This window comes from Collinsella sp. AM18-10 (assembly GCF_003471585.1).
Classification (GTDB): Bacteria; Actinomycetota; Coriobacteriia; order Coriobacteriales; family Coriobacteriaceae; genus Collinsella.
In genome coordinates, this window is sequence record NZ_QRJO01000005.1 from 1 (window position 1) to 57,084 (window position 57,084).

50 protein-coding genes, 1 pseudogene and 1 riboswitch (1 of these 52 only partly in view) are annotated in these 57,084 nt (G+C 59.7%); of the genes and pseudogenes, 25 read left to right on the top strand and 26 right to left on the bottom strand.

Annotated elements, in window-relative coordinates:
- Nucleotides 1–583 precede the first annotated feature (583 nt).
- Together DW211_RS04805 and DW211_RS04810 are read right to left on the bottom strand one after the other, a co-directional pair.
- Nucleotides 584–829, bottom strand: a complete 246-nt coding sequence (locus DW211_RS04805) for a glutaredoxin (RefSeq protein ID WP_118094154.1) — start codon at nucleotides 827–829, stop codon at nucleotides 584–586.
- Nucleotides 830–880: 51 nt separating this feature from the next.
- A complete protein-coding gene (locus DW211_RS04810) occupies nucleotides 881–1,708 on the bottom strand; it encodes a TipAS antibiotic-recognition domain-containing protein (RefSeq protein WP_118259575.1) in 828 nt (275 codons plus the stop codon).
- A gap of 140 nt (nucleotides 1,709–1,848) precedes the next feature.
- On the opposite strand from DW211_RS04810, the gene DW211_RS04815 reads away from it, so the two are divergent.
- From DW211_RS04815 to DW211_RS10380, 4 genes and pseudogenes are all read left to right on the top strand, one after another.
- Nucleotides 1,849–2,586 carry a tRNA (N6-threonylcarbamoyladenosine(37)-N6)-methyltransferase TrmO gene (locus DW211_RS04815; RefSeq protein ID WP_233540949.1) on the top strand — a complete coding sequence of 246 codons (738 nt, stop codon included), beginning with the start codon at nucleotides 1,849–1,851 and terminating at the stop codon, nucleotides 2,584–2,586.
- A 112-nt stretch (nucleotides 2,587–2,698) separates the two neighbouring features.
- Nucleotides 2,699–3,913 carry a MalY/PatB family protein gene (locus tag DW211_RS04820; RefSeq protein WP_118259578.1) on the top strand — a complete coding sequence of 405 codons (1,215 nt, stop codon included), beginning with the start codon at nucleotides 2,699–2,701 and terminating at the stop codon, nucleotides 3,911–3,913.
- A 141-nt stretch (nucleotides 3,914–4,054) separates the two neighbouring features.
- Nucleotides 4,055–4,924, top strand: coding sequence for an ABC transporter substrate-binding protein (locus DW211_RS04825; protein ID WP_117635835.1), 870 nt, complete (start codon nucleotides 4,055–4,057; stop codon nucleotides 4,922–4,924).
- 263 nt (nucleotides 4,925–5,187) lie between these two features.
- Nucleotides 5,188–7,113: pseudogene (locus DW211_RS10380) on the top strand (ATP-binding protein).
- A gap of 69 nt (nucleotides 7,114–7,182) precedes the next feature.
- Here DW211_RS10380 and DW211_RS04840 read toward each other — a convergent pair.
- Nucleotides 7,183–7,662: a pyridoxamine 5'-phosphate oxidase family protein gene (locus tag DW211_RS04840; RefSeq protein ID WP_118259584.1), complete on the bottom strand. Its 480-nt coding sequence runs from the start codon at nucleotides 7,660–7,662 to the stop codon at nucleotides 7,183–7,185.
- A 42-nt stretch (nucleotides 7,663–7,704) separates the two neighbouring features.
- A complete protein-coding gene (locus DW211_RS04845) occupies nucleotides 7,705–10,509 on the bottom strand; it encodes a transporter substrate-binding domain-containing protein (RefSeq protein ID WP_158568494.1) in 2,805 nt (934 codons plus the stop codon).
- Nucleotides 10,510–10,706: 197 nt separating this feature from the next.
- Between DW211_RS04845 and DW211_RS04850 the strand changes: the two genes are divergently transcribed.
- The 4 genes from DW211_RS04850 (at nucleotide 10,707) to DW211_RS04865 (ending at nucleotide 13,942) form a co-directional block, all read left to right on the top strand.
- Nucleotides 10,707–11,132 (top strand): potassium channel family protein, encoded by a 426-nt coding sequence (locus DW211_RS04850; RefSeq protein WP_118259587.1) that lies wholly within the window; start codon nucleotides 10,707–10,709, stop codon nucleotides 11,130–11,132.
- Between the two features lie 34 nt (nucleotides 11,133–11,166).
- Nucleotides 11,167–11,700: a TIGR00730 family Rossman fold protein gene (locus DW211_RS04855; protein WP_118259589.1), complete on the top strand. Its 534-nt coding sequence runs from the start codon at nucleotides 11,167–11,169 to the stop codon at nucleotides 11,698–11,700.
- A gap of 125 nt (nucleotides 11,701–11,825) precedes the next feature.
- The gene (locus DW211_RS04860) at nucleotides 11,826–13,115 is read left to right on the top strand and encodes a chloride channel protein (protein ID WP_118259591.1); all 1,290 of its coding nucleotides are present in this window, start codon (nucleotides 11,826–11,828) and stop codon (nucleotides 13,113–13,115) included.
- Between the two features lie 35 nt (nucleotides 13,116–13,150).
- The gene (locus tag DW211_RS04865) at nucleotides 13,151–13,942 is read left to right on the top strand and encodes an EFR1 family ferrodoxin (protein WP_118259592.1); all 792 of its coding nucleotides are present in this window, start codon (nucleotides 13,151–13,153) and stop codon (nucleotides 13,940–13,942) included.
- Between the two features lie 15 nt (nucleotides 13,943–13,957).
- Here the strand turns inward: DW211_RS04865 and DW211_RS04870 are convergent, their stop codons facing one another.
- The 4 genes from DW211_RS04870 to DW211_RS04885 form a co-directional block, all read right to left on the bottom strand.
- Nucleotides 13,958–14,833 carry an EamA family transporter gene (locus tag DW211_RS04870; RefSeq protein ID WP_118259594.1) on the bottom strand — a complete coding sequence of 292 codons (876 nt, stop codon included), beginning with the start codon at nucleotides 14,831–14,833 and terminating at the stop codon, nucleotides 13,958–13,960.
- A 450-nt stretch (nucleotides 14,834–15,283) separates the two neighbouring features.
- Nucleotides 15,284–15,982 (bottom strand): ABC-2 transporter permease, encoded by a 699-nt coding sequence (locus DW211_RS04875; protein ID WP_118259595.1) that lies wholly within the window; start codon nucleotides 15,980–15,982, stop codon nucleotides 15,284–15,286.
- Entirely contained in the window at nucleotides 15,979–16,860 is an 882-nt protein-coding gene (locus DW211_RS04880; protein WP_118259597.1) for an ABC transporter ATP-binding protein, read from the bottom strand. The genes DW211_RS04875 and DW211_RS04880 overlap by 4 nt, the downstream gene beginning before the upstream one ends.
- Before the next feature lie 23 nt (nucleotides 16,861–16,883).
- Nucleotides 16,884–17,264, bottom strand: coding sequence for a GntR family transcriptional regulator (locus DW211_RS04885; protein WP_118259598.1), 381 nt, complete (start codon nucleotides 17,262–17,264; stop codon nucleotides 16,884–16,886).
- Nucleotides 17,265–17,816: 552 nt separating this feature from the next.
- Here DW211_RS04885 and DW211_RS04890 point away from each other — a divergent pair.
- The 3 genes from DW211_RS04890 (at nucleotide 17,817) to DW211_RS04900 (ending at nucleotide 20,999) form a co-directional block, all read left to right on the top strand.
- Nucleotides 17,817–19,430 carry a peptide chain release factor 3 gene (locus DW211_RS04890; protein ID WP_117563565.1) on the top strand — a complete coding sequence of 538 codons (1,614 nt, stop codon included), beginning with the start codon at nucleotides 17,817–17,819 and terminating at the stop codon, nucleotides 19,428–19,430.
- A gap of 156 nt (nucleotides 19,431–19,586) precedes the next feature.
- Complete coding sequence (locus tag DW211_RS04895) at nucleotides 19,587–20,309, top strand: VUT family protein (protein WP_233539975.1); 723 nt, start codon at nucleotides 19,587–19,589, stop codon at nucleotides 20,307–20,309.
- Between the two features lie 9 nt (nucleotides 20,310–20,318).
- Nucleotides 20,319–20,999, top strand: coding sequence for an SDR family NAD(P)-dependent oxidoreductase (locus DW211_RS04900; protein ID WP_118259600.1), 681 nt, complete (start codon nucleotides 20,319–20,321; stop codon nucleotides 20,997–20,999).
- Nucleotides 21,000–21,049: 50 nt separating this feature from the next.
- Here DW211_RS04900 and DW211_RS04905 read toward each other — a convergent pair whose 3' ends face one another.
- Both DW211_RS04905 and DW211_RS04910 read right to left on the bottom strand, forming a co-directional pair.
- Nucleotides 21,050–21,775, bottom strand: coding sequence for a uracil-DNA glycosylase (locus tag DW211_RS04905; RefSeq protein WP_118259602.1), 726 nt, complete (start codon nucleotides 21,773–21,775; stop codon nucleotides 21,050–21,052).
- 88 nt (nucleotides 21,776–21,863) lie between these two features.
- Entirely contained in the window at nucleotides 21,864–22,766 is a 903-nt protein-coding gene (locus DW211_RS04910) for a DMT family transporter (RefSeq protein WP_118259604.1), read from the bottom strand.
- Between the two features lie 158 nt (nucleotides 22,767–22,924).
- Here DW211_RS04910 and DW211_RS04915 point away from each other — a divergent pair, with 158 nt between their 5' ends.
- Nucleotides 22,925–23,791 carry a LysR family transcriptional regulator gene (locus tag DW211_RS04915; RefSeq protein ID WP_118259605.1) on the top strand — a complete coding sequence of 289 codons (867 nt, stop codon included), beginning with the start codon at nucleotides 22,925–22,927 and terminating at the stop codon, nucleotides 23,789–23,791.
- A gap of 27 nt (nucleotides 23,792–23,818) precedes the next feature.
- Here the strand turns inward: DW211_RS04915 and DW211_RS04920 are convergent, their stop codons facing one another.
- The gene (locus tag DW211_RS04920; protein ID WP_117776027.1) at nucleotides 23,819–25,201 is read right to left on the bottom strand and encodes an MATE family efflux transporter; all 1,383 of its coding nucleotides are present in this window, start codon (nucleotides 25,199–25,201) and stop codon (nucleotides 23,819–23,821) included.
- A gap of 191 nt (nucleotides 25,202–25,392) precedes the next feature.
- On the opposite strand from DW211_RS04920, the gene DW211_RS04925 reads away from it, so the two are divergent.
- Complete coding sequence (locus DW211_RS04925) at nucleotides 25,393–26,205, top strand: putative RNA methyltransferase (RefSeq protein WP_118259607.1); 813 nt, start codon at nucleotides 25,393–25,395, stop codon at nucleotides 26,203–26,205.
- 126 nt (nucleotides 26,206–26,331) lie between these two features.
- On the opposite strand, the gene DW211_RS04930 is transcribed toward DW211_RS04925, so the two are convergent.
- A complete protein-coding gene (locus DW211_RS04930) occupies nucleotides 26,332–26,733 on the bottom strand; it encodes a hypothetical protein (protein ID WP_118259608.1) in 402 nt (133 codons plus the stop codon).
- 436 nt (nucleotides 26,734–27,169) lie between these two features.
- Between DW211_RS04930 and DW211_RS04935 the strand changes: the two genes are divergently transcribed.
- Entirely contained in the window at nucleotides 27,170–27,874 is a 705-nt protein-coding gene (locus DW211_RS04935; RefSeq protein WP_233540950.1) for a class I SAM-dependent methyltransferase, read from the top strand.
- A 67-nt stretch (nucleotides 27,875–27,941) separates the two neighbouring features.
- On the opposite strand, the gene DW211_RS04940 is transcribed toward DW211_RS04935, so the two are convergent.
- A complete protein-coding gene (locus DW211_RS04940) occupies nucleotides 27,942–28,238 on the bottom strand; it encodes a hypothetical protein (RefSeq protein ID WP_055310006.1) in 297 nt (98 codons plus the stop codon).
- A 76-nt stretch (nucleotides 28,239–28,314) separates the two neighbouring features.
- On the opposite strand from DW211_RS04940, the gene DW211_RS04945 reads away from it, so the two are divergent.
- The 4 genes from DW211_RS04945 to DW211_RS04960 all read left to right on the top strand — a co-directional run bounded on the left by DW211_RS04945 (nucleotide 28,315) and on the right by DW211_RS04960 (nucleotide 34,782).
- A complete protein-coding gene (locus tag DW211_RS04945) occupies nucleotides 28,315–28,803 on the top strand; it encodes an N-acetyltransferase (RefSeq protein WP_117716525.1) in 489 nt (162 codons plus the stop codon).
- A 257-nt stretch (nucleotides 28,804–29,060) separates the two neighbouring features.
- A complete protein-coding gene (locus tag DW211_RS04950; RefSeq protein WP_118259611.1) occupies nucleotides 29,061–31,064 on the top strand; it encodes a translation factor GTPase family protein in 2,004 nt (667 codons plus the stop codon).
- Between the two features lie 93 nt (nucleotides 31,065–31,157).
- Nucleotides 31,158–32,276 (top strand): AAA family ATPase, encoded by a 1,119-nt coding sequence (locus DW211_RS04955; protein WP_089572898.1) that lies wholly within the window; start codon nucleotides 31,158–31,160, stop codon nucleotides 32,274–32,276.
- Between the two features lie 10 nt (nucleotides 32,277–32,286).
- Entirely contained in the window at nucleotides 32,287–34,782 is a 2,496-nt protein-coding gene (locus DW211_RS04960) for an excinuclease ABC subunit UvrA (RefSeq protein WP_233540951.1), read from the top strand.
- 42 nt (nucleotides 34,783–34,824) lie between these two features.
- Here DW211_RS04960 and DW211_RS04965 read toward each other — a convergent pair whose 3' ends face one another.
- From DW211_RS04965 to DW211_RS04995, 7 genes are all read right to left on the bottom strand, one after another.
- The gene (locus DW211_RS04965) at nucleotides 34,825–35,925 is read right to left on the bottom strand and encodes an AAA family ATPase (RefSeq protein WP_118259614.1); all 1,101 of its coding nucleotides are present in this window, start codon (nucleotides 35,923–35,925) and stop codon (nucleotides 34,825–34,827) included.
- A gap of 111 nt (nucleotides 35,926–36,036) precedes the next feature.
- A complete protein-coding gene (locus tag DW211_RS04970) occupies nucleotides 36,037–36,636 on the bottom strand; it encodes a tRNA (cytidine(34)-2'-O)-methyltransferase (RefSeq protein WP_118259616.1) in 600 nt (199 codons plus the stop codon).
- A gap of 94 nt (nucleotides 36,637–36,730) precedes the next feature.
- On the bottom strand, nucleotides 36,731–37,861 hold the full coding sequence (locus DW211_RS04975) for a GTP-binding protein (protein WP_118259618.1): 1,131 nt from the start codon (nucleotides 37,859–37,861) through the stop codon (nucleotides 36,731–36,733).
- Between the two features lie 86 nt (nucleotides 37,862–37,947).
- Nucleotides 37,948–38,289: an arsenate reductase family protein gene (locus tag DW211_RS04980; RefSeq protein WP_022093957.1), complete on the bottom strand. Its 342-nt coding sequence runs from the start codon at nucleotides 38,287–38,289 to the stop codon at nucleotides 37,948–37,950.
- 12 nt (nucleotides 38,290–38,301) lie between these two features.
- Nucleotides 38,302–38,925, bottom strand: a complete 624-nt coding sequence (locus DW211_RS04985; RefSeq protein ID WP_117842948.1) for a flavodoxin family protein — start codon at nucleotides 38,923–38,925, stop codon at nucleotides 38,302–38,304.
- A gap of 111 nt (nucleotides 38,926–39,036) precedes the next feature.
- A complete protein-coding gene (locus DW211_RS04990; RefSeq protein ID WP_118259619.1) occupies nucleotides 39,037–40,566 on the bottom strand; it encodes a diguanylate cyclase domain-containing protein in 1,530 nt (509 codons plus the stop codon).
- A 126-nt stretch (nucleotides 40,567–40,692) separates the two neighbouring features.
- Nucleotides 40,693–43,410 carry an EAL domain-containing protein gene (locus tag DW211_RS04995; protein ID WP_118259621.1) on the bottom strand — a complete coding sequence of 906 codons (2,718 nt, stop codon included), beginning with the start codon at nucleotides 43,408–43,410 and terminating at the stop codon, nucleotides 40,693–40,695.
- A 329-nt stretch (nucleotides 43,411–43,739) separates the two neighbouring features.
- Between DW211_RS04995 and DW211_RS05000 the strand changes: the two genes are divergently transcribed.
- Nucleotides 43,740–44,609, top strand: a complete 870-nt coding sequence (locus tag DW211_RS05000) for a patatin family protein (RefSeq protein WP_118259622.1) — start codon at nucleotides 43,740–43,742, stop codon at nucleotides 44,607–44,609.
- Between the two features lie 236 nt (nucleotides 44,610–44,845).
- Here DW211_RS05000 and DW211_RS05005 read toward each other — a convergent pair whose 3' ends face one another.
- Genes DW211_RS05005 through thiM form a run of 3 tightly spaced genes read right to left on the bottom strand, consistent with a single transcriptional unit; the run spans nucleotide 44,846 to nucleotide 46,722 of the window.
- A complete protein-coding gene (locus DW211_RS05005) occupies nucleotides 44,846–45,541 on the bottom strand; it encodes a thiamine phosphate synthase (protein ID WP_118256466.1) in 696 nt (231 codons plus the stop codon).
- Complete coding sequence (locus DW211_RS05010) at nucleotides 45,538–45,879, bottom strand: thiamine-binding protein (RefSeq protein WP_233503104.1); 342 nt, start codon at nucleotides 45,877–45,879, stop codon at nucleotides 45,538–45,540. The genes DW211_RS05005 and DW211_RS05010 overlap by 4 nt, the downstream gene beginning before the upstream one ends.
- Nucleotides 45,880–45,882: 3 nt before the next feature.
- Nucleotides 45,883–46,722, bottom strand: coding sequence for a hydroxyethylthiazole kinase (gene thiM / locus DW211_RS05015; RefSeq protein ID WP_118259624.1), 840 nt, complete (start codon nucleotides 46,720–46,722; stop codon nucleotides 45,883–45,885).
- Nucleotides 46,723–46,773: 51 nt separating this feature from the next.
- Nucleotides 46,774–46,884, bottom strand: a riboswitch (TPP riboswitch).
- Between the two features lie 61 nt (nucleotides 46,885–46,945).
- On the opposite strand from thiM, the gene DW211_RS05020 reads away from it, so the two are divergent.
- From DW211_RS05020 to DW211_RS05035, 4 genes are all read left to right on the top strand, one after another.
- Nucleotides 46,946–47,854, top strand: a complete 909-nt coding sequence (locus DW211_RS05020) for an HAD-IIB family hydrolase (protein ID WP_118259626.1) — start codon at nucleotides 46,946–46,948, stop codon at nucleotides 47,852–47,854.
- A gap of 10 nt (nucleotides 47,855–47,864) precedes the next feature.
- Entirely contained in the window at nucleotides 47,865–48,761 is an 897-nt protein-coding gene (locus DW211_RS05025; RefSeq protein WP_118259627.1) for a LysR family transcriptional regulator, read from the top strand.
- Between the two features lie 152 nt (nucleotides 48,762–48,913).
- Complete coding sequence (locus tag DW211_RS05030; protein ID WP_233540397.1) at nucleotides 48,914–50,047, top strand: 5-methyltetrahydropteroyltriglutamate--homocysteine S-methyltransferase; 1,134 nt, start codon at nucleotides 48,914–48,916, stop codon at nucleotides 50,045–50,047.
- A gap of 123 nt (nucleotides 50,048–50,170) precedes the next feature.
- Nucleotides 50,171–51,505: a uracil-xanthine permease family protein gene (locus DW211_RS05035; protein ID WP_117757306.1), complete on the top strand. Its 1,335-nt coding sequence runs from the start codon at nucleotides 50,171–50,173 to the stop codon at nucleotides 51,503–51,505.
- Nucleotides 51,506–51,568: 63 nt separating this feature from the next.
- On the opposite strand, the gene DW211_RS05040 is transcribed toward DW211_RS05035, so the two are convergent.
- The 3 genes from DW211_RS05040 to DW211_RS05050 form a co-directional block, all read right to left on the bottom strand.
- Complete coding sequence (locus tag DW211_RS05040) at nucleotides 51,569–52,234, bottom strand: alpha/beta hydrolase (RefSeq protein WP_118259629.1); 666 nt, start codon at nucleotides 52,232–52,234, stop codon at nucleotides 51,569–51,571.
- Between the two features lie 207 nt (nucleotides 52,235–52,441).
- The gene (locus tag DW211_RS05045; RefSeq protein ID WP_158568495.1) at nucleotides 52,442–54,232 is read right to left on the bottom strand and encodes a carbohydrate-binding domain-containing protein; all 1,791 of its coding nucleotides are present in this window, start codon (nucleotides 54,230–54,232) and stop codon (nucleotides 52,442–52,444) included.
- A 161-nt stretch (nucleotides 54,233–54,393) separates the two neighbouring features.
- A complete protein-coding gene (locus tag DW211_RS05050) occupies nucleotides 54,394–55,707 on the bottom strand; it encodes an NCS2 family permease (protein WP_118259632.1) in 1,314 nt (437 codons plus the stop codon).
- Between the two features lie 193 nt (nucleotides 55,708–55,900).
- Between DW211_RS05050 and DW211_RS05055 the strand changes: the two genes are divergently transcribed.
- Together DW211_RS05055 and bsh are read left to right on the top strand one after the other, a co-directional pair.
- Nucleotides 55,901–56,320, top strand: a complete 420-nt coding sequence (locus DW211_RS05055) for a peptide deformylase (protein WP_117563534.1) — start codon at nucleotides 55,901–55,903, stop codon at nucleotides 56,318–56,320.
- 131 nt (nucleotides 56,321–56,451) lie between these two features.
- Nucleotides 56,452–57,084: the 5' portion of a choloylglycine hydrolase gene (gene bsh / locus DW211_RS05060; protein WP_117629622.1), read on the top strand. 333 nt of this gene lie beyond the right edge of the window; the window shows 633 of its 966 coding nt (coding positions 1–633); it begins with the start codon at nucleotides 56,452–56,454; the stop codon falls past the right edge of the window.

The window sequence follows — 57,084 nt, forward strand, 5'->3', positions numbered from 1 at the left end:
GCGGAGGCGGGGCATGCCCCGCCTCTTACACCACATCTCTGCGCGCTACCAAGAAGAGAGCATCTAAGTGCCGGAATTGCCATTTTGAGTCGTTCCTAACGACTATTCTGGAGGGCTGTGTGCAAAAAAGGGCAAATATGAGTACTGTTGCCATTATGGTTGCATTTATTTTGTTCAAAAATGAGGTCCCTGATGAGATTTAATACCATTAGGCGTCTCTTTTATTGAACATATGGGGAGAAATAACGCCGTCTGTGGGCGCTTGGGGCGTTGAATGATCCCTGAAATGATTAAAATTGCTGTTACTAAACAAGTAGCAGTACTCATATTTGCCATTTTTTGAACACGGCCCTCTAAGGAGCCCTTTCCAGAGACGTCAGATGGCCCCAAACAGCCATAATCCAAAGGCTGTATCAAACAACTAGTCATTTAAGAACGTCCCCAACGACTACCTGTGCCGGGGCCATGCAAAAAGCTGTACACCAGCATCCAAAGATGTCGAAAAACGTCGACTTTGGATGCTGGTGTACATGTTTGGATCGTATGGGCTTGGACGTCGGGGCGAGCCGACTGCAATTGCGTACTAGAGCAGGTTCTTCTGTATCCACGCGATGATGTCGCTCGATTCGTAGAGTGGTTTGCCGTCGATGAACAGGCAGGGAACCTGGCGTTTTCCGCCGATGGCGATGAGTGCCTGCTCGGCTTCGGTATCGGTCGAGATGTTGCGCTCGGGGATGGTCACGCCGTTATCGGCCAGGAAACGCTTGACCTTTATGCAATACGGGCAGCCGGTCATAACGTAGAGCGCGAGCTCGTGATCAGTAGCCATAGGTCTCCAATCGGTTGAGGTTTCGATTGAAATACCCAAAGCCGCCGCGGTCTATGCACGCGTCAACGACGACTCGATTGCCTGTACCAGAAACGCTGTGGCTCCGGTGCCGCAGGGGTTGTCGTAGTAGTCAACAAAGCGCTGGTCGGCAAGATAACCATTGGCGAGGCCCAGGTATGCTTCGTCCTGGGGCTCGTGTCCCCAGTTAAGGCCAATCCATCGGCGGTGCATTGCGACAAGCTTGCGGGCTTCGTTACTCTTTGGATCGCCGTCGCCCATGGCAATCGAGAGCTGGCCCAGAATAGCGCGTTCAAGTTCCTTCATGTCGTTCCATGTCTCGGGATCCATATCCAGCAGTGCTTCGTTTGCGGCGTCGATCGCCTCGTCGCCATAGCGCGCTCGCGCCTCGGCACCGTAGCGCTCCTCGTTTTCGTGCACGGAGCGCCAGCGCTCCAGTTGCGGCAGCACGGCGCCCATGAGCGAGACGGCTTCATCGAGCGACATGCCGGTGTTTTGTGCCAGACGCGGGGCACAATCCTCAATCATCGCCTCCATGGTGGTGTCATAGGTGTACTTGCCGTGGTCGTAGCACCACTTGCAGTAATGATCGGTCGTGGCGCCCGTGGCGTCGGTGCCGTAGTCGTCGGGCGTGAGTATCATGCCGCAGCTCTGGCAATAGTGCTCGGGCATTTCGAGCAGGTGGGACAGCGGTTCTCCGGTTACGGCGGCAATGAGCTTCATCATGTCGATGCCCGGGGTGACTTCGCCGCGCTCCCAGCGGCTGACGGCTTGGCGCGTGACATAGAGCTTGGCGGCAAGCTGCTCTTGGGTAAGGTTGTTGGCGCGACGGACGGCGATGAGTTTTTCTGCAAAGGCCATAACGGCTCCTTTCTGCTGCTTGTTGGCTTAAGCATACGCGGCGGCCGACGCCCTTCCAAGCAACCGTTGGTTGCAAAAGGGGCGGTCGCGGTGAGGGATTACGCGCATCGCGCATGCCCTCATGCCGTACAATGACCGGCATGAAACCTATTGCACACATACATACCGACCTGCCGCAAAAGTTCGGCATCCCGCGCAACAGCTTTTTGGCGCCCCATCTTGAGGGACGCATCGTCTTTGAGCCGGAATTTGCCTCCAGCGCGGCAGTTGAGGGTCTGGACTCCTTCTCTCACCTGTGGCTGCTCTGGCGCTTTGAAAACGGAACACCCGGCGGCGCGGCCGAAGACATCGCCGCCGATGCCAAGACACAGGATAGGTCCGGCACCAACGCCAAGTGGTCGAAGACCGTGCGTCCGCCGCGCTTGGGTGGAGCCGAGCGCGTGGGCGTATTTGCCACGCGCAGCCCGTTTCGACCTAATCCCATTGGGCTTACCTGCGTCAAACTCGATCATGTCGGGCTTACCGACGATGGCCCCATCATCCATGTGCTAGGGGCCGATCTGCGTGACGGCACGCCCATCTACGACATTAAGCCCTACATTCCGTTTGCGGACTGCCACTCGGATGCGACCGGCGGCTGGATTGAGGATGCGCCGTGGCAAGAGCTCGACGTTGACTTCCCGCAAGCGCTGCAGGAGATGGTCCCGCCCGCAAAGCTCCTCGGCTTGGTCGAGGCCCTTCGCCAGGACCCGCGCCGCGCGGGCAGCAAGCACGAGCCCAGCCGCGTCTACCATCTGGCTTACGCTGGGCTCGACATATCCTTTACGGTTGATGGAACCAGGTTGACGGTAATCGCCGTCAACGACGCGCGGGACTAGCCGGCCATTCGCCGGCGCCCGCCAAATTCAACGCCAAACCCCGTGCCAAAATCGCCCACGCTGGCGGACAATAACGCCTACCAAAACAATCCGCTTTGCACGGGAGTTCAGCATGAAATACGACTTTACTTCGCTTATCGACCGCCACGGCATGGATGCCATCGCCGTTGACTCCTGGGGCGAGATCCCCGGCATGGCTCCGAATGCTCCTGACGAGGGCTTCGACCGCATCCCCATGTGGGTGGCGGACATGAACTTTGCCACGGTGCCCACGGTCCAGGAGCACATCATTCAGCGCGCCCAGCATCCCATGTTTGGCTATTTCGATCCTCGCCCCGAGTACTTCGACCGCATCATCGAATGGCAGAGCCGCCGTAATGGCGTCGAAGGCCTGCTCCCGGAGCATATCGGCTACGAGAACGGCGTGCTGGGCGGCGTCGTGTCGACGCTGCGGGCGTATGTCCAGCCGGGCGATGCGGTGCTGGTCCACAGCCCGACCTACATCGGCTTTACCAAGTCCATCGAAGCCGCGTGCTATCGCATTGTCCACAGCCCGCTTAAGCTCGACGACCAGGGCGTGTGGCGCATGGACTTTGAGGACATGGAGCAAAAGCTCGCTCAAAACCACATCCATGCCGCGGTGTTCTGCTCGCCGCACAACCCTTGCGGCCGCGTATGGGAGCGCGACGAGATCGAGCGCGCCATGGACATCTATCGCCAGCACGATTGCGTGGTGATCTCGGACGAGATTTGGTCCGATATCATCCTGCCGGGTCACAAGCATATCCCGACGCAGTCGGTGAGCGAGGATGCCCGCATGCGCACGGTCGCCCTCTATGCGCCGAGCAAGACGTTTAACCTGGCTGGCCTGGTCGGAAGCTACCACATCATCTATAACGAGACGCTGCGCGACCGCGTGTGCGCCGTGTCCAATAAGACCCACTACAACGAGATGAATGTCCTTTCGATGCACGCGCTTATCGGCGCCTACCAGCCGCAGGGCTACGAGTGGCTCGATGAGCTCAACGAGGTCATCGAGGGCAACATTGACTACTTCTGCGATTACGTGGACGAGCATTTTGAGGGCGTGTCCTATTCGCGCCCGCAGGGCACCTATATGGTGTTCCTGGACTGCACGGAGTGGTGCCGCGTGCATGGGCGCGATATTCAGTGGCTACTCGACGAGGGCGCGCGTGTGGGCGTGGGCTATCAGGACGGCCGTCCATTCCATGGACCTTGCCACATTCGCGTGAATCTGGCGCTGCCGCTTTCGCGTGTAAGGGAGGCGTGCGACCGCTTGGACCGCTACGTTTTTAATGCACGGTAAGTGAGCGCTGCATGCGGGGCTGTCTGCCAGATTGGCTGGAAGGCCCCGTATGGTAAAGCATCTGTAACCATTGAGCGCAAGCGCGGTTTTGTCTGCTATTATTCAGCTCTTGAGTCTGTAAACAGGATCGTCTGGAGCTCGATGAAAAGACCTCGTCGCTCGGCCGCCATATCATTGTTTGTTGCGCTTGCAGTGGTGGGCGCCTTTGTCGTGGCGATAGCTGGCTGTTCCGGGTTGAATGATGGGGCCGCGGCGTCTGCATCAGAAGGCGCAGCCGCCTCGCAGGTCAAAGACGACAACCTTAAGACGCTCAACGTTGGCAGCGACCTCTATCCACCGTTTGTGTATAGCAACGAGTACGGCGATATTGTTGGCCTGGATGTCGATATTTTGACCGAGGCTTTGGGCCGCATTGGCTACAAGCCAAAGTACCAGCTGATCGACTGGGAAAAGAAGAAAGAGCTGCTGGCGAGCGGCGAGCTCGATTGCGTCATGGGCAGCTTTAGTATGACGGGCCGCGAAGGCGAGTATCGCTGGGCGGGGCCGTACCTTGCGAGCCGACAGGTGGTTGCTGTCGATCCCGAAAGCGATATCTACACGCTTGCCGATCTTGAGGGTAGGGTCGTGGCGGTCCAGTCCACCACCAAGCCCGAATCGATTCTGCTCAATCACACCAATGAAAACGTTCCGCAGATTAAGGAGCTCTACAGCTTTTCGGACCGCTCGTACCTGAACCCGGCGCTTGTCGAGGGCCTAGTCGACGCCATCGCCGCGCATGAGTCCTCGCTGCTCACCTACGAAAAAGACTATGGCGTGACGTATCGCATTTTGTCTGAGCCGCTGCTAGAGGTTGGTTTGGGCACCGCTTTCGATATCAACGACACACGCGGCATCGACGTTAAGCTCACCCATGCCTACCAAGAAATGCTTGCCGATGGCACCATGGAGCGCCTGGTGTCAAAGTATTTTGATGACCCTTCGCCCTTTTTGAATGTGGAGGGCCTGTCATGATTGATGCACCCGACCACACCACAGAGAAGCGGGGCGACCGTTCGGCCCTGGCATGGCTCCTTGCCGCCCTGTTGGGGATAGCACTCTCGGCTGCTGCCGGCATGACGAGCTACGGTTACACGACGGCCCAAGCCGAGCAGCGCTTTTCCGACGTTGTCGATTACGTGGCGACGCAGAGCCTTTCCTACGATGCGTTCAACAGCGCCTATGCGACCAAAAACCTGATTCGCGTTATGGAGATCGCCGGAGAGGCGGCGCGCGATATGGAGCGCGACGGCTCGGTGGATAACGCTACGTTGGAGCAATATGCTGACCAGTTTAATGTGACAGCGCTGATCGTAACGGATGCATCGGGCAACTTGGTGTCCGAGTCCTCGAAGGATGACGTGGGCTACGAGTCGCTCGCTGCGAATCTCAAAGAGGCGCCTGTGCTGGAGGTGGCAGCCCATCCGCTTAAGTCCTATACCGCTCGCATTACGCTTGCGGACGATTCGGTCGCAGACATTGGCTGCGTGGCCCGGCCGGACGGTGAGGGCATCGTTGTCGCGGTGAGGCACCAGAGCGCCAAGGCGGTCGCGAGCAATACGCTCAAGTTGCAGAGCTTGCTCGATGGTTATGAGACCATCGATAGCGGCAATATCGTGATCGAAAACGACGGTAAGGTCGTTGCGACCAACGCTGTTGAGCCCGCCGTGTCAGGCGTGTTCGATTTGCCTGCGACGGATGCCATCGTTGTCAACGGCATTAAGGAGCGTTGCCTGGCTGGTAAGGTCAGATTGGTTAACGACAGCGGTGAGTGGTATCTGGGCACATTTGGTAAAGCGCGCGATTTTTACGTGTACACCTATGCTCCCGCGCAGCGTTACTTTGAGGTTGTTGCCGCTGTTGTTGCCAGTGTGTTGGCACTCTACGGCGGTGTTATAGCCACTGTTGTGTTGGTGCGCCGCCGCGCCGAGAGCCAACGCTTTGCCGACCTGTTGCTGCAGGAGCGCGACTATGGCGACAAACTGGCAAAAGCGGCGCGCGAAGCTTCGTCTGCCAACTCTGCAAAGACGGAGTTCCTGCGTCGCATGAGTCACGACCTGCGCACGCCCATCAACGGCATTCGCGGTATGGTCGAGGTGGGCAATGCCAACGCGGACGACTTGCAAAAGCAGACCGAGTGCCGCTCAAAGATCTGGACGGCGTCGGGACTGTTGCTCGACCTTGCGAACGAGGCACTCGATATGAGCCGCTTGGAGAGCGGGCAGGTCGACCTGAATCTCGTGCCTACAGATATGGTGGCCCTCAACCGTGAGGTGTGCGATATTCTGGAGCGCCAAGCCGAGGAGCGCCTGGTGACAATTATCTGCGACCAACGGACTCTTGATCATCCCTATGCCCGGGTGAGCGTGACGCACCTCAAGCGCCTGTTGCTCAATATTGCCGGTAATGCCGTCAAGTACAACCGCCAGGGCGGCTATGTTCGCCTGACATGCCGCGAGGTGGAGCCGGTGGACGGTGTCCCCGTCTATGAATACACGATCGCCGATAACGGCATTGGCATGAGCGAGGAGTTTCAACAGCACCTCTACGAGCCGTTCAGCCGCGAGGAATAGCAGGTGGAAGGCGCTTCATCGGGAACTGGCCTGGGCGCGTCTATTGCCAAACAGTTGGTCGAGCTTATGGGCGGAACCATGAGCTTTACGAGCGCCTTGGGGCGGGGGACGACGTTTACCATTTGCCTGCCGTTTGAGAAGTGCAAGAGTTCCGAGATTCCCCAGGCAGTTCGCGTGGATGCAGGCGACAGCGACGTGATCCAGGGCCTGCGTGTTTTGCTCGTAGAGGATAACGACCTGAATGCCGAGATCGCACAGTTTACGCTCGACCGCGCCGGTGCCGTCGTGACACATGTTAAAGATGGCGAGTCTGCCGTCGAGACGTTTGCCGCGAGCGCGCCGCACGAGTACGACGTGGTATTGATGGACATCATGATGCCCGGCATCGATGGCCTTGAGGCCACGCGTCAGATTCGAGCGCTCGATCGCGAGGACGCCGCGACCACGCCGATTATCGCCGTGAGCGCCAATGCCTTTGCCGACGACCGTAGGCTTTCGCGCGAGGCGGGCATGAACGCGCATCTGAGCAAACCCGTGAGTTCTCAGGATCTCGTTGAGGCGCTTGCGCACATAGCCGCCGACGCTTCATAAACAAATAGCTCGGTTCCAATACTGGTTGGAACCGAGCCATTTTGCTATTTGCAGGACCTGTTTTTGGGCTTACTTTTCATGGATCTGCTTGCCGCAAAGATGTTCAATCGAGATCTCGTAGAGCTGGACACCCTTGATGTCTTTGGCGATCTCCTCCTCGACTTCTTCGGCAGAGGGGTAGTACTTAAGCGCGAGCTGGCGGATTTTGCCCTCGATAAACGAAGGTGTCTCATCTACCAGGCGGCAACGGCCAAAGACCACGGTGCTCATAACGTAGGGAGCCCAGTCGTCGTCCTTGTACCGCTCGTTGCCGTACACGGTAAAGCAGACTTTGTCGTCACGCTTGAGTGAATCGACCTTGTGGCCAGCCTTGGCACCGTGGAAATAAATCTTGTCGTGCTCGGTGTCAAAGAAGTAGTTGACGGGAATGGCATACGGGTAGCCATCATCGCCGTTGACGGCAAAGACTCCGCGCTTGCAGGTGGCGAGCAACTCGCGCGCCGCCTCATCGGAAATCGCACGTTTCTTTCGACGCAAGGGCCTAAACATCGTTGGCTTCCTTTCTAACGGTGCAGGGTGGTTGAGCACAAACTATAGCGAAACAGTTCCGTTTTTCTTGATGCAAGCGAGCATGTTTTTGAGCTCGTTAAAGTCGAGCGGTTTGGGCAGATGGGCATTCATGCCGGCATCGTGTGCCGCCTTGGCGTCCTCGGCAAAGGCGTTGGCGGTGAGCGCGATGATGGGGATGTCGGCTGCATCGGCCTTCTCACTCAGGCGAATCGCGCGGGTTGCCTCGTAGCCATCCATGCCTGGCATCATGATATCCATCAGGATCGCATCGAAGCTGCCGGCGGGATGCGACAGGTACAGATCGACGACCTCGTTGCCGTTGGCGGCGCGGGTGACCACGACGCCCTCGGATTCTAGCAGCGTCTGGGCAATCTCGGCATTCAATTCGTTGTCTTCGGCGAGCAGCACGTTCATGTCGGCGAGCGAGCAGTCGGGCGCACTCTCAACCGTATTCGCCCGCGCCTGGGGATTCTCGTCGATATCGAGCGGAATCTCCACGTAGAACGAGGTGCCCACATGGAGCTCACTGGTGACTTCGATGGTGCCGCCCATCAGTTCAATAAGCGACTTGACGATTGGCATGCCCATGCCGGTTCCTTGGAACTTGCTGCGCGCATCGTCACCTTCTTGGGCAAACGGCTCATAGATATGCTTTAAAAACTTGGGAGTCATGCCAATGCCGGTATCCGAAACGCTAAAGCAAAAGAGCGCGCGCCCGTTATCGAGTGGCTTGGTCTTTGAACTAAAGGTGACGGAGCCGCCGTGCTTGTTGTACTTAATGCTGTTGTCTAACAGGTTGATCATGATCTGTCGGATATGGGTGGGACTGCCGATCATGTATGGCCCCGTGGCGTACGGCAGGCTATTGTCCTGCATGGTGATGCCGTTACTGGACGCGCGGAGCTTGCACAGAACCAGCGTATTGTCACAGAGCTCTTTGAGGTTAAAAGGCGCATGCTCCAGTGTTAGCTTGCGGTCTTCGATTTTGCCCATCTCGAGGATGTCGTTGATCAGCGAGAGCAGGTGATTGGCGGCAACGCGCGCCTTGGCACGGCTCTCGCGGGCGACCTTGATATCGCCTTCCTTCAATTCCTCAATCTCGATAAGGCCCAGGATACCGTTGAGCGGCGTACGGATGTCGTGGCTCATGCGCGTGAGGAATGCCGTCTTAGCGGCGTTGGCAGCGTCGGCTTTTTTGCGCTCGGTTCGAGCGCGCACGAGCGCCCAGATGAGCAGGACGGTGCAGACCGACAACATACCGATGAGGGTAGCGGCAATGGCGGTGCGGTTGCGAAAAAGGAATTGAAGCGTGTCTGATTCCTGGGTCGTGTACGACGTGGAGGAGTAATTGCTTGCGGAGAGCGATTCTCCGGCATTGATGATGCCCTTGTTGATGATTCCCAGCAGCTCGGGCTTTCCGCGCGAAATCCAGCACGAGAGCTCACAGGTGTCAGGGAGCTCGACCGTCTCGTAGTCCTTGAGATCATGACGGTCGCCGATGGTTTTTATGCGTGAGCTGGGAGCGACGATGCAGTGCGCCGTTCCCTTCCTGAGGGCGTCGAACGCTTCATCGTCGGATTGGTATTCGGTCACGGTCGCTGTGGGGAACAGACTTTCAAGTGCATTTTTGTTGACAAACGATGATTTGGTACAGGCGATGTTCTGAAGGTCTTTGTTCAGGTCGCTGCCGGTGTGGATGGCGGTGAGGGATATGGTCCCCAACGATACCGACTGCACAACGCCTGATTGCTCGGCAAACCAGTAATCTCGGTATACCGGCAGCACAACGTCTATGCTTCCCTTTGACAGGGCCTTTGACATCATCTTGTAGCTATCAAAGGCGACGGTTTTGACCGTAATGCCAAATTTATCGTGCAACGTCGTCGCAAGCGATGCGAGCGAGCCTTCCATTTCGCCGTTTTCGTCTTCGTTGCAGTAGGGGAGTCTGCCCGTAATGTAGCCGAGCGTGATGGTGTTGTCATTTGTTTTGAGCCAGGAGCGCTCGGGGCCGTTGAGCGATGATGAACCGCTGTTTTGGGCCGAGTAGTTAGATTTGACTTCGTCGATATAGCGTGGGTTGACGCGGGCGATTGCCGACATGGCGGCATTGATGTCGTCCATCAGGTCGGGGCGGCTTTTGGGGACGGCAAAATAGTAGTCGCTCGAACCAATGTAGAACATGGGGGAGGCGCTGGGCGACGAGGTCGTGTCGTTCATGATGATGGCATCGACCTCGTTGTTTGCGAGCGCGTCAAAGAGGGCGCCGCCAGTGTTGATTTCTTTATAGGTGCAGGTAATGCCTTCGTTGGCGAGCCACTGTTGGCCAACGAAGGTTTGCATAACGCCGGGGTTGCAGCCGATGGTAAGGCCTTGGAGCGCTTGGGGGTCACCCTTGGCCAGATCGTCGCGATCGGGCTTGGCGTAGATGAAGTAGCGCTCGGTGCCCTCGGGGTTCGAGGAAAAGAGCAGCTTTTGGGCACGTTCCTCGGAGTAGGAGATGTTGGGCATGAGGTCGATCTCGCCCGCCTCGAGCATGTCCAAAAGCTCGGTGAAGGTGCCGGAGACGTATTCGTACCGCCAGCCGGGCGTGTAGTACGACAGGGTCTGGAGGTACTCGTAACCCCATCCAGAGAGACGCTCGCCGGGGGTGCCGTCCTGGAAGCCCTCGTTGTTGACGAGCCAGCCGACGCGGACCGTCTTGACCTGCTGATCGGAGTCGGCGGCAAAGACAGGGGCGGGCGCGACGGCGCTCAGTACGGCGAGCGCGGTAAGCGCGGCGGCCAGGGTGCGACATATAACTGAACGAAGGACAGTGGCAGCTCTCACATGCAATCCTAACGAATCGAGACATTACCGCATAAGGATACCAGCTCAGCCTGCCCAGCCGGCAGCGGCACCGCTAAACGGTTCCGCCCGGCAGTTGGGGACAGTCCCTTTCTGCCGGCACAAAAGGAACGTCCCTAACTGACGGTTGTGGGACAATACCGAGCGAACGCGATTGGTTGTCCGTGGAAGGGGTCGCGATGAAAAAGCTCAGGACGCTTGCCGACGTGTTGCGCCAGGCGGGCTTTGTGCGCATTACGGAGCTGTTCCTCGTCTTCTATCTGCTGTGCTCGACGGCCGTCTGGCTGTCCGAGCCCACGACCCTCACGTTTGGCGATGGCCTGTGGTTTAGCTTTGAGACGGTCTCGACCATCGGCTTTGGTGACATTCCGGCCGAAACGCCGGTTGCCCGCGCCATTACCGTCGTCTTGAGCGTCATCAGCATCTTCTACATCGCCATGCTCACGGGCGTGGCGGTGAACTACTGCAATACGCTTATCAAGATGCGTCAAAAGGACACCATGGCGCGCTTTATGGATGATCTGGAGCATTTGGAAGAGCTCGATCGCGACGAGCTCGCCGATCTTTCGCGTCGCGTGCGCGAGTATCGTCGACGTCAGCGCTAAGACGAACGTCGTGCGCCACAACAGGGAGACAAATATGAACATCACCGTGTACCTGGGTGCCAACACTGGCAATGACCCGGCGTTTCTGCCCGCGGTGCAGGAGCTGGGCAACTGGATTGGCGCCAATGGACACGCGCTGGTATACGGCGGGTCCAAATCGGGCCTGATGGGCGCGCTCGCCGAGAGCGTGCTCGATGCTGGCGGACACGTGACGGGTGTGGAGCCGAGCTTTTTTATCGAGGCCGAGTTTCAACATGACGGTATCGACGACCTCATCGTGACGAGCGATATGGCGGAGCGCAAGGCCAAGATGATTGAGCTCGGCGATGCGTTCATCGCCTTTCCCGGTGGGACGGGCACGCTCGAGGAGATTGCCGAGGTCATGTCCGCGGTGTCATTGGGGCACCTGAGCGCTCCGTGCATCCTGTATAACCTGGGCGGTTACTACAACGACCTCAAGGCGCTGCTCGGGCACATGATCGATAAGGGTTTATCGAGCCCGCAGCGCCAGCAAGGCATTTACTTTGCCGACGATTTGCGCGAGATTGCCTCGATTATCAACGGATAAGTCTTAAGCCTGTCCCGCTATGACTCCCAATGGTGCCGTTTGCGGCGCAGACGGTTGGCTCGTTCGGGCAACGCTCGCTCTACAATAAAACATAACTATGTCGACTTTGACCGCGGGAGGACCCGATGGATAACCTTGCCAAACCCACAAACCGCGCGCTGTTTTTAGTTAGCGTTGCCGTGACCGGTGCGTTCGCAGGTGCCGCGGTCTGGCTGTTCTTTTTTGCGATGGAGCACGGTATCGACTATCTATGGACCGAGATTCCGTACGCGCTGGGCGTCGCTTCGCCCGAGCTTGCCAGCGGCCCGTTTGGCTTTTTGCCGTACCCGTTTTTTGTCTGCCTGCTGGGCGGCCTGTTAATCGGTCTGTACGAAAAGATGACAGGCACCATGACCGATGACCTCAATCAGGTCATGGCCAAGGTTAAGCAAGACGGATGCTACCCGTACGACAACTTGGGCAAGCTTTCGCTCGCGGCATTGCTGCCGCTGCTGTTTGGCGGAAGTATTGGACCGGAGGCCGGCCTGACCGGCGTTATCGCGGGCCTGTGCAGCTGGGTCGGCGACCGCATGCGTCGCTTTGGCGCCGAGTTTAGGGAGCTCACGCTGCTGGGCACCCAGGCTGCCCTGACGGCGCTCTTTACCGCGCCCGTCTTTGGCTTTGTGGCACCGCTTGCCGGTAGCGCCGACGGCGACGAGGACCCCGCATCCGACGAGATCACGATCAAGCTTCCCAAGGCGCAAAAGACCGTGGTCTACGGCATTGCGATTGCCGGCGGTCTGGGCACCTACCTGCTGCTTGGCCAGCTTGTGGGCGGCGGCATGGGCATGCCCAGGTTCGAGTCCGCCGAGGTGGGCAACCTGGAGCTTGCCTGGCTCATTCCGCTGGCGTTGGTCGGTACCGTATGCGGCTGGCTGTACTTTGTCTCTGAGCATGCAAGCGAGGTACTGTCCCATGCCATAGGGGAGCGCCCTGTTGTCAAGGCCATGCTGGCCGGTCTGGCGCTCGCCATCTGCGGCACGGTCCTGCCCTACACCATGTTTGCCGGCGAGACCCAGGCCGACGTGCTCATGGAAACCTATCTGACCATTCCCGCTGGCGTGCTTATCGCGACCGGTCTTGTTAAGGCCATGCTGACGCCCGCCCTCATCAACCTTGGTTGGCGCGGCGGCCACTTCTTCCCGGTTATCTTCTCGGGCGTAAGCCTGGGCTATGGCCTTGCCATCCTCACCGGCGCAGATCCGGTCTTTTGCGTCGCCGTCTGCACGGCATCGACGATGGGTGCGGTCATGCGTCAGCCGGTCATGGTCGTGGGCCTGCTGCTTATGTGCTTTCCACTCAAGGGTATCGTCTGCATGATCATCGCGGCCGTCATCGCCGCCGGCATTCCACTGCCCAAGCCGCTGCGCAAGTAGCGCGGTTTTTCACGAGTCAATTCCAGGGGTACGAGATGATCCTGTACTTTAGCGCGACAGGGAACAGCGAGCATGTGGCGCGTCGCATTGCAGCGGCGACAAGCGACAAAGTTATGTCGATTGAGCGCTTTGATGCCGAGATCCTTCACCTTGCTGTGATGGAAGGCCCCTGTCGGCTGGGGTTTGTCGCCCCGGTATACGCCTGGGGCTTGCCGACGCCAATGATCGAGTTTTTGAAGACTGTCGACCTATCGGTTGCTGCCGGCACAAAGGGCGGCGAGCGCCCCTATACGTTCTATGTCTCGACATATGGTTCGACGACCGGGCAATCGGCCAAGTTCGCCCGCGATCTGCTACACGAGCGTGGGCTCGAGTTAGATGCGGCGATGAGCGTCAAGATGCCCGATACCTGGACGCCTGTTTTCGACCTGTCTGACCCTCAAAAGGTTGAGGGTATCAATAGAGCTGCCGAGGCGCAGATTGATGCCGTGATCGAGGCGGTGCGGGCGCGCCGCACGGGCAACATGATGCGCCATCGCGTGCCTCTGTTTGCATCGTGCGCGTATCACGCAATTGGGCTGCCGCGCATGCAACAGACGAGCAAGTTTGCCGTCGATGCCGATCGCTGCATCGGCTGCGGCCTGTGTGCCAAGCGCTGCCCCATGGCGGCGATTGAGATGCGCGACGGCCTTCCCGTCTGGACAAAGCCGGAGTGCGCAGCCTGCCTTCGTTGCCTGCACTGTTGTCCCAAATTTGCCATCTCGCACGGTAAGCGCACGGCATCCCACGGTCAGTACAGGCATCCCAAGCCAGGTGTGAGGATGTAGCGGCTGCTGGCCGCGCTACTTCCAAACTGCGAGCGCGGCGGTGCCCAGTACGATGAGGGCGAGACCGATGACGCTGCGTCGTGAGAGTTTTTCGTTGAATGTCAGGCGCGCAAATAGTACTGATACGACAATCGATAGTTTGTCGATCTGCACCACGACGCTCACCTGGCCTGTGGCGATGGCGTAGTAATAGAGCAGCCACGATGCTCCGGTCGCGATGCCCGATGTTGCGAGAAATGTGAGTTCGCGCCGGTCAGCGTGCGCGACCTGATCCAGTTTTCCCTTGGCTGCCACGATTGCCCATGCCATAACCAGTACCACGCAGGTACGGATTGCCGTGGCCAGGTTGGACTCGACGCCTTCGATGCCAACCTTGGCAAGGATGGACGTGAGCGCCGCGAACACGGCGGCGCCGAGGGCGTAAGCGAGCCAGGTCCGGTCTTGCTGCCGCTCGGGTCCGGCAGACTGCTTCTTCTCGATCATTAAAAACGTGCCGAGGGTGATGACAGCGGTTCCCACGAGCTTAACCGCAAGGTTGCTCGTCTCGCCAAAAAGCACGATGGCAATCAGTGCAGCGAGTACGGTGCTCATCTTGTCGACCGGTACGACCTTATTGACGTCTCCGATGCCCAACGCCTTAAAGTAACAGATCCACGAAGCGCCGGTAGCGAGTCCCGAGAGGACGAGAAAGAGCCAAGATCTGGGTTCGATGCTGCCGATGGCTCCAATGGATCCAGAAATGCCCGCCATTGCCCAGGCGAAAACGAGCACCACGCAGGTGCGAATGGCCGTCGCGACATCGGAGTCGGTCTGCTTGATGCCGCATTTGGCCAGGACAGATGTGACGCCGGCAAAGAAAGCCGACACAAATGCTGCTGCGACCCATGACACGGGTGAAATGCCTCCCCAAAGAACAACCGCGCCAGATTTACGGCGCTCGTCCGATGATACCGTCCCGGCATGAAGCTTTGATATCGCTGTGGTGAGACAGGGGCCATAGTTCGAGAGGACATTTGGTTAAGGCTCGAATCGAAGGTGAATGGTTTTCCGCGAAGTGAACGAGTAAATCTGGACCCCTGGAACATGCACACTTTTTTCGAACAAAACTGCAGGATTCTTAGACAAAAACCGCAGGAATTGAGTCCTTAAAAATGTCGATGCTACAGGGCACTGATTTTACTCGTTCACTTCGCGGAAAAGTATTCACCTTCGATATGCTGACGGTGTCTTTTTGGTTGCCAAGAACTAGACGGCCTGCTGTGAGGGGCGGTGGTGACGCTATGCCGCCTTGTTTCATTGAAAAAATAAGCGGGGTACCACCTAAGCTTTTTTAGCTGTCGATTACAGATCGCGTACTCGATAAACCTTGGTGCTGACAGCGCAGCTGATTGCACATAGTGCGAGCGCCAGTACTGCAATTCCTGCACACAGACAGCCGAGGACGGCGGGATCGGGATTCGCTCCGGCAATCGACATGAGCCAGTTGCTGATGGGGTTGGAGGAGCTCAGCGTGGCCATGGCAAGGCATCCGAGCATGGCAAACAGGCCAACGGATAGGCGCAGCGCCTCCATGTGTCCAAATCGAAAGAACAGTGGCTGCGCCAAAAACACCATCATGAGGGAGATGAGCATCGATGCTGCCGAGGCGATTGCGATTTCAAAGACCGTCTGTCCTGTCGAAGGAATGCCCGCGCTGTTGAAGAGCGGGATGGCGACGACACTCAAAAGCGTAGCTGCACATGCCATGACGGCGGAGAAGACAATAACGCTCAGGTAGCGTGCGCAGATGATGTCTTTGCGCGAGAAGGGCAGCGTTGCCCGGTAGCGCTCCCAACCGTTTTGATTGTCGAAACCGGCCAGTGAGTTCATGACCATGATGGGCGACATGGCGCTGACGGCGCAGGCGCCGGCGCTCATGCCGGAATCGCCATCCGACGCGTTGGCAAGGGTTAGCACGACGAAGATGAACAGGCCGACGCCCGCGATGCTCGGGATGAGCGTGCGAACGATGGCGAGCTCGGACATAAAGGCGCGTTTCATTTCGAAGCCCCTTTCAGCATGAGGCGCAGATAGTCATCAATGGTTGCCCGATCGCAGGGAATCTCGGGGAAGGCCTCGAGTGTTTCGCGACGGTTGGGCACGAGCACGTCTACGCTATAGGCGTGGTGGACGGCACGGGCGCCTTCGACGCAAGCCATAAGCTCGGCGGCCTGTGCTTGGGTGCAGTTGGCGATGCCGGCGCGGTCGGTCATGTCCTCGCGCGGCAGGTCAAAAATAATCGAGCCATTATCGATGCAGATGACGCGATCAGCGGTGCGATCGAGGTCGGACGTAATGTGGCTCGAGAGTAACACGCTGTGCTGGCCGTCGGCGACAAAGGCAAGCAGCTCGTCGAGCAGTTCCTCGCGTGCCATGGGATCGAAGCCCGCGGTGGCTTCGTCCAAAACGAGCAGCTTGGCATTGTGGCTGAGTGCACAGGCAAGCTGCAGCTTCATGCCCATGCCGCGGGAGAGGTCCTTGACCTTTGTCTTGGGATCGAGGCCAAATCGGTTGATGAATCCGGCGAACGTTTCGCGGTCCCACGTGGGGTACGCCGGGCCTACGAGCGACTCGATCTGGCCCACCTTGAGCGTGGAGGGGAAGGGGCACGTGTCCAGGACAAGACCGACGCGGGAGCGTAGATGGCGCTGCGTTTCATCGGGCGCGTCGGCGCCACAGCGCTGCCCAAACAGGTGCACTTCGCCGGCATCGAGCTTTACAAGCCCGAGAGCAGCTCGAATCGTCGTTGTTTTGCCGGCACCGTTGGCACCAACAAAGCCGACAATCTGGCCAGGCTCCACGGCAAGCGTGACATCACGCAGCGAAAAACGGTCGCTCACACGGCGCGATGCACCTTTAAGTTCTAGCAAGTTTTTCATGGTATAGCCTTTCTTGCAGATGGCTACTGCATGGTTTCGGGGGCTACCAGGTCGAGCATCTCGTGCAGCTTGTCGCGCGTGACGCCCAGGGTTTCGGCTTGGCTCGCCGCTTTCGCAAGCAACTCTTCGATATGGCAGAGCTGACTTTCGCGCAAGAGTTCTTGGTTGCCCTCGGCGACAAAGCAGCCTTTGCCTTGCACGGTGCAGATAAACCCAAGCTGCTCCAGGTCGGCGTAGGCGCGTTTGGTGGTGATGACGCTCACGCCAAGATCGCTCGCGAGTGCACGGATGCTGGGGAGTTTGGCTCCCGCGGTGAGTGTGCCCGAAAGGATCTGAGCTTTAACCTGCGAAGATATCTGCTCATAGATGGGCTTATCGCTCGAGTTGGATAGGATGATGTCCACAGCGGCTCCTTAGCTGATGGGCTACACGTGTATATAACCGGTAAGCACAGTATATATACACTATGCACGGTTACGCAAGAGGTAAATAGGGATTGTCCGCTCGTTCGTTCATCTCAATCTGTAACAACTGGAACCGATTTGGACGGCTACCTGTTACAGATTGAGATTTTGCTGGCGGGCCCCACCTGGTTGTTTCAATCTGTAACAACTGGAGAAGATTTTGGCTGCTAGATGTTATAGATCGAGACATTGGCCACCCGTCTATCCTTATATCTCAATCTGTAACAGATGGACCCGTTTTGAGTGGCTAGATGTTACAGATCGAGATCTTTCTGGGACGTCCACCTGTTTGTCTAAATCTGTAACAGGTAGAGGTTCAAAAACCGTCTAGATGTTACAGATCGAGACGAACTGCTGCGGAGTGCCGCCATCGACTGCTACCCTAGGCCCCAACTGATGAATTTGTCCTGATAGGCGCCCTAGAGCGGGATTTCGCGGCTACAATAGTGCGGTTACATCGACGTAATGCACTCAATGCAAGAAAGGATCCGCATGGCAAGCCTGTCGGATGAAATCTCGTCGCGCCGCACATTCGCGATCATCAGCCACCCGGACGCCGGTAAGACCACGCTTACCGAGAAGCTGCTGCTCTATACCGGCAGCATCCAGACTGCCGGTTCGGTCAAGGGCAAGAGCTCGGCCAAGCACGCCGTCTCGGACTGGATGGACATCGAGAAGGAGCGCGGCATTTCCGTTACCTCCTCGGTGCTGCAGTTCACCTATAATGGCGCCTGCGTCAACATCCTCGATACCCCCGGCCACCAGGACTTCTCGGAGGATACCTACCGTACCCTTATGGCCGCCGACGCCGCAGTCATGGTCATCGACGGCGCTAAGGGCGTCGAGGCCCAGACCAAAAAGCTCTTTAAGGTCTGTACGCTGCGCCATATTCCCATCTTTACCTTTGTGAACAAGCTCGACCACGAGGCTCGCGATCCGTTTGAGCTCATGGAAGAGATCGAGAATGTTCTGGGGATCAATACGTATCCCATGAACTGGCCGATCGGCAGCGGCCGCAACTTCCGCGGCGTGTTCGATCGCCAGACCCGTCGCGTTATCGCCTTTGAGGGCGACGGTCATGCCAACGCCACCAAGAAGGTCGCCGAGGTCGAGGCCGAGCTGGGCGATCCGGCCATGGACGAGCTTATTGGCGAGGAGAACCACAAGAACCTGATGGACGACATCGAGCTGCTCGATGGCGCCGGCGACGAGCTCGACCTGGATGCCGTGGCCTGCGGCAAGCTGAGCCCGGCGTTCTTTGGCTCGGCGCTCACCAACTTTGGCGTGGAGCCCTTCCTTAAAGAGTTCCTGCGTCTGGCCCCGACGCCGCGCGCCTATACCGATACACTCACCAGCGAGCCGGTCGCGCCCGCCGAGAACGACTTTAGCGGCTTTGTCTTTAAGATCCAGGCCAACATGGACAAGAACCACCGCGACCGCATTGCCTTTGTGCGCATTTGCTCGGGCAAGTTCGAGCGCGGCATGGATGCCTTCCATATGCAGGGCAACCGCAAGCTCAAGCTGGCCACGGGCACCTCGATGATGGCCGACGACCGCGCCATTGTGGACGAGGCGTACGCCGGCGATATCGTGGGTCTGTTCGACCCCGGCATCTTTAGCATCGGCGACACCGTGTGCTCCGGCAAGCGCCACGTGCAGTATCCGCAGATCCCGACGTTTGCCCCCGAGATGTTCGCCCGCATTACGCAGGTCGACACGCTCAAGCGCAAGCAGTTTGTGAAAGGCATGGAGGAGCTTGCCCAGGAGGGCGCCATCCAGATCTTCCGCGAGCTCGGCGCCGGCATGGAGAGCGTCATTGTGGGCGTGGTCGGCGTGCTGCAGTTTGAGGTGCTCGAGCGCCGCCTGAAGGCCGAGTACCGTGTTGAGGTTCGTCGCCAGCCGCTGCCCTATACGGACATCCGCTGGATCCAGAATGACCCCGACACCATCGATATCCCGGGCCTTTCGCTCACGCGCGACACCCTGCGCGTCGAGGACATGCGCGGCGGTAAGCTGCTGCTGTTCACGAGCCCGTGGAACGTGGACTGGGCAACCGACCACAACCCCGACCTTATCCTGTCGGAGTTTGGCAACGTAGCCTTTTAACGCATCGGCGCGGTGGCCCTGCGGGGCTACCGCGCCGGTTGCTTGCCTGCTGCCGTGTGAGCGGCTATCATACCCACCGTTGCCTCAAGACCGTGGCGGCCGAGCAGTTCGGGTCCGATATCCTGCTCGTTAAACCTAAAACCAAAGGAGTACATAATGATCAAGAAGGTCATGGAGGACTACAAGGTCCTGTTGCGGAGCATTCCCGCGGCAACGGTTTCGCTGTTTTTCGTGAGCGTTATCATGATGAACCTGCTGGCCAACAAAGAGCTTATCAGCCTGCCGTATCTGGCACTCGATTGCGGCTTTGTGGTGAGCTGGGTTTCGTTTTTGTGCCAGGACATGATCTGCAAGCGCTTTGGCGCCAAGGCATCCATCAAAATCTCTATCCTCGCGCTGCTGGTCAACCTGGCCGTGAGCCTGTGCTTTTGGGCATGCTCGCTCACGCCCGGCATGTGGGGCGCCTACTACGACACGGGCATGATCGAGGTCAACAGCGCCCTTAACGCCACCATTGGCGGCACCTGGTACGTGGTGCTGGGCTCTTCGCTGGCAATGCTCGTTTCTGCCGTGGTTAACTCCACGCTCAACCAGTCGCTCGGCCGTATGCTCAAAAAGAATAACTTTGCGAGCTTCGCCTTCCGCTCCTATGTGTCCACGGGTGTTGGCCAGTTTGTCGACAACCTGGTCTTTGCCATTGTGGTGAGCCACACGTTCTTTGGTTGGACCTGGGTGCAGGTTCTTATGTGCTCGCTGACCGGCGCTGTTGCCGAGCTGCTGTGCGAGGTCTTCCTGAGCCCCGTGGGCTACAAGGTCGTGCGCGGCTGGGAGCGCGAGAATGTGGGTGCCGAGTACCTCGAGCGTCACGCAACCGCCTAAGGAGCAAGCATGCGGGTTTTGATCACGGGCGCTTCGGGCGGTATCGGAGCCGCGTGCGTGCAGCGCTTTTTGGACGAGGGCCACGAGGTCGTGGGCTTTGATCTGCTGCCGGCGGCGATCGAACACGAGCGCTACCGCCATCTGATCGTTGATGTCCGCGAGCCGGACTCGTTTCCAGTTGACCTTGAACCCCAGGTAATCGTGAACGTTGCCGGTACGCAGGATTCGGCCGACGACATTGCCGCCAACCTGCGTGGCACCATCAACGTGACTGAGCGCTACGCCTTTGTGGGGGAGGGGCTTGCCGCCAAGCCGGCGCCGGCTATCAAATCCGTGGTCAATGTGGGGTCGGCGAGCGGGCATACGGGATCGGAGTTTCCCGCCTATGCCGCCAGCAAGGGCGGCGTTATCGCCTACACCAAGAATCTTGCAAACCGCCTGGCACCGCAGGCCATCGCCAACAGTGTGGACCCGGGCGGCGTTATCACGCCGCTCAACCGTTGCGTGATGGAAGACGAATACCTGTGGAACCAGATTATGGAGCTCACGCCGCTTAAACGCTGGGCCACCGCCCAAGAGATCGCCGAGTGGATCTACTTTGTGGGCGTGACCAACCGTTTTATGACCGGGCAGAGCCTGCTGATCGATGGCGGCGAGGCCGGCCGCACACAATTTATTTGGCCCGAATAGGAAACGCGCCCGATGGAAAGCCGTCGGGCGCGTTTTTGATGTATCGGTTTTTAGCCGAGGCAAGTCCAGTTGACGGGGGTCGAGCCGTGCTGTTCGAGTAGCCGATTGGCTGCCGAGAAGGGGCGCGACCCCATAAAAGCGGGGAGTTCTGCCGTGGCGCGGTTGGCCGAAAGCGGCGAGGGATGCGTAGAGGCAAGGCAGAACTTGCCGCTTGCCTTGCCCGCGCCGGTCGTGGCGAGCTTTCCTTCGACCATCTGCTGGGCAAAGCGACCCCATGCCAAAAAGACTACCGGTTGGGGCAGCTGGCAGCAGCGTTCGATAATATAGTCGGTGAGCGTGCTCCAGCCCAGCTTGGCGTGCGAATTGGCGGCATGCTCGCGCACGGTGAGCGTGGTGTTAAGGAGCAGGACGCCCTGTTGTGCCCATGGGGTTAGGTCTCCCGTGGCGGGAATGGGGCAGTCAAGATCGGCTTTGAGTTCCTTATAGATGTTGCGCAGACTCGGCGGCAACTTGGTTTGCGTCGCGGGGACCGAGAACGATAACCCCATGGCCTGGTTGGGTCCGTGATAGGGATCTTGACCCAAAATGACAACCTTGACCTGGTTGGCCGGCGTATAGGCGAGGGCATTGAGGATGTCGTCTTGTGCCGGGTAGATAGTTTGCTCGGCACGTAAAAGGGCGATGCGCTCGAGCAGCTGGTTCGTCGTGTCACGTACCGGCTGCGGCGCATCGCCCAACCAAGTTGCTATGTTGCGGTCGCGAGTTGCGGTGTCCATGGGGCTCCTTTATGGCAGATGCTCTGTTGGCATCTATTGTAAAGGCGCACCGGTTGCCTTTATGCCGCGGCTGCATGAAGAGTGGGGTCTACGAGACGCGCTCGGGCGCTCCTGCCATGTGAGCGTGTCCTTGCGAGCGAAGGCACGGGAGCTCGACGGTTGCCACCATCACGCCGGTGAGGATGAGGGCGGCGCCAAAGAAGGCGATGGGGCTCAGGACCTCGCCGACCAGGAAGAACGAGAAGACGGCGGAGCAGACCGGCTCGAGCGAGAAGGCGAAGCCGGTGGTCTCGGCGGGCACGTGGGGCTGCACGAGCGTTTGGGTGATAAAGCCATAGGCAGAGCAGATGAGCGCGAGTGCGACGACGACCGCGACCTCGCTCGGCGTGCTGGGAAGCGTAAAGCCGCCAAAGGCAAATGCGGCGATGCCCGAGAACAGGCCGCCAAAGCCCAGCTGCCAAACGCCCAGAGCCAGCGGGTCGACATCTTCGACAAAGCGCTTCGCCACAATGATATGGCCGGCATAGACAAAAGCGGAGAGCAGCATGATGATCGCGCCGGGATTCAGGCTGGTAAAGTCGGCACCCGAGAGCAGCAGCATACCGCAGGTGACGATGGCGGTGCCGATGAGTACCTTGCGCTCGGGGGCGCGACGCAGCAGGGCGGCGTTGGCAAACGGCACGATCACGACCGTCAGGCTCTGTAAAAAGCCGGCGGTGGAGGCGGAGGTGAGGCTGGAGCCCAGGCACATGCAGGTGAGCTCGGTTGCCATGATGGCGCCGATGATGGCGGAGCGAATCATCACGTCACGGTTGATACGCAGCGCGTGCTTGTGGAAGAGCAGCAGGCAAGCTGCAAAGGCGATGATGCAGCGCAGCGCAACGATGCTCGTGGCGTTCATGCTGTCCATGCCGATCTTCATAAGGGGGTACGAAAAGCCCCATGCAACGGGAACGGAAAATGAGAGCGCGATTGCTTTTTTGCGATCCATGGGACTCCTTTTGTTACAGAACGGTTTCGCAAAAAGGATTCTGCTCCCAGATATGGATGTAGTAAAGCGAATGTATCTTCAGTATGATTAAGAAATACTAATGCTACTAGAAAAAGCGCTGGCAAAACGTTTTACGGCTATATCGATGTGGAGGCACGATGGCATCGCGGTATCAGATTGTTTGTATGGTGGTCGATCGCGGCAGTCTTAAGGGCGCGGCGGACGAGCTGGGCTATACGCAAAGTGCGGTGAGCCAGGCCGTCAAGGCGCTCGAGCGCGAGCTGGGTACCACGCTTATCGAGCGCGGCAAGCAGGGTGTCTCGCTTACGCGCGACGGTAAGCAGTATCTGCCGTATCTGCGCCAGATCGTAACTGCCGAGGCCGAGCTCGAGGGCAAACGCCAGGAGTTGCTGGGACTCTCCTCGACCGATATTCGCATTGCGACGTTTACCAACGTGAGCCGTACCGTGTTGCCGCGCGTGATTCGCGACTTTGGGGCCCTGCACCCGGGCGTGCACTTTATCCTCAAGCAGGGCGATTACACGCGCAATGCCCAGTGGGTGCACGATGGCGTGGTTGATTTTTGCTTTACGGCACGCGGGTTTACTGCTGGGCTCGAGAAGCGCGTGGTCTATCACGACGAGTTGGTAGCATTGTTGCCGGCCGCGCATCCGCTGACGGCAAAGGAAAAGGTGACACTCGCCGACCTGGCGTCCGAACCGTTTGTGTTACTGGATGAGGGCGAGCAGAGCCTGGTGCTCGATGCATTCGCGGCGCACGGGCTGTCGCCGCACGTGACGAGTGAGGTCACCGACGACTACACCATCATGGCGATGGTGGAGGAGGGCCTAGGCGTAAGTATGCTGTATCGCCGTACCGTCGAGGGCATGCGGGCCGATATCCGCGTACGTCCCATCGTGCATGCTCCCTCGCGCGACGTGGTGGCAGCTTGGCGCAGCTGGGACACCATGCCTATCGCCACGAGGCGTTTTATCGACTATATGAGCTCGCATATTGTCAATTAATGACTGGCGTGACGTTGAGTGCGGTGTTTAGCGGGCTGTCGCTTTGGCTTGGGCGGTGTGATAGGTGCGTGCCGGGTGGCAGAGCAATACCGCCACGACCATAAAGAATGCCGTGGTGCCCAGGCTGATGGGGTAGACCATCATGATGTTCGCAAAGGTACGGAAGTGCGGGAACACGCAGAATACCCAATAGAAGCGAATGCCGCAGACGCAGATCATGGTGATGAGGGCGGGCATGAGCGAGATGCCAAAGCCGCGCAGGTAGCCGGACATGTTTTCGTAAAACATGCTAAAGGCGTATGCCGGGAAGATCGAACACACGCGGATGTAGCCGATCGAGACGATGTTGGGGTCGCTGTTAAAGAGCGATAGGATCTCGCGCCCCAGACCGACGATAACGATAATCGTGGTGAGTGCAACGATACCGCCTTCGATCAGGCAGACCTTGAGCGTCTTGGTGCAGCGGTCGATCTGGCGAGCGCCGTGGTTTTGTCCCACAAAGGTGGTGCAAGCCTGGCTAAAGCTGTTGAGCAGGTTGTAGCACACGTACTCCAAGCTCATGGCGGCGCTTGATGCCGCCATGACCTCGGTGCCCAAGCTGTTGATGGCGGACTGGATGATGATGTTGGCGACGGCAAAGACAGCGCTTTGGATGCCGGCGGGCAGGCCGATCTTGACGATGCGCTTGAGGGCGACGGGGTCTAAGCCTAAGTCGCGTGGGGTGACGCGGACGACGGAGTCGGTCTTGAGCAGGTGGACAAAGAGTGTGGCGGCGCTGACGGTGTAGGCGATGGCGGTGGCGATGGCGACGCCCGTGACGCCCCAGTGGAGCACGGGGACAAAGATGAGGTCCAGGCCAATGTTGAGGACGGTGGACACGGCGAGCGCCTGCAGCGGCATGCGGGTGATGCCGACGGAGCGGAAGATCGCGGCCTCAAAGTTGTAGAGCAAGATCGAGGGCATGCTGAGCAAAAAGACGCGCAGGTAGAGCGAGGCGAGCGGCATGGTCTCGGCAGGCACGTTGAGCGCAGCGAGCATGGGCTCGGCAAAGATCTCGCCCAGTGCGATGACGACAAAGCCCACGAGCGCCATTAAAATCGAGGTATGGACGGCGCGTTTGACCATGTTCTGATCGTTGCGGCCGATAGCGTTGGCGATGACCACGTTGGAGCCAAGCGACATGCCAATAAAAAGGTTGAGCATAAGACTGGTAAGCGGAACATTGGAGCCGACCGCCGCCATGGCGAGGGTTCCCTGGTCGCCCGAGAAGTTACCGATGATGACCGTGGCGATGAGGTTCGACAGCTGCTCCAAGATGCTCGTGGCGGCCACGGGGAAGGCGAACAGGGGAATATTGCGCCATAGCGAGCCGGTGGTCATGTCAATGTGCTTAGATGCGGTGCCTGCCATACGCTCTCAATCTCTAATATGCTCTTTCGTGCTTATTTGCGCAGACGATGATACTCCTAATGCAGCCAGCCGGCACTTAGGGACGTTCCTTTTCTGTCGGCAGCTGGGGACACTCCTTGTCTCTTCTATGACTAGGTGGGGAAGGCGTGCGACAATGGTGGGCGTTGTGTTGTTCGCGCTAAGGAGTTGCCATGTTGTTGTGTCCCGTTTGCCATGAGCCGTTGGTGGACGACGAGCGCGGTGCTGCATGTGCGGGTGGACACCGGTTTGACCGTGCGCGCGAGGGCTATCTGTATCTGCTGCGCTCGTCCAAGAGCGGCGACTCCATGGGCGATCCCAAGTCGCAGGCGCGCAGCCGTCGTGACTTTCTGAACCGTGGATACTATGCGCTGTTGCGCGATGCGATGGTCGAGCTGGTGCGCGAGCGGGTGTCTGAACGTGCCGCGTCTACGAACGGCCCCATGACCTTGCTCGATATTTGCTGCGGCGAGGGCTACTACACCAGCGCCATGGGTGCGGTGCCGGGCGTGGACGCTTACGGGTTCGACTTGGGCAAAGAGATGGTGCGCCTGGCCGCCAAGCGCGGCGATGCGACCTATTTTGTGGCCAACATGAAGGATATCCCCGTGGCTGATGGCGCCTTTGATATGGTGACCGAGCTCTTTGCTCCCTTTAACGAGCGTGAGTTTTCTCGCGTGCTGGCGCCCGGGGGCTCGCTCTACACCGTGGTGCCGGGTGCCCGTCATCTGTTTGGGCTCAAGGAGGTGCTCTACGACACGCCATATCTCAACGACGAGAAGCTGCCGAAGACTACCGAGCTCGAGTTGGTCGGAACGCAGCGGGTGTCTGCGAACATTACGCTCCAGACCCAGGCCGATATCGAGGCAGTGTTCCAGATGACGCCGTACTACTACCGCACGCGCCCTGCCGACAAAGAGCGCCTGGCAAACCTGGACACCCTTCAGACCGATATCGACTTCATCATCGCCGAGTACCGCCACTAACCTACCAAAAAGGGACAGGTTTATTTTGGCAGGTTTTATCTAGGCAAACGTAAAGGGCCGACCGCGGAGATGTGCGATCGGCCCTTGTTGGTTGCTTGGATGTAGGGGTCAGTGGAAGGCAAGTGCCTACAGGCGATCCTTGTTCTCGGCTTTAACGGCGTGAGCCTGCTGAACAAAGAACAGGTCGTACACCACGATGACAAAGGCGCCATAGTTGATGGCGTCGCCGCCAAACGCGGGAAGCGTGAGCACGGCCTGCGCAATCGTGGCGATTGCGGCGACGATGCCGAGCTTAAACGCGCCATCCACCTGCGAAGGCTTGTTGGCGCCCTTGATGCCCGCAACACCTGCGGCAAGATCGACAAGACCCTTGATGACAAGTACGGCCGCGGCGAGCATGGCGTTCGGCCCGTACGTGGAATCGAGACTGCCTCGGGCGATGCCGACGCCGGCGATGACGAGGCTGGCGATGCCCAAAACAAAGTAAATGAGGGCAAGGATTTTGAGTGTCTTGCGAGCGTAGCTCATGGCTGGATCCTTTCGATACGAGTACGGCCGATCTGGCGTACCCCCTGTGCTGCACATATGGTGAAGCACATTGTAGTTCAACGCGGCGGCGCATGCGTCTGAAAGCGCTTTAGGCCTGCGCACCTCAACCTTTCAAAAAGGAAAGCTGGACGTAAGTCAAATCGATGGCAGCTCATGCGCGGCGCTGCGATGATGGAGTCGTAACAAGGAGCTGGTCTAAGGAGGAGCCATGATGTACGGAACAGGGCAGGCACGCGAGCCGCAATCATTGGGAAGGCGCATGAGCGATTCTGTGATCGCTGCCGTGTGCACGGGATTGATGGCGGTGCTTTGCATTGGGATGCTGTGGGCCATGTCGCATGTGGGACAATAGCGGACGGTTGGGTGCCGACACATGCGGCGCTCACGTATCCGTTTTGCTTGTGAAGGAGTGTCCATGGGCGTTGTCGACCCCTTTTCTGTTGCTCGGGCCGCGGGGCTTGAGCTGATCGGGAACCCCGAGGGCCTCACGCTCACCGACGGCGCGATGGAGCTGCGCGCCGATTTTGTCCGCATGCTTCCACGGCTCAAGCAGGGCCGTTTGCAGCAAGAGCTACTGGTGAAGGCTGCGCGCACAAAAGGCATCGAGCAACCATGGGCGATTGACGCCACGGCAGGCTTTGGCGAGGATTCGCTGCTGCTGGCGGCAGCGGGCTTTACCGTCGATCTGTATGAACAGGACTGCGTGATCGCGGCGCTCCTTCAGGATGCCCTGGGTCGCGCGGCAGATGATCCGGCGCTTGCGGCTGCCGTGGCGCGCATGCGCTTACATGCGGGCGAGGACAGTGTTGCCGGCCTTCGCCATACGGCTGAGCTGGTCGAGCGTGGTGAGTTCGCGGCTCCCGACGTGGTGTATCTGGACCCCATGTTTCCCGAGCGCACCAAGAGCGCGGCGGTTAAAAAGAAGTTCCAGCTCTTGCACCATTTGGAGCAGCCGTGCGCCGATGAGGGGACGCTGGTCGAGGCTGCGCTTGCGGTACGTCCGCGCAAGGTCGTTATCAAGCGGCCGGTGAAGGGGCCGCTGCTTGCCGGCGTTAAGCCGAGCTATCAGCTTGCGGGCAAGGCCGTCCGCTACGATGTTTTGGTGCCGCCGCGCCCGTAGCCTGCGTGCGATGGCCGGCGATGTGTCGGTGCCGTGCCGCTGCGTGAGCGTCGCGCCGATGCGGCGCCTATTTCCAAGGGTGCGACGTCAGGTGCCACCCGCCGCAGTATTCACATTTGTAGCAGGCCAAGCCACGTCGTCCACGGTTTTCGCAGTCGGCCATAACGGCCTCGGCCTCGGCGCGTGTGTCGTAGCGGTTTTTGCGCTCGCACGACTTGTAGCGCCAAGCCTCATCGCGCTCGGCGTCCAGGGCATCGCGGCGCTCGTCCTCGCGCGCAAACAGGTCGCTCATATCGCCGCCGGTGGCAGCGCCCAAAAACTCGCTTTTGGCCTTTGACCAGGCGGCTCGCTTTTTGCTTCCCATCTGCTTCGTGCCCTTTTCAAACGCTGGTATCATTGCCCAATCAAAGTGATACCAATAAACGTGAGGTCGCCGCGTGATGATCAGAAAAACCCTCGATACCGACATTCCCGCCGTCATGGCTATCTATGACGCCGCCCGCGCCTTTATGCGCGCGCATGGCAACGCCACGCAGTGGCCCGAGGGCACGCCTTCGGCCGAGCAGTTGGCTGCCGATATCGCCGCCGGTGGCAGCTATGTGTGCGAAGTCGACGGTCGCGTGGTGGCGACGTTTGCCTTTTTGCCGGGCCCGGACGAGTGCTATGACGTCATCGAGGACGGTCAGTGGCGTAGCGACACTCCGTACGCCGTACTGCACCGCGTGGCGTCCGACGGCACCGTGCACGGTATCGCGGCCGCGATGTTTGCCTTTGCCAAGGCGCGCGCTGACCACCTGCGTATCGACACGCACGCGGACAACCTGCCCATGCAGGGCGCGAGCATGAAAGCGGGGTTCGAGCGCGCCGGCGTCGTGTATGTGTCGGACGGCACGCCGCGTGTTGCGTTCGACTGGCTGCGCGAGGCATAAGAGCGAGGACGCGTATCAACAATCCATGTACATGAAAATGGCCCCGGGTGGGGCCATTTTTGGTCGCTGCGCTGTTAGGGGAGGTGCCGGCTTTCGCAAGGCGCGAACCTACGAAAATCGCCGCGCGGCAACGCGGGGCGATGAGCTCGGTCGGGGGATAGGGCCCGCTTCGCCCACCGGCCCGTAAATTGTATCATCCAGTGTGGAGCGTGAACGCCCGTTGCCGCGTGCGATGGGCTTGCAATAAGAGGAGAGCCATGTCGAAGCAAGCGGTCGTTGGAATCTTGGCGCATGTCGATGCCGGCAAGACCACGTTGGCCGAGGCCATGCTGTTCAACGCGGGCCGCATTCGCAAGCGTGGCCGCGTGGACGATGGCGATTCGCATCTGGACACTAACACGATCGAGCGCGAGCGCGGTATCACGATTTTCTCGTCGCAGGCCGTGCTCGACCACGGCGATACCCACGTCATGCTCGTGGATGCTCCCGGCCATGTCGATTTTTCTGCCGAGGCGGAGCGCACACTGCGTGCCCTGGACTACGCGATTCTGGTGGTGGGCGCCAACGATGGCGTGCAGGGGCACACCGAAACCCTGTGGCGCCTGCTTGCACGCTATGACATCCCGACGTTCATCTTCATCAACAAGATCGATTTGGAGAATCCCAGCCGCGATGTTTTGCTGGCACAACTCGGGCAGCGTCTTTCCGAGGGCTGCCTGGATGCCAACGAGCTGCTGGCGGGCGCCGCCGTTCAGGAGGACGCTGCTGCGTTGGACGAAGCGGCGCTCGAGGAGTTTCTTGAAGCGGGTGAGCTTTCTGTCGCAACGCTGTCGCGCATGGTTGCCGAGCGCAAGCTCTTTCCCTGCTTTGCCGGCTCGGCGCTCAAGGACCAAGGCGTTGACGAGCTACTGGATGGTATATGCGCGCTGATGCGTGAGCAGGCGTGGCTCCCGGAGTTTGCCGCGCGCGTCTATCGTGTCAGCCGCGGGGATCGTGGCGAGCGCTTGGCTTGGGTTAAAGTGACCGGCGGCACGCTGCGCGCAAAACAGATGATCAGCGGGCGTTCCAGTGCCGAGGCGTGGGAACAGAAGGTCGATCAGGTACGCATCTATAACGGCGAGAAGTATGAGCTTGCCCAAGAAGTTGCTGCTGGCGGTATTTGCGCCGTGACGGGTCTTGCGCACGTTCGCCCAGGGGACGCCCTGGGCGCGGAGCCCGCGGGCGATGCGCCCGTCATCGCTCCGGTCCTCACCTATACGGTGCTGCCGGGCGAACACGACGTTCATGCGGTGTTTAAAGCGCTGAGTGAGTTGGCGGACGAAGATCCCATGCTCGGCGTAAGCTGGAATACGCATCTTGAGCAGATCCATTTGCAGTTGATGGGCGCCGTGCAACTCGAGGTCGTGCAGCGGGTGTTGGCCGATCGCTTTGGCCTTTCGGTTGCGTTTGAGCCCGGCGGCATTCTCTATAAGGAGACTATTTCGCGGCCGGTCGAGGGCGTGGGCCACTTTGAGCCGCTGCGCCACTATGCCGAGGTGCATCTGCGCCTGGAGCCGTTGCCGGCGGGTTCGGGTGTGCAGTTTGGCACCGTGACCTCGACCGACGAGCTCGATCTTAACTGGCAGCGTTTGGCACTCACCAACGCTATGGAGCGCGACCACCTGGGCGTGCTGACGGGCTCGCCCATCACCGATGTGCGCATTACGCTCACGGGCGGCCGCGCGCATGCCAAACACACCGAGGGCGGCGATTTTCGCCAGGCCACGTATCGCGCGATTCGCCAGGGTTTGATGCAGGCGCGCGAGGTCGGCGCAGACGTGTTGCTGGAGCCGTGGTACCACTTTGAGCTCGAGGTGCCGGGGGAGTGCGTGGGCCGGGCGTTGTCAGATGCCACACGCATGGGTGCCGAGTACGAGCCGCCGACGATGGCGGGAGACCGAGCGAAGCTTGTGGGTCGCGTGCCGGCATCCGAGGTGCAGGATTACGCGCTGGAGGTGGCTGCCTACACGAGCGGGCGCGGTCATCTGTACCTGGAGTTCGCCGGTTATGCGGCTTGCCATGATGCCGAGCGCGTAATCGAGACGGCCGCCTATGAGCCCGAGGCCGATCTGCCCAACACGCCCGACTCGGTCTTTTGCTCTCACGGTGCCGGCTACACGGTCAAATGGTACGACGTACCCGCCGCGGCGCACGTAAAGATCGATCCCACCACCTTCCGCCCCTGGCGAGCAGCAGACGCCGAGTTTTTCGGCCACATGTGACAAAGGGACAGCCCCTTTGTCACATGCTATTGGTATAACTCAGTATAAGTTGGTATAACTGTTACCAGGGTTTGCCAATCCGAGGAGGCCGATATGAATCCAAATCCCTTTAAGCCCACAGCTGGTAAGCGGCCTCCGATACTCATCGGTCGCGAGTCGGTCATCGAAGATTTTGAGGAAGGGCTCGACAACGGCGCCGGAGCGCCGGGCAGGCTCATGCTCATTACGGGAAACCGCGGCTGTGGCAAAACGGTTCTCCTGCGGGAGCTGCAACGTCTAGCCAGCGAGCGCGGATGGGCGGTTGTCTCCGATTCCGCTTCGCTTGGTTTGTGCGACCGCTTGGCCGACGCGCTTCGCTCGAATAAACCCGTTGTGACGTCAATGGAGTTTGGGCCGTCGTTTGGCCGGATGTCGGTCGAGGCGGCGCGGGCAAAAGGCGAGACATTGCGAGGGCTGGTCAACGAGCGTCTCAAGAAGCTCGGTCCGGGCAAGGGCGTCTTGTTTGCGATTGACGAGGCACAATCGGTGTCTATCGAGGAACTGGCGGCTCTTGCCGTCCTCTATCAGCAGGTGCTCGGAGACCAGGATGCCACGGGCTTGCCCGATAGCGACCAGCGCGGTCTTGCGCTGGCGTTCGCCGGCTTGCCCAGTATGGTTGACGATCTGCTCGAAGAGCCGAGCGTGACGTTTTTGCGGCGTGCCCAGCAGCGTACGTTGGGGGCAATATCTTTGCCCAAAGTGCGCGATTCGTATATCCAGACGGTCAAAGACGCTGGTCTTTACGTTGACGCGGAGACGGCGGACCTTGCGGCGCGCAAGAGCATGGGGCATCCCTATATGGTTCAGCTGGTGGGCTATTACATGTGGCGGTCTGCTGTCCGGCGTGGCTCGCAGGTCATCGAAAGGCGCGATGTCGAGAATGGCCATGCGGATGCCGTCTCCGAGTTCTACGAAGCGGTTGACGCACCTCTGTATTACGGTCTGCGCAGCCCTCAGCGCCTCTTTATCGAGGCTATGGCGGTTGACGAGGACAAGCCGACGCGCACGGCGGATATCATTGAGCGCTGCGACCGTACCCAGAGCTGGGCGAGTAAATATCGCGCAAGCCTGATTCGCGAGCGCGTCATCGAGGCCGCCGGATACGGCCTTGTGCGGTTTACCGTGCCCATGCTGGGCGAGTATATCCGCGACCGCGTTTTATGGCATGAGTAGGGTGATAAAGGTGACGGAACAGAAGATGAGCCCGCAGGCTATCGAGGTGCGCGGTGCACGTGTCCACAATCTCAAGGACATCGATATCGATATTCCGCTGGGGAGGCTCGTGGGCATTGCCGGCGTGTCGGGCTCGGGCAAGAGCTCGCTGGCGCTGGGAGTTCTTTATGCCGAGGGCTCGCGCCGTTACCTGGAGGCGCTCAGCGCCTATACTCGACGTCGCCTAACGCAGGCCGAGCACGCTCAGGTGGATGAAGTCCTGCACGTGCCGGCGGCGCTCGCGCTGCACCAGCGCCCCAGTGTGCCAGGCGTGCGCTCGACCTTTGGTACCATGACCGAGCTCAACAACAGCCTGCGTCTGCTCTTTAGCCGTTGCGCCCATCACGTGTGCCCGCACTGCGGGGCGCGCGTGGAGCCGAGCCTTAACGTGGCTGCGGGCCTGTCGCTTACGTGCTCCACGTGCGGCCGCGAGTTCTACGCGCCGGGTGCCGAGGACCTTGCCTTTAACAGCGGCGGCGCGTGTCCCACCTGCGGCGGCACCGGTGTCATGCGCGAGGTGGACGAGGCGAGCCTGGTGCCCGACGAGTCAAAGACCATCAACGAGGGCGCAGTGCTTCCCTGGGGCACGCTCATGTGGGATCTGATGAAGCAGGTGGCCGGCGAGATGGGCGTACGCACCGACGTGCCGTTTAACCAGCTCACGCCTGCCGAGCGCGATATCGTGTTTCATGGTCCGGCGGTTAAGAAGCATATTCTCTACGTTCCCAAAAACGGCGAGGGCGCCACGCCGCTCGACTTCACCTATTACAACGCCGTCTATACGGTCGAGAATGCGCTCGCCAAGGTTAAGGACGATAAGGGACTAAAGCGCGTGGCTCGCTTTTTGCGCGAGGGCCCGTGCCGCGATTGCGGCGGCACGCGTCTCTCCGAGGTTGCGCGCCAGCCCCAGGTGCGCGGTATCAATCTGGCGCAGGCCGCGGCCATGACGTTGGGTGAGGCGATTGAGTGGGTGCGCGGGGTGCCCGCATCCTTGCCGGCCGAGATGCAGCCCATGGCAGTGGATATCTGCGATTCGTTTTTGAGCACGGCCCGTCGCCTGGTCGACCTGGGGCTCGATTACCTCTCGCTCGACCGCGCCGGTGCCACGCTCTCCACGGGTGAGCGTCAGCGCGTGCAGCTCGCCCGCGTGGTGCGCAACCGATCGACGGGCGTGCTCTATGTGCTGGACGAGCCCTCGATTGGCTTGCATCCTGCCAATGTCGACGGCTTGGTGGGCGTAATGCGCGATCTGGTGGATGACGGCAACACCGTGGTTGTTGTCGACCACGATACGCGCGTACTAGCGGAAGCCGACTATCTGGTTGAGATGGGCCCCGTTGCCGGAGCAGGCGGCGGTAATGTGATTGCCACTGGCACGGTGGACGAGGTCGAACAATCGCAGGGCAGCCGCATCGCCCCGTTTTTGCGCGCAGAGTCCAAGCGCTTGCGCCCGCAGGTGTCCGACGAGGAAATGTTCGACCGGGGCCATATCCGCATGGCGACCGATACCATCCATACCGTCAAGCCGCTTGAAGTCGATATCCCGCGCGGTCGCTTGGTCGCGGTGACGGGCGTTTCGGGTTCGGGTAAGACGACGTTGGTGCTCGAGACGCTCATTCCGGCACTCAAGGCGCAGGCAGCCGGCGAGCGCCTGCCGGGGCACGTGCGTTGGGTCGATGCCGAGGGCATTGCCCGTGCAAATCTGATTGACGCTACGCCCATCGGCGCCAACGTGCGCTCGACGGTGGCAACTTATGCCGACATCCATGATGAGCTGCGCCGCGCCTTTGCCCGTACGCCTGAGGCCAAGGCGGCAGGGTATAAGGCGGGCGCCTTTAGCTACAACACCGGCGCCTTGCGCTGCCCTACGTGCGATGGCACGGGTTCGATATCGCTCGACGTGCAGTTTTTGCCCGATGTCGAGATCGTCTGCCCGTCATGTCGTGGCTCACGCTATGCAGACGCGGCCTCGCATATCCATCGCGAGGGCAAGGACGGGAGCCTGCTTACGTTGCCGCAGCTCATGGACATGAGTGTGGACGAGGCCCTCGACGCTACGGTGGGGCTCAAGAAAGTTCAGGCGCGCTTACAGACCCTGCACGACCTGGGCTTGGGTTATCTCACGCTCGGCGAGCCCACGCCGGCGCTTTCGGGCGGCGAGGCGCAGCGTCTTAAGCTTGCGAGCGAGATGGGCCGCGTGCAGGATGATGCCGTGTTCGTGTTCGACGAGCCCACGATCGGCCTTCATCCGCTCGATGTTCAGGTGTTGCTGAGTGTGTTTGACGGCCTCGTTGCCAAGGGTGCTACAGTTGTCGTGATCGAGCACGACCTCGACCTTATCCGTAATGCCGATTACGTGATCGATATGGGCCCGGGCGGTGGCGATGCGGGCGGGCGAGTCGTCTGCGCCGGCACGCCGGGCGACATCGCGGCCTGCTCCAAGAGCATTACTGGCCGCTACCTATAACTGAATGTGACAAAGGGGCAGTTCCTTTGTCACATCCGATGCCTATTTCACGCATTGAACGGCGAGATAGTCGCGGAAGAACGGTAATTCAAAAGCGACGATTCCGCGCCCGCGTTCTCCAATGATGCCGGCGTCTATCATGCGGCGTCGGTAGCGGGAGACCTGTTGCGGCGAACGCTTAAGGCGCTCGACAAGGTCAGCGGTGGTGGACTCTTCCTCGTCATCGAGCATGGCGATGAGAAATCGCTTGTCCTCTGCAGTGAGTTCCCGATAGGTCGCCGCGAGGATCCGGTCGTCCATTTCATCGCGTGCGATTTTGATTCCCTGGTCAAAGTCGCGAGATGATATTTCCCTCGAGTTGCTCGTGAGATCCCAGGCGCGGTAACCCACAAGCTGCAAAAGGAAGGGAAAGCCCGAAATCGAGCGAACGGCCTTGTCGATTCCCTCGGCATCCGCCAAACGGTCGTTTTCCTGGATCGTTCGGATCAAGGCCTCGCGTACATCGTAGTCGGCGATACGCCCCAGATGATATTGCTGGGCGCGGCGAAGGAACGAGACCGTCTTGTGGTTCAGCAACGTCGAGACGTTGTTGGGAAGCCCCGCCATGAGTAGGGCGACGCGTTTCCCATCGGTCACAAAGTGCTGATACGTGGCTGCGAGCTGGATCATTTCGTCGAGCATCGGGTCGACCTCATCAACCGTGACGAGCAGACCCGTGCCCGCTTCGTTGAGCTGGTCGATGATGTCGCTCATGCGATAACGCCAAGTCGAGGCATCGTGAACGCGATTGACCTCGATACTGCCGAGCGGTGCAATTCCGAGACCGGTGACTTCGAAGTTGTTAGACGGGTCGATGAGATGGCCTGCAGCACGTTTCGCCCCGAGCTCGATTTCCTCAAGCATTCCCGAGAGCGCGGTCGTCTTTACCGCTATCCATCCGTGGGATTCCGCTCTTGTCGCGAGCGATGACATGAGTGCGGTTTTACCGGTTCCACGCGCGCCTGAGAAGATCGAGGTCAATTCCGGGCGTCTGCGCTGGCTCAAGAAGGCACGGTCCAAATCCCGAATAATCTGTTGTCTGCCGGCGAGATGGGCAGGAACCTCACCAAAACTGGGGGTAAACGGGTTCTCGAGATACTCCACAAGGCGCTCCTTTCACACCGCCGTTTAACTTCATTTTATTCTAGTTAATTCTGATTAAAAGCGATGGCTCGTTATTTGGTGCATCAATGTGACAAAGGGACTGTCCCTTTGTCACATTCCGGGGAAGTTTGTCTGGCGCAGGGCCTCGTAGAGGACGATGGCGGCGCTGTTGGAGAGGTTGAGTGCGCTGATGCGGTAGTCGTTCGGGTCGACGAAGTTGCCGCAGATATCCTGCCGAAGGATGGCCCCGTGGCTATCCTCGGTATGCCCGAGCGCCTCCTCGTGGGCCTCCCAGGCCTCGGCGTTATCGAGTGAGTCGCAATCGCGCAGCATAGGAATGCGCTCGCAGCATGTGGGCGCCGCGGCGAGCAGCTCTTCGGGAATCCCCGAGCTCTCGCTGCCAAAGATCAGATAGTCGCCCTCGCGGTAGGTGCTTTGTGCATAGGTGCGGCGTGCCTTTTTGGTCAGCAGGTGCAGGCGCTCGTCGGCAGGGGAGAGGCCGTTGCGAGCAAGGAAATCCTCCCAGCCGGCATAGGTCGTCACGTCCAAGTTTTGCCAGTAGCCCAGGCCGGCGCGACGCACCGTCTTGTCGTCGAGCGAAAAGCCCAGTGGCTCCACCAGATGCAGGCGGGTGCCGGTAACCACGCAGGTGCGGCCGATATTGCCCGTATTGGCCGGAATCTCGGGCGCATACAGCACAATGTTGAACATGAATCTCCTTGGCTCAGAACGAAAAACCACCACGAAGGGCACCTTCGTGGTGGTTTGGCGGTTACGTAGGCGGAAAATGCCCGCTTGGATAAACCTAGGCGCGGTGCCAGTCGGTCAGGCAGGCATCGAGGGAGGCGATGAGCGCATCCTTGTCCATGTGACGGCCGATGATGCACAGGCTCGTCATGCGGTCGCCCGTTTCGTCGTCCCAAATCTGCATGATCTCGGGGTTCTCGTCGATGATCTTCTGCTTCTCGCCCTCGGGCGCGGAGTCAACGAACAGACCGTTCTCCATCAGGCGCATTTGGTGGCCTGCCTGCTCGAACATGTAGCACATGTCCGGATTGCCGGTCTGCCACAGCGGACCCTTGACGCGGATGACCTCGTCGGGCCACTCCTGCTCAACAAAATCGGTGAATTTCTGCAGGTCAAACGGCTTGCGGCGCGAGTAGACGAAAGTCTCGATGTCGTACTCGAGCACCTCGGGGTCGTCGTGCTCCTCGGGATGCTCCATGGCCTCGATCCAAGCGGCGGAGTTGTAGGCGCGCATAAAGTCGAAGCGGTCGGTGTCGAGCAGTTCCTCCATGGGGACCTCGCCGTTTTGGGCCTCGACAATCACGGCGTCCTTCTGCAGGCTGCGCACGATGGCCTTGAGCTCGGCGATCTGCTCGGGCGTGACGGTATCGGTCTTGTTGAGGATCAGCGTGGAGCAAAACTCGATCTGCTGGATGAGCAGGCTCTCGATGTCGTCCTCGTCGATATCCTCAGCCAGCAGGTCGCGACCGCCGTTGAACTCGTCGTACATGCGGGCGCAGTCGACCACTGCCACGATGTTGTCGAGGGCGAGCTTGGGCTCGCCGCCCACCTTGGCCTCGTCGCAGAAGCTCGAGATGGTGTAGGCGATGGGGATAGGCTCGCAAATACCCGAGGCCTCGATGATGATGTAGTCAAACTTGCTCGAGTCGGCGATGCCCTGCAGCTGGTTGGCCAGGTCGTCCGAAAGCGTGCAGCAGATGCAGCCGTTGGTGAGCGGGATGAGGTCGTCGGTCTCGGAAAGGCCGCCGTCGGCGATGAGGCTGGCGTCGACGTTGATCTCGCCGATATCGTTGACGATCACGGCGGCGCGGATGCCGCCGTCGTTAGCGAGGATGTGGTTGAGCAGCGTGGTCTTACCGGCACCGAGGTATCCGGTGAGCATGATGATCTTCACGGGTTTGTTGGGCATGTGCCCTCCTTTGTTAGACATGGCTTACAGTTGAATCTTATGCCAAACGCCTGCTCTTATACCCACGCGCTGGCAAATAACACAGGCTACTCCCAGGCTCCCCATACGTCGGGACAATAGCCGACGGTGGCCTTTTTGCCGTTGCGCACGATGGGTTCGGCCAGAACCTGCTGGTTCTCGAGCAGCTTGTCGAAGCGCTGGCTGGGGGTGAGGTGCTGGATGAGCGCGAGCGTCTCCTCGTCCTTGGCCTTGGGGTTGAGCAGCTTGTCGATGCCGCCGACCGCCTGCATCACGCTCGTGAGCTCGCCCTTGCTCATCTCCTTTTCCTTCAGGTCGATAAACTGCACCTTAATACGGCGCTCCTTAAAATAACGCTGCGCCTTCTTGGTATCGAAGGACTTCTTAGTCCCGAAAATTTGAATATTCACGGTCCCGCCGTTCTATCGAATGAAGTTGGTGCGCTCGCGATCGGCTTCGGGGGCTTCGATGCCAGCGGCCTTTCCTGCTTCGATGCAACGAAGGAGCCAGGCCATGTTTTTGCCGATGTTTCGCATGGTGGCCAGACCCTCGGCATCTCCATCGGCCTCGCCCGGCGCAGCGCCAAAGACGTTGTTCCAGTAGGTGGAGGCGACCACGGGCATCTGGTTGATGGTGAAGTACTTGTTGAGTACATCGAACGTTGTCGACGTACCGCCGCGACGGGCGACGGCGACGGCAGCGCCCGGCTTGTGTGCAAAAGCTTTGCTACCGGCATAGAATGCGCGATCGAGTGCCGAGAGAATGCGGCCGCTGGGGTGCGCGTAGTAGACAGGCGAGCCAAAGACAAAGCCGTCGGCCTGTTCGGCGGCAGCGATCAGCTCGTTGACCACGTCGTCGTCAAAGGTGCAGCGACCGCCAAGCTTGCCACACTGGCCGCAACCGATGCAATCGCGAATGGGCTTGGCGCCCAGCTGAAACACCTCGGTATCAATGCCTTCTGCATTAAGTTGCTCTGCGACCTCGGTGAGTGCGCGGGCGGTGTTGCCGTTTGCCTTGGGGCTGCCATTGACCAAAAGAACCTTCATCACAAACTCCCTCTGCTGTCGGTGACTTCTGCGGAGGATTATCCCACGAGAGGGTAGATGGCGTGGGGCGCGATGTGAAACGGCTTGTGTTTCACATCGCGCCCCATAACGCTAGTCCAGCTTGGTGCCCGGTACTTGTGGTGCCTCTTCAAGTAGCGCTTTGAGCTCGTTCAAAATGGAAACGGGCTGTCGGTCGACGGCATCTAGATGAAGTGTGGCCACACGAATGGGCGGCTGATATTCAAATGAGCCAAAGAGTACGGGCGACCCCAAGAACCGCTCGATTTCTTCTGCGATCGCGTCGGTCTCTTCGGGATCAAGGTCATCGAAAAGCGCCACGAACATCGGTCCGGTCGAGCGGAACAGACGGCCCTTGCCGCGCGAACAGTCCATGAGGCAGGCGGCACTTTCTGCCAAAACGCGGTCGCCCGCATCAAAGCCAAAGCGGGCATTGACCTTGGCGATGTCGTCGATTTTGATGGCGACCAGGCCTGCCTTGCGCGCCACGCGACGCATTTCGCCAATGGCGTTGACCAGGGCGTGGATATCGCCCAGGCCGGTCACGGAATCGGTCGTATCCGCCAAGCTTCGGTTGATGATAATGCCCACATACATGTTGGGCTCGGTTTCGGTGCTATCCAAGCGGTAGCCCGTACACTCGCACAGCGCATATTTACCAGCGGTATTCATGACGCGATACTGCATGTAATGGAAGTGCCACGCGCCGTTTACCACCATATCGAGCTCGCTGCGCACGTTGTCGCGGTCCTCGGGGTGAACGCGGGCGAGCCACATATCGAGCGAGTTATAGGGATGCTGGGAGGGCAGGTCAAAATCGCGCACGGCATTAATCGACCATTGCGATTCGCCGGTATCGAGGTTAAGGATAAACGGATAGCGCGTCTCGGAGCTCATGGAGATCGCTTGGAACACCCGGTCGTTGCAGGGAGGCTGATCGGCGATCGGGCGCATGGATGCGTCGTTTTCCTTCGGCTGCTGCACACGGTGCATGAGCTTGTAGCGATACATTGTGCGGTCGGCGTCCATGGTCATCTGGCGACGCGTATCGCCAGCGAGTGGGTCGACGCGCGAGCAGCCAAAGCTAAAGCTAGCGATCATGGGCGCTTTGCCGCCCGATGTTGCCTCGATAAGGTCGGTGCGCGTCCGCTCCAGGCGCTGCTCGAGTTCGGCTTCATCTGTCGTGGGGGATACGAGTACAAATTCGTCTCCACCGATACGGAACAGCAGGTCATTGGGTTCCATTGTCTCGGTGAGTGCACGGCAGATGCCCAGAATGTAGCGGTTGCCCTCGGTGTGGCCAAACGTATCGTTGCAATGCTTAAGGCGATCGATATCGATATAAGCGCAGGTGAAGGGGGTGCCTTTGTGCCAAAGCAGCTCGGCATAACGGTGGAGTCCAGCACGGTTGCCAAGATTGGTGAGCGAATCGATATAGGCGCCGCGCTCAAGCAGCTCGCGTTCTTGCTGCAGGATGGCAAATGTCTTCTGTAGCTGCTCGCCGATGGCGCACAGCTCCGTGGGCAGCGCGGCAACATCGAGCTCGGCGGTCGAGACCCCGTTCGCAAGTCGCTGAAGATAGGCAATGATCGATTGCTCGCCCAGGCGATACGACTCGTTCATGATGGATAACCTCCTTGGGCACAACAGTGGTTTGCATCATATCCCCAATTCGGTTTGGATTGGGGGCATAAGTTAGCCAATGGGGACAAGCGCCCCTTCGGCGGTATCGTTTTGCGCGCGAGCGTATCAGTTTTTGTTACCGCCATCGAGCAATGCCTCAAAATCCTTTGCCTGCATGGGGCGGTAGTAGAGGAAGCCCTGAGCGTAGTGGGCACCCATTTGGAGCAGCATGTTCGCCTGCTCGTTTGTCTCGACGCCTTCGATTACAACGGGCAGATGGAGCGATTGCGCCATCTCGAGCATTGATGAAACGATTTGCGCGCTACGGCTTTGATCGCGGTCGGTGGGCACAAACGTGCGATCAAGCTTGATGACGTCGACGTTGACGTTCTTGAGCATCGCGAGCGTAGACTGGCCGGTGCCAAAATCGTCCATGTAGGTCGAGAAACCGCGAGTGTGTAGGTCGGCCGTCAGCTTATCCACGGCCTCGGACTCTCCCGTATAAGCCGTCTCGGTGATCTCAATGCGCATGAGCTCGGGCGGTAGGTTGTATTGGGCGGCAAGCGCCCCCATATGCTCGGCGACGTCGCAGGCAAGGATATCCACGCGCGACACATTGAGCGAGATCGGAACTACGCGCAGCCCTCGATCGATGCACTCACGCAGCCACGAGGCGACGCCCTGCCAAACATATTTGTCGAGCGTCACCACAAAACCGCTTTCCTCGAGAGCGGGGATAAAGGTGGTAGGTGAAATGAGGGAGCCATCCTTGTCAATCCAGCGTGTGAGCGCCTCGGCGCCAACGATCTCGCCGGTTTCCATGTCGACCTGGGGCTGCAAGTAGTAGGTAATGCGGCCGTTTGAGAGCGCATACTGGAATTCGGTCAGCGTGCGGTGGAACGCGATTTCGTGTTCGTATTCCTCGGGGCGGAAAATGGCAATGCGCTCCTTAAAGTCGTTTTTTGCGCGCCGATTGGTAAACATGGCCTTGGCCTGCGCATCGATGGTGATTTCCTCGTTGGAGTCGATGGGGTAGACGCCCATGGACGGCCAGAAGCCCACGCCGTCATCATGCTTGGCCACGGCCTGGCGAATGCGGCTATAGATCTGATGGACGGTGTCGTGTTCAAAGGGGATGAGTACGCAAAAATCGTCTTGGCCCCAGTACCCTGCGACGCCCATGGCGGCATTCTCGATGTCCTTGAGAACCGTGCCCACATCGGCGAGTACGCGGTCGCCCTCGGCCTGTCCGTGCCATTCGTTGAACAGTCGCATGTGCCCCATATCGACGGTGGCGATACACCAGGCGCCGTTGCGCCTTGTCTCGAGAAATTCGTTGGCGCGGCGCATAAACTCGCTGGGTCGATAGAGACCCGTGAGCGGATCGATGCGTTCGGCGATGGCGCTTTTGCGCTCCACCTCGGGTATGGGGAGGCTGTCGTTGGGAACAAGCCCGCCGGCCGTGCGAATGCGACGGTCGAGTTCGCCTAAAACGGCGGCCGTTTGATTGGTCAGGTGCTCGTAAAAGGCCGGAACGACAAGACAGACGGGGGTAATAGTGTCGCCCGCGATTCGAACGGGAGCGAAAACGGCCTCTTTGAGATGTTGGATCAGTTGCTCGAATGCTTCGTGATCCAAATTGTTGCTAAGCACGACGAACTGGGCGTTGCGTGAACGGAAGACGCGACTCCTGCCGCGAGTAATCGACAGCATGCGGCCTGCGTATTCGGCGAGCATGTTGTCGACGGCCTCGGCCCCGTAGAGCTCGTTGAGCTTTGCCGTGCCGCGAACGCGCACTGCTATAAGCCCCGTCTCGCAACGGTCGCGACGGCAGGCATCGATAGCGTTGATCAGCGTGCGCTGCGTTCCGAGACCCGTGGCGGCGTCGACGGTCTCGGCAAGCGAGTGGTTGACGAGCTCGCCGACATAGAGCGAGGGGACATTTCCGTCGCCGTCGATACGAAACCCGCGAGCACGGCCGAGGATGTAATCGCCGGCGGCATTGCGCACGCGGTACTGCATGACGTGACGATGTTTGGAGCCGTCATAGATTTGGTCGATGTCGTTGGTATAGGCCTCAAGGTCATCGGGATGGACACGCGTTTTCCAATAATCGTGACAGTTGTCTATATGCTCCGAAGGAAGACCAAGATCGCGCAAGGCGCCTTGTGACCAAAGGGTTCGATGTTTGTCCAAGTTCTCGATAAAGAAATAGCGGCCTTCGTTGAGCATCGAAAGGGCATCGAAAATTCGATCGCTTATTTCGAAGTCGTCGGTGTGGGCTTGTGCGATATTGCGTCGATCAAGGTGCACGGCATGACGTAGCTTGTAGTCGTACATGCGATGGTCGGCATCGTTCGTCAAGCGATTGGGGGCTTCGCCCAGGGCGGGGTCGGCGTGTGCCACTCCGTAGCTAAACGAGTGAGGCATCTCGGCATCGTTGTTTTTGAGCAGGACCGTTCGGCAGCGTTCCAGACGTTCGGCGAGGTCGTCCTCGGTTGCAATCGTAGACAGGATGGCAAACTCGTCGCCTCCCAGACGAAACGCCGCTTCGTCCACCTCCATATACAGCTTGAGATAGAGGCTTACCTGCAAAATATAGCGGTTGCCCTCGTCATGGCCAAAGACGTCGTTGCAGTGCTTGAGATTGTCGATATCGATGTACGCCATGGTAACGGGGGTGTCCTGCTCCCAGAGCTCCTCGAGGGAACGGGCAAAGCCGCCGCGGTTGCCAAGCCCGGTAAGCTGGTCGGTAAAGGCGGTCCTGACCAGATCCTCCTGACGCTTGAGAAGGTCGCGGACGGTCTTTTCGAGCGTTTCAGTGTAATTGCTGGGGGTATCCATGCTGTAGGCGGCTTTCTGGGGTCGGGGCGGATTGCGTCGGGCGAGCTCGTTGTGCACACGCGTTGTTGCTCAACGCCTCGCGTGTTTCCAAGCCCCCGCCTTGCTGCGTCGTTGGGTTTATTTGTCGGCTGACGTTCGTTGCTGATAACTACTGAGTAGTATAAACAAGTGTATGGAATTATGTAGGGGTGCCCATGTTGCGGGCGGCCATTATTCGCCATTATTCGCCAAACGGTAACGCGACGATGTTCGATGAAAATGCGACTGAGGCGATATATGTTGACTGGTATACTTGTTTCGTTTTAAAACGCAGGAACGGAGATGGTCGCATGGCACAGCCAGATACGACGCCCACGGTGGGGCTTGCGCTCGAGGGAGGCGGCTACCGCGGTATGTATACGGCGGGCGTGCTCGACGTATGGATGGAGTGCGGCCTGACCTGTGACCATATGGTGGGCGTCTCGGCGGGCGCGGCGTTTGGCTACAACTTTAAATCGCGCCAGATCGGCCGTGCCATTCGCTACAACAAGGCCTATTGCGCCGACAAGCGCTATGCGAGCGTGACGAGCTGGCTGCGAACCGGCGACATGTTCAATGCCGAGTTTGCCTATCACGAGGTTCCCATCGATCGCGATCCCATCGACCTGGAGGCTTATCGTGCCTGCCCCATGCGGTTTACCTGCGTGTGCACCGATCTTAAGACGGGGCGGGCCGTCTACCATGACCTGCCTTACGGTGATGAGCATGATATCGAGTGGATCCGGGCGTCGTCGGCGATTCCCGTGGCAACACGACCCGTTGCCATTGAGGGGCACAAGTACCTGGATGGCGGCGTTGCCGATTCCATTCCCAGCGCATGGCTGTTTGCGCAGGGCTATGACCGCAACGTGGTGGTGCTGACGCAGCCGGCGGGCTTTGTAAAGCAGCCCAATAGCGTGATGCCTATGCTGCGTCGCGTGTATCGTCACTATCCGGAGTTTGTTGCGGCGCTTGAGCACCGGCACGAGGTATATAACGCCACGCTCGACGACCTGGCGCGTCGCGAGGCCGCTGGCGAGATCTTTGTGGTGCGGCCGAGCGAATCGGTGAAGGTGCCGTCGCTGTGCCGCGAGCCCGAGGAACTCGAACGCATCTATCAGATCGGCCGTCGCGATGCGGAGGCGTCTTTGTCCGCGCTGGAAACGTATCTGGCGGGGTAGGACAAGCTGCCGCGGACTCGGCGGAAAGCGCGTCCCAGAATGAGCGCTCAGAACGGGTTGCAGTTTCCCAAACGGTGGGGTTTCGGAAAGTTCGTCCCGGAATATGCGTTCAGACTGGGATGCGGTTTCCCGTTAAGCCTCTATATGGAAAGCGCATCCCAGAATGGAGGTCCAAACTGGGATGCGCTTTCCGCTATTGAAGATATGAGGCTGCGAATCAGCTGTTCGGCCTATGCCTATGCCTGCTGCCAGGTGTCGACGAGCTCCTTGGCCGCGGCGTAGGGATCATCGGCGCTGCAGACGGCGCTCACCACAAAGAAGCCGTCGACGCCGGTGGCCTTAAGCTGCGGCAGGTCGGCCGTCTTGACGCCGCCGCCCACCACGATGGGCACGGGGCTTGCCGCGTGGAGTGCGGCCAGGTCCTCAAAGCTTTTGGTGATGATAGAGCCATCGGCCGCGCGTCCGCAGTCGCGCTTGGTCTCGGTCTCGTGGAGCGGGCCGATGCCAAGGTAGTCGACCAAACTCATGTCGGCGGTCTTGACGTACTCGAGCATCTCCTCGCAACGGGCCGAAAGGCCCACGATGGCATCGGGGCCCAAAAGTTTGCGGCAGACCTCGACGGGAATATCGCTCTGGCCCACGTGCACGCCGTCGACAGCAATGCCCTGCTCGCGCGCGGCGAGTACGCAGTCCAGGCGGTCGTCGATCAGCAAAGCGACCTGACCGGTCTTGCCAGCCTGTGCGATTGCCTGCGCGGCGCCGCCGGTCAGCGCGATGATCTCGCGGGCGCTTGCCACCTTGGAGCGCACCTGGATGCAGGTAAAGCCGGCATCGAGTGCCTGGGCCACCACATCGCCCACGGGGCGCCCGAGCGTGTTTTCGGGGCCGAGTACCAGATAGGCCGAGATATCAAGGTTGTCGCGGATGCTCATCGTGCTTCCTCCTGCTTTTTGATCTGTGCTTCCATGCGCTCGAGTTTGCCGGTCATGGTGTCGGTAAATCCGGGTCGAATATCGGCTTTGAGCACGACTTCGGTGCGGATGCCCTTGCTCGCCAACACAAAGGTCGCGTCGCGCACGACCTGCATGACCTCGTCCCAGTCGCCCTCGATCTCGGTGAACATCGAGGTGGTGCGGTTGGGAAGGCCGCTCTCGCGAATGACACGCACGACCTCGGCGACCTCGGCGGACAGCTCATCGCCGGTACCGCATGGGGCGATGGCCACGGCGACGAGTGTGTTCATGCCGGCATCGGTTGCGGGCTCGGACATGCCTTATGCCTCCTCGAGCTCGAGTTGGTTATCGGCAATGTCCTGGGCGGTCGCGCGGTAGAGCTCGTCGATAAAGGCGACCTTAAAGCTTGCCGGGGCATCGGCAACGGCGGCGGCACGCGTGCCGGCAACGTTGTAGGCGGCGGTGCCGCAGATGGCCGCCGTAAACGGGTCGGCGGCGCAGGCATACACGGCCAGCACGCCGCCCTGCGAGCAACCGCAGCCGGTGATTTTGGACATGAGCGGGCTGCCGCCGTGGGACTTGGCCACGGTCGTGCCGTCGGTAATCAGGTCGACTTCGCCCGAGACCACAACGGCGCCGCCGGTGTAGCGGGCGAGCGCCACGGCGGCGCCGCGGGCGGCGTCTACCGTGTCGGTGGTATCGACACCGCGCACGCGACTCAGATCGGCCGCTTCGCCCTCAAGGCCCCACAGGCCGGCGAGCGCGATAATCTCGGAGGCATTGCCGCGCACGATGGCGGGTTTGTACTGCTTGAGTTCGCCTACCAGTTGGGTGCGCAGGCTGCCGATGCCCAGGCCCACCGGATCGAGCACCCAGGGCTTGCCGGCGTCGTGTGCCGCCTTGGCCGCGCGGGGAATCGTCTGCTCGTAGATGGGGAAGAGTGTGCCCATGTTCAGATAGATGGCGCCGCCGCCGGCAACGAGCGCCTCGCCCTCGTCGGGCAGATAGACCATGGCGGCCGATCCGCCCACGGCGAGCTGCGCGTTGGCGACAAAGTCAATCGTCACCGTGTTGGTGATGGAGCCCGCCATCGGATTGGTGGCGCGAATCTCCTCCACGGCCTTGACCACGTTTTGCTTGAGCTGTTTCGAATCGATCACTGCACATGCCTCCTTGGCATAGAAAAGGGGCGCTGTGCATAGACAGCGCCCCTAAAAAGGCGGCATGCTCCCTACGCCAGCATTAACTGACAGGTTCAAAGGATTGGGCCCCATGCCCTCTCAGCCTTGTGGTTTGCACCGCCGGCACTCCCGCATCGAATCTGTTGTTCCCTATACTAGCGCATCGGTACAATGGTTACGATGAAAACGACTGGGGGACCCTATGATCAAACTTGTGCTGACCGATATGGACGATACGCTGATTCCGGCCGGGCATGACGGCGCCAGCGACTATGCCATCGAGGGCATTCATGCCATGCAGGCGGCGGGTCTGCACTTTGGTCCGGTTTCGGGTCGTCAGCCGTCTGCGATGGGCTGGATGTTTAAAAATCGTTCCGAGTGCTATTCGACCGGCGCATTCTGTAACGGCCAGGTCATGTTTGTCGACGGCGAGGCGGTCGCCTCGCGTGCGACCGATAGCGACGCACTAATGCGTTTAGCCGCCTATCTGGAAGAAGAAACCGACGATACCTATCTGAAGGTCTACAGCTTAGGTGATGACTTTTGGGATAACGATGCCTATTGCGTGACACGTGATGCCGAGCGTGTGCGTCGCGCTATGGAATCGGGCGGCAATGCGTGGCTCAAGGGCGAAGAGGCCCCGTGCCGCCCTGTCGTCGATGATGCGCCGGTGTTCAAGGCGAATATCTGGAGCGCCCGTTCGCGTGAGGAGCTCGCGGAGCTACGCGAGCGCGTTGCCGCCGAGGTGCCGGAGCTCTCGCTTGTGTTTCCCAACAACCGTGTGCGCCTGTTCGACATCCTTCCGGCTGGTTGGGACAAGGGCTGCGCTGCGCTGGAGCTGGCGCGCGCTTTGGGCCTAACGCCCGACGAGGTGGCCGTATTTGGCGATTCCGATAACGACCTGCCCATGATCGATGCCGTTCCCAACTCCGTTGCGGTCGCCAATGCCAACGAGGCCGTCACGGCTGCCGCACGCTGGCATATCGGCGCTGCGGCAGACGATGCGGTTGGCGCAGCGCTGCATCAGATTGCCGCCTGCGCCGCGACGGGGGAGATGCCGTCGTTTATGCGTCAGATGAGCACGACGGGTTTCGACGTCACGAACGTCTAGGGAGAAGGCTATGAAGCTTCAGCAGCTCAGGTATGTTGTCAAGGTTGCCGAATGCGGTAGCATCACCGAGGCCTCGCGCCGACTCTTTGTGTCGCAGCCTTCGATTACCGCGTCGATTCGCGACCTCGAAAACGAGATGGACGTGCGCATCTTTGAGCGCACCAACAAGGGCGTCATTGTGTCCGAGGAAGGCGAGACCTTCTTGGGCTACGCGCGCCAGGTACTCGACCAGGCCGACCTGCTCGAGGGCAAGTACAAGGGCGCATCCGAGCAGGTGCCGCACTTTAGTGTGAGCTGTCAGCATTATTCCTTTGCCGTTAACGCGTTTGTTGACGTGATCCGCGAGTTCGATGCCGCGCGCTACGACTTTACCCTGCGCGAGGAGCAAACCCACGAGATTATCGAGGACGTCGCGCACATGAAAAGCGAGCTCGGCATCCTGTATCTGTCGGAGCACAATCGCGAGGTCATCGAGCGCATGTTGGCGGCCAACGAGCTCGTGTTCGAAGGGCTCTTCTGCGCCACGCCGCATGTCTTCGTGTGCGCCGACCATCCGCTGGCGGGCCGCTCGAGTGTGACGCTCGGGGACTTGGAAGACTACCCGTTCCTGTCCTATGAGCAGGGCAGCTATAACTCGTTTTATTATTCTGAGGAGCTGACCTCGACCTTTGAGCGCCGCAAGAATATCCGCGTGCGCGACCGTGCGACGCTGTTCAACCTAGCTATGGGCCTTAACGGCTACACGGTGTGTTCGGGCGTGATCAGCCATGAGCTTAACGGCCCCGGTATTATCTCGATTCCGCTCGATGTAGACGAGTACATGGAGATCGGCATTATCACGCGCAAAAATACGACGCTCACGCGCTATGGGCAGGCCTATATCGAAGCGATTCGTCAGCATATTTAGCTCACTTCGAGATACCCATGTGAGGCTGAGCTCCACTGTTGCTCAGTATAGAAAAAACTAATAACAAACCTATATAAACGTATATTTTACGATGGCCATATAAGCGCTCATACTCTGTCCCAGTAAAGCAACCAATGCAAAGGGAGATATCTATGAGCACTTCAATTCAATCGAACGCGCCGTTTCGCGCTGATATCGTCGGCAGCTTTCTTCGTCCGCAGGCCGTAAAGGATGCCCGCGCTGCCTATGCGGCAGGCACGCTTGATGCCGAGGGGCTTAAGGCCGTCGAGGACGAGGCCATTCGCGATTTGGTGGCAAAGCAGAAGGCCGCCGGCCTGCAAGTTATCACCGATGGCGAGTTCCGCCGCAGCTACTGGCACCTCGATTTTATGTGGGGCCTTAACGGCATTGAGCGCCGCACCTCGCGTACAGGCTATATGTTCCACGATGAGGAGACTACCGCCGACACCGCCGTGGTAACCGGTCCCATTGGCGGCAAGAATCATCCGTTCGTCGAGCATTTTAAGTTCGTCAAGGCGCTTGAGGGGGAGGGCCAGGTCGCACGGCAAACCATTCCGGCACCGATCCAGACGTTCTCCGAAGTCACGCTCGACCGTTGCGATGGCCAGCAGGAGAGTCTGCGCGCCGTCTACAAGACCGACGAAGAGCTCGCCGATGCCATCGCGGCAGCATACCGCACCGTGATTGCCGACCTGTACGCAGCAGGCTGCCGCAATATCCAGTTTGATGACTGTACTTGGGGTATCTACTGCGACACCGATTTCGTGGCAAAGACCGGCATGAGCCCGGTCGACCTGCAAAAGGTAAGCGAGCTGGGCGTGGCGCTCAACAACGCCGCCATCGAGGGCAAGCCCGACGATCTGGTCATCAACACGCACGTGTGCCGCGGCAACTATCACTCCACGTATGCCTTCGAGGGTGGTTACGATCCCATTGCACCGTACCTGTTCGCGCACGAGGATGTCGACGCGTTCTACCTTGAGTTCGATACGCCGCGCGCCGGTGGCTTTGAGCCGCTCAAGTATGTTGCTCCCGGCAAGAAGGTCGTGCTGGGCCTGGTGACCACCAAGGCCGCTGAGCTCGAGGACGAGGATGCCATCGTCGAACGTATTCACGAGGCCGCAAAGTATGTGCCGCTCGTGAACCTGTACCTGTCGCCCCAGTGCGGCTTTGCCAGCTGTGAGATTGGCAACAAACTGACCGAGGACGAACAGTGGGCAAAGATCGCGCTGGTCAAGCGCATTTCCGAGCGCGTTTGGAAGTAACGCTACCGTTTGCAGGTGACGGCGCGTGCGAGACATGGCATATCACGTACAATGGTTCGGATCGTATCGTTCGGGCAGGTTATCCGATATGCCTGATCGCCCTTCCATCATGAAAGGACTTCCATGTCCCAATCCTCGACGCCCGCCGTCACCGATGCCATCTACGATGCATCGTCGCTCGGCCGCCCGCGCATGTTTGTGTTGGGTTTGCAACACATGTTTGCGATGTTCGGAGCCACGGTGCTCGTGCCTGTGCTCACCGGCCTTTCCGTTTCGGCGACGCTTCTGTTCGCCGGCATCGGCACGCTGCTGTTTCATTTTCTATCGCGCGGTAAGGTGCCCGCGTTTCTGGGCTCGTCGTTTGCTTTTATCGCGGGTTATGCCGCCATTGCACCCAACGGCGAGGCCGAGCTTTTGCCCTACGCCTGCCTGGGCGTTGCCTGCGCCGGTCTACTCTATCCGGTACTTGCGGCACTCTTCCGCGCATTTGGCGCCAAGCGTGTCATGCGCTTCTTTCCGCCGGTGGTGACCGGTCCCATCGTCATTTCCATCGGCCTGATCCTGGCGAGCTCTGCCATTGCCAACTGCCAGACCAACTGGCTTGTCGCCGTTATCGCTGTGGCCGTGATCGTCATCTGCAACATCTGGGGCCGCGGCATGATCAAGATCGTGCCGATTTTGCTGGGCGTTGTGGTGAGCTATGCCGTTGCGACTGCGCTCGGCGAGGTTGATTTCTCGGGCGTTGCCGCCGCTCCGTGGGTCGGTCTGCCCATCGTGTGGGACAACACCGTGTTTGCACTCTTTGGGCCGCAGTTCGATAGCGGTCTTGCCACGACGGCCATCATCACCATCATGCCGCTGGCTTTCGCGACCATGATCGAGCATATCGGTGATATCTCGGCTATCGGCTCCACTTGCGAGCGTAACTACATCGCCGATCCCGGCCTGCATCGCACGCTGCTCGGCGATGGTCTCGCCACGATTCTGGCGTCGCTCTTTGGCGCTCCGGCCAACACCACGTATGGCGAGAACACCGGCGTGCTCGCCCTGACGCGCGTGTTCGACCCGCGCGTGATTCGCATTGCCGCCTGCTGCGCCATCGTGCTTTCGTTCTGCCCCAAGTTTGCTGCCGTGATCGCCGCCATGCCAGCGTGTGTAATCGGCGGCGTGTCGCTCGTGCTCTACGGCATGATCAGCGCCGTGGGCGTCCGTAACCTCATCGAGAATCAGGTTGATTTCCAGAACAACCGCAACGTGCTGGTGGCGGCTCTGGTGCTCGTGCTTTCGCTCGGCATTGCCTACAGTACCGCCGGTGCCATCGTGCTGGAGCTGGGCGGCGTGACCATTTCGCTCTCGGGCCTTGCCGTGGGTTCGCTGGTGGGCATTGTGCTCAATGCCATCCTACCGGGCAACGACTTTGAGTTCGACGTCTCTGAACTCGAGGAGGCCGCCGAGTAAGGCCGGCTATCGATAAATCTAAAAAATGGCTCCCATGCGTGCAGCTACGCGTGGGAGCCATTTTTAGTGCGTGAGTATCCAGTGGATGCCGCGGGCCATGCGCAAGTCGGTTTGGGCAAAGTGATTGCCGGGGTTGAGCTCCAGCGTTGTTGGAATGTCGCGCTCGACGAGCAACGCTTCCATCGCGCGTGTGTCGTCGAGTACGTGCCGCATCATGCGGTTGGGCGTCTTGGTTTCCTTTTTGCCGAGTGACAGATAGACGGCTTGCGGGCTGCCGGCAAATGGCGCCGTGCTGGCGCGATCGACAAATTCGGGAAACCACAGCGACCCCGATGCGCTTGCAGCGCGGTCAAAGGCGTCGGTTTGCCAGAGAGCCCAAAGCGAAAAGAGGCCTGCCAGCGAGTAGCCAGCAACGCCGTGCCAGGTGGGCGGCTGAGGAAGCGACGACTCGACCTGGGGGATTATCTGATTCAGCAGCTCATCAAGAAAACCGGCAGCTTGGCCGCCGAAAGGCTCGGCATCGCGCACGGTTCCGTCGCATGCCCAGGGGCTCAGCTCGCGATTCCAATCGAGCCCGCCAATGGCGACGAGGGTGAATGGCGGACAGTCGAGCTCTCGGCAGCACTCGTAGACTTTACTACCGTCGTCCATGACAACGGGGAGGTAGATGACGGGCGCGCTTTCCGTATGCTCCGAATGAACGGTTATCTGCTTATGATGCGCTTCCAAGGCAGGCTTCTCTCGGCGTTGTGATATCGACGGCCCCCATTGTCGCACGCCGGCTCATGCAGGTTGGGCTAGACCAAAGACAATCTCGTGCATACCCTGCGGACGCATATGGAAAACGCCACCGCCGGAGGGGAGCTCGGCGGTGGCGTTGTTAAACGGTGCTGGGACTCGGGGCCTTCGCGGGAGCTGCCATGTGCGCAGAGGCGTCTAAGAGCGCTTGCGGCTCGCCATGGTGCCTGCGGCGATAGCGGCTGTTCCCGCAAGGACGGTTGCCACGATGGCCACACCCGAGGTGTCGCCGGTTGCCGCGAGCACGCCGGTAGTCTTGGCTTTCGTGATTGAAGCCGCAACGGCCTTGGTCGGCTTTGAGCCCTCAGGCTTGGGGTTCTGCTTGGACTCCGCGGGCTTGCTTTCTGCGGGCTTGGTCTCGTCGCGCTTGGGGTCTTCCGGCTTGGCTACCTCGGGAGGTGCGATGACCATGCTCTTGGCGACAGCTTCGTTATAGGGGGAGTCGATCACAGCGTCGCTCGTGCCGATGGCTTGGCCTGCCTCGTAGATGCCGTCACGGAGCTTGCGATAGTCAATGACCTTGCCGCCTTCGGGCGTCTGGATGGCGGCGTTCTCAATCTTGATGGTGCCGATTGTCTTGCCGTCAGCGCTCATGGCACGGGCAAAGATTGCCGCTGTATCTCCTTCGGCCGTTACCTTGCTGCGGATGATCGAGATGACTGCGGGTGTGACGCCCTCGCTGGTCTGGGCGATGATGCCGATGTTCTCGCCTTGGGGCTCGGGGCTCGTCTCACCATCTTTGTTTTCGCTGTAGGGGATGGGGCCGTCGCCGTTCCCGACATAGCGGGCTATGGCCTTGACAACGGAGTCGCTGATGTAGATGTGGCCACCCTCCTCGTTGGGTCGATCGTTTCTGGTGGAGAATGCAGCCGAAACCTCGCCTTCCGCAAACGCGTCCACGGTGGAGCCGTTCTTGACGACGGTATCGTCTTGGTAGGTGAAGAGGGCAATGGCGTCACCGTATCTGCCTTTACTTGCGCGGACTGTCACGTTTGCATGATCGAGTGTGATGCCCTTGTGGGCATAGACGCCATATTCAACACCGTTTGCGTTGAGGGAGGCGTTTGTGGCTGCGAGGCTGCCCTTGGCCTCGACGGCGGCGTCTTTCTCGGAGCTCGCCTTGACCTGGCTGCCGTCCGAGATATTGATGTTGCCGCCGCTCCAAATGGCCTCACCATCGGCTGAGCTTGCCTCGACTGTGCCGCCACCCTTGATGGTGAGGTTCTTGTCGGTTCCGATACCCTTGTCCTTGGTAGCCCTGGCGGTGACGGCCCCGCTGTCGTCAATCGTGATATTGCCGTTTGCCCTGATGCCATCCGATACGCCCGTGGCGTTGACGTTGCCCGAACCTTTGATAGCGAGATCGCCCTCGGCGTCGATGGCATCAAACCCAGCGCTCGTGGCGTTGACGGATCCGACTCCGTCGATGTTGATATTACCCGTGGAGAGGATAGCGTCCTCAGTAGATGTCACGCTGAGCGTGCTGCCCGCGTCGCCTTGGATATTGAGCTCGGCGTTCTCATTCTTGCCATGAGAAGCCTTGATGCCTTCGATCCAGTCGGCAGTGACGATGTTGTTTCCCGAGTAATTCACGTTGAGCTTGCCTGCGGCCTGGATCTCGCCGCCGTTATAGTTGTTGAGCTTCAAGTCGTCGGCGCCGTCCCACGACCAGGTGCCGGTCTCGTCGCCCGCCGCAGTGCCGGCGTTGTATTTGGTTTCGCCGACCTTGACCCATTCCGCCGCGAGCGAGACGCTCGGCATGAGCAGCGAGCTCACCGTGAGCGCGCACACGGCGCCTACGACGATGCGGCGCGTCACGCGGCGCCAGCTGCCGTGCGCGAGTCCTATGCGACGGCGAACGTCGGGTTCGGCAACATGGGTTCCGGCGGTAGTGTCATTGCGTTTGGGGGTCGTGAACAAGGCTGCCATGGTTGCTCCCGTTCTCATAGGGCCTATACGGCTAGATTCAGCATATCTGCAGGATGTAGCCGGCGGTAGTGCCGTTTGGAGAGCAAAACGTCCAAAACTTGCGAAGCAATACATCGCGCGTCCGTGTGGCGCTTTGCTGTTTGGTATTGCAAATCTTGCGCCTACGCTACAAAGAAGTAGACGAGGAAGGCAAGTGCTGCGATCCACATGAGCGGCTTGATCTTGGAGGCCTCGCCCTTAAAGAGCGCGACGATCACGTAGGCGATAAAGCCCAGGCCAATGCCGGCAGAGATGGAGTAAGTGAAGGGCACGCCGGCGACAATCATGAACGCCGGGAAACCTTGCGACACGTCGGACCAGTCGATCTCGGAGGCCTCGCTCATCATGAGGTAGCCGACGTAGACCAGAGCACCGCAGGTGGCGGCGCTGGAAACGATGGTGACGATGGGGGAGAAGAACGCGGCGAGGATGAACAGCACGCCGGTGGTGACGGAGGTGAGACCCGTGCGGCCACCGTCGGCAGCGCCGGACGTGGACTCGACGAAAGTGGTGATGGAGGAGACGCCCATAAAGCCGCCGGCAACAGCGGCCACGGAGTCGACGACCAGGATGGGACGGATGTCCTCGACATTGCCGTCCTCGGTCAAGAACTCGCCCTGCTTGGCGACGGCCATCGCGGTGCCCATGGTGTCGAAGAAGTCGCTCATGAGCAGCGAGAAGGCAACGACGAGCAGCATCGGGTCGGTCAGGACCTTCACGATGGCAAGGTTGCCGTCGGCAGTGCTGGCAAACGGGGCGCCGAAGGTCGAGAAGTCGAGCGGTGCGATGAGGCCCTCGGGCGCATGGGTGACGCCCAGCGGGATTCCGGCGATAACGGCGACGATGATGCCGATGAGCAGCGAGCCCGGCACGTTGCGGGAAGCCAGGGCAACCGTCACGACGATGGAGATGATGCCGACGATAAAGGTGGGGGAGGCGATGTCGCCCAGGCCGACGAGCGTACCGGTGCCAGCGGTGATGATGCCGGCGTCGCACAGGCCGATCATGGCGATAAACAGGCCCAGACCCACCGAGATGGCGTGGCGCAGGACCACGGGGATGGCGTCCATGATGGCCTCGCGCAGGCCGCACAGGACGAGCAGCAAGATGACGATACCCTCGAGGAAGATAACGCTCATGGCCACGTGCCAGTCGCCGCCGCACATGGTGGTGGCGATGCCCGCGATCATGGCGTTGATGCCCAGACCCGACGCGCAGGCGAGCGGGCGGTTGGCGAAGATGCCCATGCAGATGGTCATGATGCCGGCGCCCAGGCAGGTGGCGCAGGCGAGCGCTCCCGCATCAATGCCAGCGCCCGAGAGCACTGCGGGGTTGACGGCGATGATGTAGGCCATCGCCAGGAATGTTGTCAGTCCAGCGCGAAGTTCGGTCCCGATTGTGGACTTGCGCTCACTGACGTGAAAAAGTTCGTCCATGCATACCCTTTCCTTGTTCGGCCCCGAGTTTAGGCCGATTGACACGAACTCATTTACTATATCGCCTTTACAACCTTGCTGTTCCTCGCATGTTGATGTTCGGCGCTTTGTAACAGACGGACGGTATTTATCGCATGAAAATGTGTGGGTACCGTATACTTAAGCGGTTACAACGACCCCTATGGAGGAACGTATGATTAAAGAGCTTTGCCACGACGAGGCTATCCTGTCCCAGCGTTGCGAGGTTGCGACCGTCGAGGACGAGTCGGTTGCTCAGGACCTGATCGATACCATCAAGTCGCTCGATGATGCCGGCTGCTTGGCCGCCAACCAGATCGGCGTTACCAAGAAGGTCTGCGTCTACCTGGACGACGCCGGCGAGCCTCACGTGCTCTACAACCCCCGTCTGGTGTTTGGCCTGGGCGCCAGCAAGATGGAGGAGAGCTGCCTGACGCACGAGGAGGTCACCAAGTCCACGCGCTATATCAAGTGCAAGGTTGCCTTTGACCAGATCGTCGATGGCAAGATGCGCGAGCGCAAGCAGGACTTTGTGGGCTTCGAGGCGCAGATGGTCCAGCATATGATCGACCACTGTCTTGGAAAGTTGGTCTAAGGGGATCAAAGCACCGCACTTCGTCTCTTTTGGTCCGGGCGTGACATTGTTGTCATGTCCGGGCTTTTGTGTTTAGCGCCTTTTTGTTTGGTGACAATAACCTTAGCAAGAACGTAAAGCTAGGAGGCGCTATGTGTACGAGCATTCGATTTACCGATAATTCTGGCCACATGTATCTGGGCCGCAACCTCGACTGGAGCTTTGATTACGGCCAACAGGTTCGCGTGATGCCGCGCGGGTTTCACATTCCGTATTCGTTTATCGACGATGCGTCGGCGGCACACGCGGTAATCGGCATGTGCATCGATTACAAGAACTATCCCATGTTTTTCGACTGTGGTAACGATGCGGGTCTGGCTGTGGCGGGGCTCAACTTTCCCGGCTATGCCGAGTATGCCGAGGGCCCTGTCGACGGCAAGAACAATATCGCGGCCTATGAGTTTCCCCTGTGGGTGGCAGCGACGTTCTCGACGGTCGATGAGGTCGAGGCCGCGCTGCGCGACACGGTGATTGTCGCCAAATCTGCCGGAGAGGGGCTGGGCGTGTCGCTGCTCCATTGGATTATCGGCGACAGCCAGCGCAGCATCGTGGTCGAGATGATGGCTGACGGCCTGCATGTATACGACGATCCGGTCGACACCCTTGCCAACCAGCCGACCTTCCCGTGGCACATGGAAAACCTGCGCACCTATATCACCGCCACAAGCGATTTTCCGCAGACGGCGACATGGCGTGGCGCCGAGCTTAAGCCCTATGGAGCCGGT

What these genes read in the sequence shown, in the direction of transcription:
- DW211_RS04815 (WP_233540949.1), top strand. Translation starts at nt 1,849, where the DNA reads ATGAAACCTATTGCACACATACATACCGACCTGCCGCAAAAGTTCGGC.
- DW211_RS04825 (WP_117635835.1), top strand. Translation starts at nt 4,055, where the DNA reads ATGAAAAGACCTCGTCGCTCGGCCGCCATATCATTGTTTGTTGCGCTT.
- DW211_RS04930 (WP_118259608.1), bottom strand. Translation starts at nt 26,733, where the DNA reads ATGAGCTACGCTCGCAAGACACTCAAAATCCTTGCCCTCATTTACTTT.
- DW211_RS04820 (WP_118259578.1), top strand. Translation starts at nt 2,699, where the DNA reads ATGAAATACGACTTTACTTCGCTTATCGACCGCCACGGCATGGATGCC.
- DW211_RS04855 (WP_118259589.1), top strand. Translation starts at nt 11,167, where the DNA reads ATGAACATCACCGTGTACCTGGGTGCCAACACTGGCAATGACCCGGCG.
- DW211_RS04860 (WP_118259591.1), top strand. Translation starts at nt 11,826, where the DNA reads ATGGATAACCTTGCCAAACCCACAAACCGCGCGCTGTTTTTAGTTAGC.
- DW211_RS04900 (WP_118259600.1), top strand. Translation starts at nt 20,319, where the DNA reads ATGCGGGTTTTGATCACGGGCGCTTCGGGCGGTATCGGAGCCGCGTGC.
- DW211_RS05000 (WP_118259622.1), top strand. Translation starts at nt 43,740, where the DNA reads ATGGCACAGCCAGATACGACGCCCACGGTGGGGCTTGCGCTCGAGGGA.
- DW211_RS04920 (WP_117776027.1), bottom strand. Translation starts at nt 25,201, where the DNA reads ATGGCAGGCACCGCATCTAAGCACATTGACATGACCACCGGCTCGCTA.
- DW211_RS05010 (WP_233503104.1), bottom strand. Translation starts at nt 45,879, where the DNA reads ATGTCCGAGCCCGCAACCGATGCCGGCATGAACACACTCGTCGCCGTG.
- DW211_RS04915 (WP_118259605.1), top strand. Translation starts at nt 22,925, where the DNA reads ATGGCATCGCGGTATCAGATTGTTTGTATGGTGGTCGATCGCGGCAGT.
- DW211_RS04985 (WP_117842948.1), bottom strand. Translation starts at nt 38,925, where the DNA reads ATGAAGGTTCTTTTGGTCAATGGCAGCCCCAAGGCAAACGGCAACACC.
- DW211_RS04990 (WP_118259619.1), bottom strand. Translation starts at nt 40,566, where the DNA reads ATGAACGAGTCGTATCGCCTGGGCGAGCAATCGATCATTGCCTATCTT.
- DW211_RS04840 (WP_118259584.1), bottom strand. Translation starts at nt 7,662, where the DNA reads ATGTTTAGGCCCTTGCGTCGAAAGAAACGTGCGATTTCCGATGAGGCG.
- DW211_RS05025 (WP_118259627.1), top strand. Translation starts at nt 47,865, where the DNA reads ATGAAGCTTCAGCAGCTCAGGTATGTTGTCAAGGTTGCCGAATGCGGT.
- DW211_RS05035 (WP_117757306.1), top strand. Translation starts at nt 50,171, where the DNA reads ATGTCCCAATCCTCGACGCCCGCCGTCACCGATGCCATCTACGATGCA.
- DW211_RS05005 (WP_118256466.1), bottom strand. Translation starts at nt 45,541, where the DNA reads ATGAGCATCCGCGACAACCTTGATATCTCGGCCTATCTGGTACTCGGC.
- DW211_RS04890 (WP_117563565.1), top strand. Translation starts at nt 17,817, where the DNA reads ATGGCAAGCCTGTCGGATGAAATCTCGTCGCGCCGCACATTCGCGATC.
- DW211_RS04805 (WP_118094154.1), bottom strand. Translation starts at nt 829, where the DNA reads ATGGCTACTGATCACGAGCTCGCGCTCTACGTTATGACCGGCTGCCCG.
- DW211_RS05050 (WP_118259632.1), bottom strand. Translation starts at nt 55,707, where the DNA reads ATGGACGAACTTTTTCACGTCAGTGAGCGCAAGTCCACAATCGGGACC.
- DW211_RS04945 (WP_117716525.1), top strand. Translation starts at nt 28,315, where the DNA reads ATGATCAGAAAAACCCTCGATACCGACATTCCCGCCGTCATGGCTATC.
- DW211_RS05055 (WP_117563534.1), top strand. Translation starts at nt 55,901, where the DNA reads ATGATTAAAGAGCTTTGCCACGACGAGGCTATCCTGTCCCAGCGTTGC.
- DW211_RS04925 (WP_118259607.1), top strand. Translation starts at nt 25,393, where the DNA reads ATGTTGTTGTGTCCCGTTTGCCATGAGCCGTTGGTGGACGACGAGCGC.
- DW211_RS05045 (WP_158568495.1), bottom strand. Translation starts at nt 54,232, where the DNA reads ATGGCAGCCTTGTTCACGACCCCCAAACGCAATGACACTACCGCCGGA.
- DW211_RS04810 (WP_118259575.1), bottom strand. Translation starts at nt 1,708, where the DNA reads ATGGCCTTTGCAGAAAAACTCATCGCCGTCCGTCGCGCCAACAACCTT.
- DW211_RS04865 (WP_118259592.1), top strand. Translation starts at nt 13,151, where the DNA reads ATGATCCTGTACTTTAGCGCGACAGGGAACAGCGAGCATGTGGCGCGT.
- DW211_RS04905 (WP_118259602.1), bottom strand. Translation starts at nt 21,775, where the DNA reads ATGGACACCGCAACTCGCGACCGCAACATAGCAACTTGGTTGGGCGAT.
- DW211_RS04940 (WP_055310006.1), bottom strand. Translation starts at nt 28,238, where the DNA reads ATGGGAAGCAAAAAGCGAGCCGCCTGGTCAAAGGCCAAAAGCGAGTTT.
- DW211_RS04875 (WP_118259595.1), bottom strand. Translation starts at nt 15,982, where the DNA reads ATGAAACGCGCCTTTATGTCCGAGCTCGCCATCGTTCGCACGCTCATC.
- DW211_RS04880 (WP_118259597.1), bottom strand. Translation starts at nt 16,860, where the DNA reads ATGAAAAACTTGCTAGAACTTAAAGGTGCATCGCGCCGTGTGAGCGAC.
- DW211_RS04950 (WP_118259611.1), top strand. Translation starts at nt 29,061, where the DNA reads ATGTCGAAGCAAGCGGTCGTTGGAATCTTGGCGCATGTCGATGCCGGC.
- DW211_RS04935 (WP_233540950.1), top strand. Translation starts at nt 27,170, where the DNA reads ATGGGCGTTGTCGACCCCTTTTCTGTTGCTCGGGCCGCGGGGCTTGAG.
- DW211_RS04895 (WP_233539975.1), top strand. Translation starts at nt 19,587, where the DNA reads ATGATCAAGAAGGTCATGGAGGACTACAAGGTCCTGTTGCGGAGCATT.
- DW211_RS04850 (WP_118259587.1), top strand. Translation starts at nt 10,707, where the DNA reads ATGAAAAAGCTCAGGACGCTTGCCGACGTGTTGCGCCAGGCGGGCTTT.
- DW211_RS05020 (WP_118259626.1), top strand. Translation starts at nt 46,946, where the DNA reads ATGATCAAACTTGTGCTGACCGATATGGACGATACGCTGATTCCGGCC.
- DW211_RS05030 (WP_233540397.1), top strand. Translation starts at nt 48,914, where the DNA reads ATGAGCACTTCAATTCAATCGAACGCGCCGTTTCGCGCTGATATCGTC.
- DW211_RS04995 (WP_118259621.1), bottom strand. Translation starts at nt 43,410, where the DNA reads ATGGATACCCCCAGCAATTACACTGAAACGCTCGAAAAGACCGTCCGC.
- DW211_RS04910 (WP_118259604.1), bottom strand. Translation starts at nt 22,766, where the DNA reads ATGGATCGCAAAAAAGCAATCGCGCTCTCATTTTCCGTTCCCGTTGCA.
- DW211_RS04955 (WP_089572898.1), top strand. Translation starts at nt 31,158, where the DNA reads ATGAATCCAAATCCCTTTAAGCCCACAGCTGGTAAGCGGCCTCCGATA.
- DW211_RS04970 (WP_118259616.1), bottom strand. Translation starts at nt 36,636, where the DNA reads ATGTTCAACATTGTGCTGTATGCGCCCGAGATTCCGGCCAATACGGGC.
- DW211_RS04975 (WP_118259618.1), bottom strand. Translation starts at nt 37,861, where the DNA reads ATGCCCAACAAACCCGTGAAGATCATCATGCTCACCGGATACCTCGGT.